This is a genomic window from Faecalitalea cylindroides ATCC 27803, assembly GCF_000469305.1.
Lineage (GTDB): Bacteria > Bacillota_I > Bacilli_A > Erysipelotrichales > Erysipelotrichaceae > Faecalitalea > Faecalitalea cylindroides.
In genome coordinates, this window is the sequence record NZ_KI270996.1 from 1 (window position 1) to 45,531 (window position 45,531).

Consider the following 45,531-nt stretch of genomic DNA (forward strand, 5'->3'; position numbering starts at 1 on the left):
TACACGCATTTCAGCGATCTTGTTTACTGTATCTCCGTATTTTTCGCGAATCCATTTGATTGTATTTGCCTGCCATGCAGAATATCCTTCACTTGAATCAATACATAAAATATCTACACCAGCATCTACTAGAGCAGGAACACGTGTTTCATAATCACGTGTATTGATACCAGCACCAACGATATAGCGTTTATCCGCATCCAATAGTTCATTTGGATTATCCTTATGTGATTCATAATCTTTTCTGAACACAAACGCTTTTAAATGTTGTTCATCATCTACGATTGGAAGCTGGTTCAATTTATGATCCCAAATCAAATCATTTGCTTCAGATAATGAAATATCTTCTTTACCTACGATCAATTTTTCAAATGGTGTCATAAATTCTTTTACTTTTGTTGCCTTATCCATTCGGGTGATGCGATAGTCACGACTTGTTATGATACCTACAAGTTTTCCATCCGCTTCCCCATTATCTGTAACTGCCATCGTAGAATGACCTGTTTTTTCTTTAAGGGCAATTACATCGGCAAGTGTTGCCTCTGGAGAAATATTTGAATCACTGCCTACAAAGCCAGCTTTTGTCGCTTTTACTTTTCTAACCATAGCCGCCTGGCTTTCAACAGACTGGCTGCCAAAGATAAAACTGATTCCACCTTCTCTAGCCAATGCGCATGCCATTTCCTCTCCACTGACAGCCTGCATTACAGCCGATACCATAGGGATATTCATGCTCAAAGAAGGTTCTTCCCCTTTTTTAAATTTAACGATTGGAGTTTTTAAACTCACTCGATCAGGGGTACAATCCTCAGATGTATAACCTGGAATCAATAAATACTCACTAAAAGTTCTTGATGGTTCTTCAAAAAATTTTGCCATAAACGTCTCCTTTTCTTAAGTTTTATCTATTATAAATCTTACACAAAAATTCATCAAGTTTATTTATGCTTAAGCTTAAAATTTAAAAACAATAACACTGTACGGAGCCACCAATATCTTGTTGGTATTGCTAGAATTGCATTGTCCATTGTCAAACAAGATCCTTGCAGCGGCATTAAGATCATAGTTAAAATAACGATTCGTTGGATTAAAAATGACACCACAGCTATCATCATCTTTCTTAGTATAATAAACCAAAGCTGAACCTTCGATATCATTAAATGATACATTTTCCAATTCTTCTTTTGTACTTAAACGGAAACATTCATGTTCTTTACGAATACTTATGAGCTTTTTAGTATCATTCACGATTTTAATATGAATATCTCGTCTTTGATAATCGATACAGTTATAATTATCACTTCGATTATAAGAATTGCCTAGATTTTGTTTGGTACGACCAAATTCCTGCCCAGCGTGAAGTAAAGGAACTCCTTGTGCTAACAACACCATCGCATTGGCAAGAACTTGACGTTTTTCACGTATTTCTCTTCCTTCTTCTCGGCAACAAACCCTGTTTTTATCCCATAACGTATGATTGTCATGACACTCCACATAATTGATTGTCTTTTCCATGTTGTCATAATATCCAATATCTACACAACCACATAAGGCATGAGAAGCCGCTTCAATCATTTCAACAGCGCCATTCGAATACCCTTTTCTTTCTAATTCACCATTCGAGCCTCGAATATGCTCTCTAAAATAATCATTGAAATGACCTACATGTTCCATCTTATGTTGATTTAATTGACTTGCTCGACGATCTTCCGACAAAAAGCTAGGCATGTTCCATCCTTCGCCATAGACCATAAAATCAGGTTTTAGCTTACGACACTCCTGCTCAATTTCATTCACAAGATCAACATCTAAGATTCCCATCAAATCAAAACGGAATCCATCTATATCAAACCATTCCACGATTCTTTTACAGGTATCGACAAAATATTTATGTGACATCCTTTGCTGGGTATCAATGTCATTGCCGCAATAACTGCCATTGGAAAACTCTCCTTGTTGATTCATCAAGAAATAATAATCTGGAACGAGTTTTTCTAAAGGATAATTTTCTTTCTCATAGACATGATTGAATACAAGATCCAAATTAACTCGTATACCGGCCATATGACAATTTTGAACGAGTTGAGCAAACTCTTCTACTCGACATAGTGCATCTTTAGGATTGGTGGAATAATACCCTTCCAGGCAGCGATGCGCCACTGGATCATAGCCCCAGTTATAAAAGATATTTGGATACACTTCATCAACACTGCCAAAATCAAATACCGGTAAAAGTTGAACATGAGTGATACCAAGGCTCTTTAAATACGAAAAACCGGTATTTAAAGCACGCGTTTTTTCATTTTCTTCCGTAAATCCTACAAATTTTTTTGGATGATCAACACCAATATTGGCTTGTGATGTCATATCACGGATACTCGCTTCATAAATGATCGCATCTGTTGCTTTTTTCATTGGTTTTAATTTGATTTTTTGTGGTATAGACAAAGTATTTGGATCAACTACCACGCTGGCCAAACCATTTTGGTTACAGAAAGAAGAATATGGATCAATGGTCTCATTCCATTGACCATTGGTTCGCACCATAAATGTATAATGATAACCTGAAATATTTTTGTTGACACGAACCTCATAGATTCCTCTATCTTTTCTCTCCATTTCATAGATTTCACGTTTGCCATCTGATTCTAGACAAAGCTGAATACGATAAGCCACTGGAGACCAAAGCTTAAATGTCGTTACAGCTGGAGCATATAAGCATCCAAGATCATTTCCATCATAAAAGAATTCATCGTTAAATCGATTGGTTTTGACAATATGTGAATAATGACAAACAGCTCGTTTACAGTGCTCATCATATAACGTATATTCCTCACCAACATTGATCATCCCATTAATCGATAATCGATAATGCGTATATCCGTTATATAGATCGCTCATTGATTGAATAGTCAAAGGAATAATGTGATCTTGTGTATCTTTTAAATGGAAGATGCGACTGCTTCCATTAAAAAAGTTCTTGGACATATACACATTTAAAATATCATAATCATCTAAATAAGCCTCATAAGGTTCTTTCATTCTCATGATTCATATCTCCTTTATTTGCTAGTATCATTCTATCATATTGAAAAGACAAAGCTCAAAAAAAATGGTATATTATACAAAGACAAGGAGGATTTGTATGAACAAATATCGTATCGAAGAAGATTGCCTGGGGCAAGTTCAAGTAGAGGCCGACAAATATTGGAAAAGCCAGACTCAAAGAAGCATTGAAAACTTTAAAATTGGCTATGAAACAATGCCTGAATCAATGATTGTAAGCTTTGCGATCCTAAAAAGTGCCTGTGCCAAGGCAAACCTGCATTTCAACAAGATTACTCAGGAGCAATGCAAGCACATCATGAAAGTCTGTAAAGAAATTGAAGAAAAGAAACATATGGATCAATTCCCATTAAAAGTATGGCAGACAGGTTCAGGAACACAAACAAACATGAACGTCAACGAAGTGATCAGTATGATGGCTAATGAAAGAGCTGAAAAAAATCTTTGCCATCCTAACGATACGGTGAATTGTTCACAAAGCTCAAATGATACATTCCCGGCAGCCCTGCATATCATGATTGCCAAAAAGATCTTGGAAGATTTGATCCTAGAGCTGGATGAAATAATCGAAACCTTCAAAAAGCTGGAAGAAGAAAATAAAGGAATCATCAAAATCGGACGTACCCATCTTCAAGATGCTACCCCACTTTATTTCTCACAAGAATTAAGTGGTTATCGTTCAATGATCGAACATAGTAAAAATCAAATCCTAAACAGCTTAAATTACGTTTATGAACTAGCCTGTGGGGCTACCGCTGTTGGTTCTGGTATCAATTGTCCAAAAGGATTTGATGAAATTATCTGTTCAATCTTGCAGGAACACACAAACATTCCATTTAGACCCGATCCAAATAAATTTCATGCCCTTACTAGTAAAGATGCCTGTGTCTTTGTCAGTGGTGCACTTAAAGCTCTTGCAGCCAACTGCATGAAGATTGCCAACGATATTCGATGGCTTGCCAGTGGACCTAGATGTGGTATTCATGAAATCGATATTCCTGCCAATGAACCAGGTAGTTCCATTATGCCTGGTAAAGTCAATCCAACACAGTGTGAAGCCTTAACAATGGTAGCCGTTCAAGTTATGGGAAATGATACTGCGATTGGCATCGCAGCCAGCCAGGGAAACTTTGAATTAAATGTATTTATGCCTTTGATTGCCTATAATATGGATCAAAGTATCCAGCTTTTAAGTGATGCAATCCATTCCTTTAATGAACATTGCCTCTCTGGATTAAAAGCCAATCAAACTGAAATGGAGAAAAACCTTCATAACTCCTTAATGTTGGTAACATGTTTAAACCCAGTCATTGGTTATGAAAAAGCCGGAAAGGCAAGTCAATACGCCTATAAGAACGATCTAACGTTAAAACAAGCAATTCTAGAGTTAGGTTATTTAAGTGAAGAAGAGTTCGACCTTTACGTCGATCCTAAAAAGATGATCAATGAATAAACGCATCTACACGATGCGTTTTTTTTATAAACTCAAAAGATCGCCATTTAGCGATCTTATAAGATTGGACTAAATACTTTTAATACATTTCGATATGTGCGGACAATGAAATTTGTCTTCATACATTCTTCCAATGTAACTAAATGACTTGCTTTAAAGATTTCTTCAAAGTCATCCTTGATATCCTTAATACAATCTACATCATGTACCCAGACACCACATTCATAATGAAGATAATAACTTCTAAAATCCATATTAACAGTTCCTACTAAGGCACTTCGATCATCTGCCAAGGCAACCTTTCCATGAATAAAGCCTGGTGTATATTCATAGATCTTGACACCTTTTTTGATCAAGATATCAAAATTGGCCTTCGTAACTTCATAAACCATCTTTTTATCTGGAATGCCTGGAACGACGATACGCACATCTACACCATTGCTGATGGCAAGTGTTAAAGCTGATATCATTTCCTGATCTAAGATCAGATATGGGGTCGTGATCCAAAAATAATCTTGCGCACAGTTGATCATATTCAAGTGCATCAATTTTCCTGTATCATTTTCATCAGTAGGAGAATCTGAGAACGGAATCACATATCCGTTATAAGGTACTTTTGTTTTTTTGTGTGGTAACAAAAACTCCTCATATGGCGTATTAGTTTCTGCCTGATAATTCCAAATCTGTAAAAAAGAGATTGTAAACATTTCAACCGCTTCTCCACTGATCATAATACCCATATCTTTCCAATATCCAAACCTTTTTTTAGTATTGATGTATTCATCACTAATGTTACATCCACCTGTAAAAGCTACTTTACCATCAATAACCAAGATCTTACGATGATCTCGATTGTTCATCTGCATAGCTAACTGTGGCTTCATTGGATTAAACAAATGTGTTTTGATTCCTCTGGCATTCAGCCAATCTGGATAATCAGGATCTAGATAGGTAATGCTGCCAGCATCATCATAAATCAAACGTACATCTACACCCTCACTGGCTTTATCTAGAAGGATCTGTAGGATCGTATTCCACATGACACCTTTATTAATGATGAAAAATTCCATAAAGATAAAATCTTTGGCTTTCACCAATTCTTCAATAAACATCTTATACTGCTCTTCTCCACTTGGAAAATAAATCGTTTTGCAGTTTTTATAAACAGGAAAGAAACCATTAGACCATGCCATAGATACCATTTTATCTAAAACATAATCATCTTCATGTGATTCATTCATTAATTCGATATTTCTTGTCGCATAAATCTTATAATCTGAATAGGCTTGTCTATCTTGTATCATCAAAGCTTTTGGAATCTTTCTTTCTCCAAATAGAAGATAAACAAGACCTCCAAAGAATGGCAGTGACATGATCAATAAGATCCATAACATTTTTGAACTTGTATCCGATTCGCGATTGATGACTCGTAAAGACACGATCCAAGATAAAAGCACTAGTATATAGTAAATCCCAACAAATCGCTGTGAAAAATATGTTACCAGTAAAAATAATGCAATCAATTGAATCAACAGAGCAGAGGCGATATAAAATGTTTTTGATTTTAAGAACTTAATAATTTTATTCATTATCACAACACCTCTAATACGTGAATTCTATCACAAATAGAAATATATACAAGGGTCCGTTAATAAAGATTTTCTTAAGAAATCCATTAATAAATACATTGATTTTATATAAAAAAGCCATCAGATAAAAATCTATGGCTTTATGGCTCTTAATTGTTCGATTTCTTCCTTGTATGGAGCTTTTCCATCTATATAAGGTGTTTCTAAGATCTTAGTAATGTTATCTAAACGAGGATGATGAACGATTTGCGCTAAGATATCAAATCCAATATATCCTTTGCCTAAATTTTCATGACGATCCTTATGCGCACCAATCGGATTTTTTGAGTCATTGATATGTAAGACTTTTAAGCTATCCAATCCTAAAATTCGATCAAACTCATCCAATACAGAATCAAAGTTAGTTAAATCATAACCCGCATCGTGAATATGACAAGTATCCATACAAAATCCAATACGATTCGATTTATGAACTCCGGCTTTAATTATCGCAAGTTCTTCAAAATTACGACCACATTCACTACCTTTTCCTGCCATTGTTTCCAAGGCAATACAAACGTTTGAATCATCCTGATCTAATACTTCGTTTAAGCCATCTATGATCCATTGTAATCCAACCTCGGCACCTGCCTTAACATGACTTCCAGGATGTAAGACAAGATATGAAGCACCTAGATACGATACTCGTTTTAATTCCTGTGCTAAAAATTCAGCACCAAACTTCGCTGTATCAGGATTCATAGAATTGGCTAAGTTTATGATATATGGAGCATGAACAATGATATTTTTCATCTTCATTCCACTTTCTTCCATTAATGACTTAGCTTCTTGAACCTTCATCTTGGAAATATCAACTCGACGCGTGTTGCTAGGAGGACCGGTATAGATCATACATGCATTGGCTCCATAGCTTAACGCCTCTTTGATCGAACCTAAGAAATAATCGGGTGCTTTTAAAGAAACATGACTTCCTAAATACAACATATTTTATCCTTCCCTTTTCGCTCTCTGTTTTTCCATTGCGCGTTCTTTTTTCTGTCTTTGAATATCCTTTTTGATCATAGCTCTACGTTGTTTACGATGAAGTCTTTCTATTTCCTGTTTCTGTTTTTTCTTGTAGTTTGGCTTTACCTTTTTATTTTTCTTTTTGACAATTTTTTCAATATCCTCTTTTAGCGGATCTTTTTTCTTAACAGCTTTATGTTCTAAAGGTTTCAAATCGATCCATTCATTGTTTTTTACATCCTTATGTTCAAAAACAATTCCATCTTTTGTCAATGTATCGATAGCGCGTTTATCTTCTGGGCGATATAGGGCAATACATTGTCCATCACGTTTAGCACGACCTGTTCGGCCTGCACGATGAATATAAAATTTAAGATCTTTTGGGAAACCACAACTAATAACATGTGTAATTCCCTCAATATCAATTCCTCTTGATGCAATATCGCTGGCTACAATATATTTTTTCTTCTGAGATTGAATCATTTTAATTGCCTGCATACGCTCTCTTGATTCTAAACCGCTGTGCAGTTCCACAAGATCATATCCATTTTCACGTAATGTATTGGCCATGCTGGAAGCTTGTTCCGTTGTATTGGCAAAAATTAAACATACATATGGTTGAATAACAGGCAATACATCCAATATCTTTTGTTCATAGGTCTTATGCTTACATGGCACTAAGAAGTGTGTAACATCTGATTGAAATTCATCATTTGTATCAATCTGAATTAATTCTGGATCATATAAATACTTTCTTAAGAATGGTTGAAGTCCTTCAGGGATCGTTGCACTAAAGACCATCATCTGCACTTTTTTATCCATTTTAGATAAGATCCTATCAATATCTTCCAAGAAACCAAATTCCAATGTCATATCGGCTTCATCAACCACAACAATTTTAGCTGTATCAAGACGTAATGTTTTATCTTTTAAGAAAAGATCTTTCATACGTCCAGGTGTGCCAATAACGATCTGAGGAACATGTTTTGACCCACTTGTTTTCTGCATTCCTCCTGTTACCAGTTTTGTGCGTACATTAAAGTAAGCCGCTATCTTCTTACAACGTTCATGTAACTGAAACGCTAGTTCACGTGTTGGAGCAGAAATAACCGCCTGTACTTCATTCTTTTCAAAGTCTAACTGTTCAAAAATAGCCATGAAAAAAGCATGTGACTTACCTGATCCCGTACTAGAAATACCAATTAAGTCTCGATGTTTGTTTTTTCTATTAACAACTTTTTCCTGAATTGGAGTTAACTTTTTAAAGTGCTCCAATTTCATTATCTCTTGAATACGTTCCATCATTACGCCTCCTTTTTTATTATCCCACAAACCGAATTCATTTACCAAAGAAACGAATTCATATATAATATTTACATGAAAACATTTGAAATTATTAAAGTAGATCCTCAAGGATATTGTGGCGGTGTTTTACAGGCAATTGCCATCGCAAAAAAAACCAGACTTGAAAATCCAGACTCTAGAATAACAATTTTAGGCAATCTTGTCCACAATCAATATGTAAAAAAAGCTTTGTCTTACGATAAGTTAGATACTATTGAAGATAAAAGTAAAACAAGATTGGAACTCTTAGATCAAATTGAAGAAGGTATCGTAATTTTTACAGCTCATGGCATCAGCCAAGACGTTCGACAAAAAGCATTGAATAAAGGATTAAAGATCATTGACGCTTCCTGTCCTTTCGTCCTTCAAACACAAAAGATCATCCAACAAAAACTATCAGAAGGATTTGTGATCTTCTATATCGGCAAATATCGCCACCCTGAAGCAGAAGCCATCTATTCAACAAGTAATAAGATCTATCTTATTGAAAAAGAAGAAGACATTCCAAATGGTATCCAAGAACCAATCTTTGTGACCAATCAAACAACAATGTCAATTTTTGATATCCAGTTCCTGTTTGATGCGATCAAGCAAGCATATCCTGAGGCTGAATTTCATGATGAAATATGCAACGCAACAAGAATTCGCCAACAAGCCATCCTTGATTTAAAAAACCAGAACATTGATACTTTGATCGTCGTTGGAGATCCTTCCAGCAACAATACAAAACAATTAGCCAACATAGGAAAAAAAGCAGAGATAAAACAAGTAATACGTATCAATGATGTTAATGAACTCAATGTTGATGACCTACATGAAGCCTGGCGAATTGCCATTACAAGTGGAGCAAGCACACCAACATACCTTACAAATCAAGTCATAGAATATCTAGAAAACTATCCTTGTCAAAAACCAGAAATAAAGATACAAGACATACTTTAAAAGGCGCTAACTATAGAGTTAACGCCCCTTTTTTATTCGAATGAAATGGTCCAGATCCAATAATCTTCATCTTCTCCTATTGTACTTCTAACTTTGTCTAAATTATAGAAGTCATCTAGTTCTGGTCTTACGTCCTTATCCTGTGGATAACAACAATATGCAAATACTGGTGTTTCCTTGGTTACATCTAAATCAACAGTTCCTATTTCGTCTACTTGTGAAACATAATTTACCCCATAAGTCTTTTTATTCTTTTCAATATCTATATGGTGATAAGTGCTCGCAAAGTTTTTATTAGTCATACCAAGTATGACTCGGCTTTCACATGTTCCCAAAATTGAAATTTCAATTGGTTTTGTATATTATTGAATTTCAATTTCACTCTTATAATGACTAATCCATTCCCCATTTATATATTGATAAAATTTAAAATACATTGTTTGGATATTTTCTTTTATCTTGATATCATAGACAAAACCATTACGTCCACCACCTAATGCATATAAAAAGAATTCCTCTTTTTCTGTTTGTGCTCATACCATTGGATCGTTGATTTTTCAATAACTTCTTCAGATTGATCAACTTCAGAAACATTATATGTTGCACAACCAACCAAAACCAAACATAAGCTAAGAAGCATCAATCCTTTTTTCATAGGAATCACCTCCTCAATTAAATTAAACCATATTAATTAAATAAATTTGTTAGCATTTTCTAAACGGTTGTTGAAATGGAAAATTGGTCAAAAGAAAAGCGAAGACTAGCTTCGCTTTGATAATATATCAATAATTTCATGAACTTGATCCAGTGTTAGATTTTTGATACCACTGGCGCATTCATGACCACCACCATGATATTCCACAGCGACATCACGAATTGGAATCGTTCTTGAACGTAAAGAAGCACTATAGTGAATGCCATCTTCCATTTGTGTAAATAAGGCCCAAATTTCAATTTCATCAATGCCACTTAGAACATATACTTTCTCTTTAGCTTGAGAAAAAGTAAGTCCTGCTTCTTCATATTCTTTTTGATCAATGATCGCATACATAAACTTATTTGAAACAGTTGCATGCTTACGAACAAGAGTTTCATATTGATAATCTAATAAAGAGCTGTTAAAGTTAACTCTTTCTGCTTCGATCACATCCACACCTTGTGAATAAAGATACTTAGCAGCATCATAGGTTTGTTCTCTGACCGTTGAGATCGTAAAACGAATATTATCCGCAATTAGCCCTTCATAAATCAACTGGGCACTTTGTTTTGGCAAATAAGCTTGAATATGATCAAAATATAAAGCTAACATCTCACACGTTGCACTTGCATGATCATCGATCCATTCTTGATCACAGAATGATTCAACTTGAACGTGATGATCGACTCGGCATGTTTGTTTACAAAGAGTAAATCTTTGATCATCTACACGAGATGCATTGGATGTATCTAAAATAATTCCTAAAGAATCTTTTAAAACATCTTCCGTCACTTCATCCATTTGAAACCCTAGTTTATTCGACAGAGAATTGTTCTGACCTAAACAATATATCTGTTTTTGAGGATAACGATTCTTTAGCCATAAAGAAAATCCTAATTGAGAACCCAGAGCATCCATATCTGGAAACACATGGCGAAATAATACGATGGTTGAATGTTGTTCAATTAAATCGATTAGCCAATTAGGCATTGTTTACCAAGTCCTTATAAGCATCACGTGCAATCATTAATTCTTCATTTGTAGGAATCAACCATACTTGCATCTTGCTGGCATCACTAGATAGTTTTGCTTCTTTTCCACGAATGCCTTCATTTAATTCAACAGGAACATCTACACCAAAAACTTTTAAACCATCGCAAATCTTTTGGCGCATTTTCCAATCATTTTCTCCAATACCACCAGCAAATACGATAGCATCAGCGCCACCCATTAATCCATAATATCCACTTACAGTTTCAACGATTCTTGAAACATACATTTTCTGAGTAAGAATGGCTCTTTCATTTCCTTCATCTGCTGCTTTTTCAACATCACGTCCATCGCTGGAAATACCGCTAATTCCTAACATACCTGATTTTTTATTTAAGATGTTATCTACTTCATCTGGTGTATAACCATATTTTTTCTGAAGATAGATAACGATAGCTGGATCGATGTCTCCACTGCGAGTTCCCATCATGATTCCTGATAAAGGTGTAAATCCCATAGATGTTTTAAATGATTTACCATTCTTAACAGCTGTAATGCTGGCACCATTACCTAGATGGCAAGTGATAATATTCATTTCTTCAACAGGTTTGTTTAAGATCTCAGCCAATCGATATGTTAGATACATATGACTTGTTCCGTGCATACCATAACGACGAATTTTGTCTTTTGTATAATATTCGTATGGAATCGGATAGATGTAGTTTTCTTCAGGCATGCTTTGATGGAAAGCTGTATCAAATACAAAAGTATGAGAACAGTTTGGCAAAGCTTTCTTAAATGAAAAATATCCTGTTAGACCAGCTGGGTTGTGCAGTGGAGCTAATTCGCTGCATTCTTCTATCTTATCTACAACATCCTGACTTGCTGGTACAGATTTAGCATAATACTCACCTGCATGAACCATACGATGTCCGATGGCTTTGATATCATCCAAACTGTTTACGACCTTGTGTTCGATCAAAGCATTGATCAAATGTTCTACGGCTTGTGCATGATCCTCAATATCCTGTACAGTCTCAAACTTTTCTCCATTTACTTTCATTCCAAAGATTGAATCTTTTAAACCGATTCGCTCAACGTTTCCCTGTGCCAAGACTTCTTCTTCTGGCATCTTGAAGACCTGGAACTTCAAAGATGAACTTCCTGCATTAACACTCATTACAATAGACATTTTCTTTTTTCCTCCTATAATATCTCCTGTATTTTTTCCAAAAGGATCGAATCATCCTTAATTAATTCAAAAACTTGATTTCGATGTTCGATGTAATGGATACAGTCTTCATATTTCTGTAACGCATTGCATCCTTTATGTACCGCATCCAATACGGCAGCACGAGAAATAGAAAGTTCTTCGCTGATTTCTGCATAGGAGAAGTCTTCCTGAAAATACAATTGAAGGATCTCCTGTTGACGTTTTGTCAGTAAAGAGCCATATATATCATAAAGTTCATTATAATAAACTTTATTCATCCGAATCCATACCTTTCGTGATTCCCATCAAGAAAGCATTGATATCAAAACTTTTTAGATCTTCCGGTTTTTCACCTAAGCCCAAGAAGCGAACTGGTAAATGTAACAAATCTCGAATAGCCAAGACTACCCCACCCTTTGCGGTACCATCCATTTTGGTCAGGACGATTCCACTTACATCTGTAGCCTCTAAAAAGATCTTTGCCTGTGAAATACCATTCTGTCCAGTTGTCGCATCAAGAACAAGCCATACTTCATGAGGTCCACCTTCAATTTCTTTTGAAACGACACGACGCATCTTAGAAAGTTCATTCATTAAGTTTGTCTTATTTTGTAAACGACCGGCTGTATCACAAATCAAAATATCAACGTTATGTTCCTTGGCATAACGACAACCATCCACGATCACACTGCTTGGATCTTGATTTGGTTTTCCTTTAATACATGGAACGCCTAATCGATTTGCCCATGTATCAATTTGATCAATAGCGCCAGCCCTAAAAGTATCGGCAGCCACCACAGCTACTGATTTTTGTTGTTGAAGATAGTGACGGATCAATTTAGCCGAAGTTGTTGTTTTCCCTGATCCATTAACACCAACCATTAAGATAACTGTAGGACCATCTTCGTTATAATTGATTGGCGCATCCTGTTCTTCATCATAAAAATCATAAAGAATACTGATCAAATAATCCTCCATTGAATCATAGTTCTTCAAATCTTTGGCATTGGATTCAAACGCATCTACGATTTTTTGAGCTGTATGAATACCAACATCGCTTTCCAATAGTATCACCATGATTTCTTCTAATAATTCATCATTGATTCCATGAAAATTATTAGATAGAGCTCTTAATCTATCACCAAAGCTTTTCTTTGAACGATCAAGCCCACTCAAATATTTGTCTTTATCTTCATTTTTAATAAATGCTTCTTTAATCTTCTGAAAGAAAGCCATTATTGTTCTGCCTCCTTGTCTGTATAATGGATTGCATCTTTCAATTGTACACGCAACAGTTTAGATACACCATCTTTTTGCATGGTTACACCATACAAAGTATCACATTGTTCCATAGTTCCTGGCCTATGTGTTACCACAATAAATTGAGACTGACCACGATAATGTGATAAATACTTCGCAAATCGTTCAACATTAGCCTGGTCTAATGCCGCTTCCACCTCATCGAAAATACACAATGGTATCGTTCTTGCCTTTAATATCGCAAACAAGACACTGATTGCGATCAAAGCTTTTTCTCCACCCGAGAACGCCTGAATGTTTTTAACAAGCTTGCCTGGTGGCTGGACATCAATATCAATACCAGTATTCAAGATATCATCTGGATCCACCATGGAAAGTTTTGCCTTACCTCCACCAAACATAGATTTAAAGATTCCATCCAGCTCTGCATTGATCTTATCAAACATATCTTTGAATTGCGTGATCATTGTTTGATCCATTTCATCAATAGCCGCTAAGATCTGTTCACTGGCTTTTTCCAAATCTTCTTTTTGACTTGTCATGAAATCAAAGCGTTCCTTGATTTCTTCATATTCTTTTGGTGCATCAAGGTTAACATTTCCTAATTTATTAATTTCCTGACGTAAGAATAAAACTCTTTCTTTGGCCTGTTCAATATCGATATCTTCTTTTTGCGATTTCGCATTTTCATAGGTCATTTGATAATCAGTATTTAAACGCATCAATGCGTTTTCTAAATACGTTTGTTGTTGAGTAAGCTTTAATTCATCTTGATGAATCTCGCTTTGTAAAGAACTCATTTCACGTCTTGTCAAACGAACTTGATTTTCCATTTCTTCGACTTGATTGCCCTTATTAAAACGTTTTTGACGAAGAGATTGCATATTTGATGTAATTTCATCAATACGTGCATGCATCTTAGACATCAAAACGACAATTTCATCTTCAACAAATTCTTTAGATTCATCTAATTCTACACCTAACTGATTCAGTTCAGCTGCATAGTCATCATACTTTTGTTTTTTTGTAGCCAATATATTTTCTAATTTAGCTTGTTCAATTTGTAAATGGACACATGTATCCGTTTCATCATCAAGGCGAGTATTTAATACACGGACTTCTTCTTTTAAAGTATCAACCTTTAATTTCTGACCATCAATTTGAGACTGAATCGATTCAATTTGAGAACGAATGGTCATTGGAGTTGTCTGATTTTTGGTAATACCACCTGTCATACTACCACCCGTATGAACAATATCGCCATCTAAAGTTACAACTTTAATTTGATAATTTAACATTTTGGCAGCTTCGTTGGCATTTTCCAATGTATCAATTACCAATACATTTCCCAACAGACGATCTCTTAGATCCCCATATTTTTCATCGCAGTCTACTAAATTGCATGCCCAATCGATAAATCCATTACAATTTGAAGCAATGAGTTGTTGATTATTTGAAGCAAAACGAGGTTTACATACAGTCATTGGTAAGAACGTTGCACGCCCACTGCGATTTTTCTTAAGAAAGCGAATGGCTTCTCGTGCAGATCTTTCATCTATTGTGACAATATTATAAACACTACCGCCTAAAGCCGCATTAATTGCATTCGCCATATTATTATGCGCCTTCAGCAATTCACTGATAACCCCTTCGATCCCAGATAAAGAACGTCTGGCACTCATAATGGCTCGTACACCAGCTTGATGCTGGAATGGCTGTTTGGCAAGATTTTCCAAGATCTGTTTTTGATTTAACAACTGTTGATATACATCATTAGCCTGTCGAAATTCATACTCTGCTCTTTGTGTTTTTGATTTTAAATCATTCATGCTCTTAGTATGAAGTTCTAATTCAGCCTTTTGTTTATCAAAACGAGCTTTACGATCAAAATACTCAAAGCGAGCTTCATCTACTAATGTTTTTAACTGTTCTTTTCGTTTAGCATTATCTGCCATAGACATCGCATATTTACGTTTTTCATCCAGTTCGACCTTCCTTTTTTCCAACTGGTAACTTTCTTCCATAGCTTTTGTATATTCGCCTTGAAGCTCATTGATTTGTTTATCTAAAGCATACATCTCTTTTCTTAGATCCATGATATCCAGATCTTGTTTAGATAAAGATGCTTCTTTTGAAGTATAGATCGTTTTGTTTTCAAACAAAGATTTCTGTAATTTTTCTATTTGTGAATTTAAAGATTCAATCTCTTCCGCAAGAACACTAATTTCTATTTTAGAAAGTTCTTCTCTTAATTTAAGAAATTTTTCAGCTTTCTTAGCTTGTCTTGATAATGGCGTTAATTGTCTTTCTAATTCATCTAAGATATCTTGTAAACGATCTAAATTTTCTTTTGTTTGATTTAATTTATTTAAAGAAATTTTCTTACGCTTTTTATACTTAGATACACCCGCTGCCTCTTCAAATAATAAACGTCTATCTTCTGGTTTTGCATCCGCAAAAGAAGAGATATTCCCCTGTGTGATGATACTCAATGAATCTCTTCCCAATCCTGTATCCATTACCAGATCTGTTATATCTTTTAAACGGCACGGTGTTTTATTGATAAAATAACTAGCCTCATTGGTAGAACGCTGTAATTGACGAGTTATTTCAATTTCCTCAAATGGAGAATCAAATACTTTTGTAGAATTATCAAACACAAGAGTAACTTTCGCCATATTTACAGGTTTACGATATTCACTACCAGAGAAAATAATATCTGCCATTGAACTACCTGAACGAAGTGATTTAACACTTTGTTCACCAAGTACCCATCGTATCGCATCGTTAACATTGCTCTTACCACAACCATTTGGTCCAACGATACCAGTAATATCATTTTCAAATTGAATGATCGTCTTATCGGCAAAACTCTTGAATCCTTGAAGTTCGATTCTTTTTAAAAACATGGATTCACCTCATTCTAAACCACTAAACATTATAGCAAGAAACCCTCTTTTTTAGAATATGTAGCCACAAAAATTAACACTCTTCTAAACTTTATCAACAAAGTTCAAAAGAAAAGAAGAAGAATTTCAATCCTTCTTCTAATTTAAACATATATCTTAAAACTCAGTCATTCATCTGTTTGCTCTGTAGAAAGACTTTTATCTGTTTTCCCTTTTCGAAAATATGCCAAACCTATTCCTATTATAACAAAATAAGCTGGTAAAAAATCAATCTCAGAAATGATTATTGAAATTATATTTACGTATGTTGGCCATGGAAGAGTCCATTGAAGTAAAGGAATCATGCACCAAGGCATCATAAAAATTGTATATGAGATCAATAACGCTACAAATACTATGAATATTTTAAAATTTGTTTTTTGAAGTCCTAGAAATCGAATTAAAGACCATCCTAAACACAAAGAACAGAACGGCATTACAAGCGGTCGATTTACCCATAACAAATATCCAAGTTGATATGATGTTTGCATTTGTCGAAGTTGTATATATTCTAAAATATCAAATAATGGCAAGGACAAGGCAAAAACGAGCACAAGAATTAAATATAAAGTACGATGCTGTTGTTTCATGAATATTCCTCCCTTCAAAATTAGCTCTAAATTCTTTATAACAAATAAATAATGAACCCTGTTAGATAGATTTCATTATATAGTAAATAAAATCAACCTTTTATAGACGGTTGCATACTAAAATTTATCTCGGTTAAATTTTATCTCTGCATGTACAAAAAGAAACATTCCTGTAACGAAACCAACAGCTAGAAAAAGAATGCCATATGATACATTTGTAAAGTAATTGATTAACCACATAAAAATGAAACTTAGGCCAACGATTATCAGTGCCACACCTATTTCTGCACAATATATTTTTCTATCTTGATCTCTTACTCTTTTATAATGGTACCTACGAATTAAAGAAATCTTTTGTTTTTTCCAAATTAAGTATCCACATACAATTAAAATTGATCCTAGAGATATATTCATAATTAATGTAAATAACCATTCCATAGAATTCTCCTAAAGCGATAGCTTATATTAATTAAACATTATTCTTTATATTATTTTGCTCTATACAGTATAGAATACTTATCTCACCATCATTCAATATTATTATATAATAACGCTATATAAAAATAAATCATCGCAAGAGATGCAACAAAAAAATAGTTTTAATATGTCATCGTTTGATAATCAAATCTTTTTTTTAATAGTTGAAAAAGTTAACAATTAAGCCTATAGTATACCTATGAAAAAAAGTAAAAGTATGAAATACACATATCCATTACGCTTTTCTGAAGAAGTTGGTAACTCAATCAGTCATGGTGTAATGGGTCTATTATTGTTGTTTACCTTGCCATATTATTCTATATACGCATATCTAAAAGGTGGTCCAAAATTCGCAACTGGAATCGCAATTTACTTTATTTGCCTTATCTTCATGTTCATGGTTTCATGCCTGTATCATGCTATGAAACATGAAAGTATGCATAAATATGTGTTTAGAAAACTCGATCACATTATGATCCTTCTTGCGATTGCCGGAACATATACACCTATTTGCTTAACTTTAATGGATGATTTTACTGGAATTATAATCCTTGTCATTGAATGGATCATGGTTTTATTTGGTATTTTATTAAAATCAATTGCAAAGAACAGTCATCCAATTTTATCAATGGTCATTTATATGGTTATGGGATGGCTTGCGATTTTTGTAATTCCTGTATTGATTCAAAAAAGTTCACCAATCTTCTTAGGACTTATTATTGCAGGAGGTGTTCTTTATACGATTGGTGTGTTCTTTTATTCCAAACCACAAAAATATATGTTTCACTTTACCTGGCACATTTTTATTGTTCTTGCATCGATTTGTCATTTAATCGCAATCTTATATTTCATGATTTAATCTATTAAAAAGATGGATATCAAAATTGACTAGATATCCATCTTTTATATTTTCGAATTTTTTATTTGCGAACAATCATTTTATCTTAAACACATAGACATCAATATTTAATCATTGACCATCTATTCCAAATCCTCCATCAATTGTGAGTAAAATTCATAGGTCTGTTCATCGCCTTTTTTATTTAATAAAATATATGAATCTTTTGTCTTGATTGCAATATATGAACATTGATTCCAAAATATATATACTTTGCAATTGCCAAACAACTCACTATACCCTTCTCCTGCTGCAAATTCTCTAGTATCAACACCTCTTGAAGATGCTACATTTTCCTTCATAATTTGGCTTCTAGGTATTTTTTTATGTGGTTTTATTGGTCCTCTAACTTTAGTGGAATCAGATAATAATACATCATTTTCAATATATTCTATTTCTTTTACTTCATCTAATTTAATTATCTCTTCTAAATTGTACCCTTCTTCTTTAATCACGATTTCATCGTTACCATATTCAATTTGAATCGTTTGCAATGAAGTAAAATAGAAAATGCAAATAAGTGCAATACCTATACCTAGTCCAAAAATAATACATGGTATTAAATAAGCCTTTTTCATATTTCCTCCAACAACATTTATAAAGATTTATCATTTACGTACAGAATAATTAATCAATCTGATTTATAGATGATCTTATTTTATCATAGAATTGTTTTGTTGCTTCTTCTGTTTCCAAATTAAAAATAAATTTTTCATTCTCTTTATCCGTATAAACATAAATATAATTCTTAACGACATAAGTTATATAAGCTCTACATTTCGGCACGGATAAAAGAGTCGTATCGTCATCTGTGATATTAAAAGCTGCATCACCAGAATAATAAATACCATCATCCCATCTATATCCATTTGCAGATAAATCGAGTTCTACATCTTCAAAATATGTAATATTTTTAATATTGTTAAATCGAATAATTTCATCTTTCTTAAAGATTATCCGATTCTCACTCATCATTGCTTGAATAGGAGGATTATCAAAGCGAGCGAATATCATAGTAGAACATATAAAAGTTAAAATCACACACAAAATAACAATAATTCGTCTTTTCTTTTGTTTTATGAATACTTGACAAAAAAATGCAATTATTATGCACAAAACAGAAATTATTATTGTTAATTGAGTATGATTTATTGGCATTACGATTTTCCTCACGAAATTTTAATATAGTAGTATTTAATTTTATTATACCCCCTGATTTTTGTATTACAATAAATTTTCAAACAAAAATTTTGGTATTATCTTTGTTTCAAAAAAAATTTTAAAGTATATACAAATATTAAAAGATATATCTTGTTAAAAACAAAAATACTCTACTATACTTTCAGTAAGGAGATGTTGCTTATGATCAATAAATGTAAACACGGAGTTTCTATTTTCTTAGATGTACTCTCTTCTTGTTTAATGCCATTAATTCCTATGTTAATTGCTGCCTCAATGTTTAAAACACTTGCAGCTATTTTAGGCCCTGATATGTTACACTGGGTATCCGATAAAGACGCTTTATACATTTTATTAACTTTTACCGGAGATGCTGGATTTTATTTTTTTCCGATCATGATTGGATATACGGCAGCGAAACATTTTAATTGTAATGTCATTCTTGGAATGTTTATCGGCGCCATCATGCTGCATCCAACTTTTGTACAAATGGCCGAAAACAAAACGAATTTTAATGTCTATGGAATCCCTTGTCATGTACAAAATTATTCTTCAACAATTATTCCCATCTTATTATCTGTTTTTGTATTCTCGTACATTGAAAAATTCTTTAATAAATATATTCCTCAATCTTTATCGGCTATTTTCTCTCCCACTTTATCAATTGCCTTGATTTTACCAATAGCTCTATGCGTTTTAGGACCCCTAGGTTCCATTATAGGAGAATATATAAACTACAGTTTAATTACGTTAGGAAATTTGGGTGGATTGGCTACAATTCTTTGTACAGCCTTAATTGCTGCTTTTTGGGAATATATTGTCATGGCCGGCATGCATTGGCTTTTCATTACTACAATATTCATGATATTAGCGCAAGAAGGTGTTGAAACAATTATTGCTCCATCGGTTTTGTTAGCTGCATTTACTGTAGGAGGAATGTGTTTTGGAACTTTACTTAGACTGAAAGAAAAAAAAGAAAAATCTTTAGCTGTCTCATATATTATTGCACAAATGATTGGAGGTGTTACAGAACCTGGATTATATGGAATTGGTGTAAAATACAAACGACCTTTTATAGGGATGATGTGCGGTGGATTTGTTGCTGGTTTATTCGCTTCCATCGTTGGATTACAAGTATATAACTTTTTACCGGTTGCTAGTTTTTTGGCGCTTTTAAGTTTCGTCGGAGGTAGCACCTTAAATCTTATTTATGCCATCATCGGTGCAATCATTGCTTTTATAGTTTCCGCATTAGTAACATATATCTTAGATATTAGAGAAAATGAAAATATACAAATTAAAGAATAATACCATTCAAGAATAATTATATTTATCTATAGAACACATTTTGTAATGCCTCTAATTTAATATTCCATTATATATAATAAATTCGTATATAAAAAAGCCCAAATACTTCTATACATATTTGAGCTTTAATAATAATTTACACTAATATTCTTAAATGTTCTTTATTCAATAATGGTGAGGCCGATGAGACTTGAACTCACACGGGATACCCCACTACCCCCTCAATTTGACTTAATATTAGGAATTTTAAGTACTTTTAACTATTATTTGAGATTGGAAATGAATTAACAGGAATATAAAGGATTTTTTCAATTAAAAGTATTTCACTTACATAGCCAATCCACGCGGTTGGCTAACCGGAAAGGGGTGTATAATTTGCAAATTGAACAACATTACCAATGTTTAAAATTTTTTTACAAACATTGAGCTATTTATTTCCTAAAGATTTTAAAATACGATCTATTCTCTGTTCAATATTCCTTATCCATACTTGTATTACCGGATCAAATTGAGAAGAATCGTTTAATTCCTTCATTCTAACTTTAAGTTTATTCAAAGATTTAAGATTTTCCTGGAGAGCAGTATTATTGTTCCACTCATTAATTTGAGATAAATATACTTTATATAATGAATCAAAAATTTTTCGTAACTCTGAACCATACGTTGAGTGCTTAATCACATTCAACATTTTGTCAATAATTTCATCGTTCAAATAATTTATATTATGTATAGTAAAATCATCTAAATAATGTACTTTTTCTTTTTCAGATGTAAAAAAACTATTAAATGGATTGATAATAGATATATCCGTGTTATTAACCGATTTTAGTATCTTAATATAATTTTCATATATATCCATCTCAATATTGTTTTCTAGAACAATATGTCTTAAATCTTGGATTACAGTTTTTGATTGATTTCGACCATGAATTATTATTCTCAATTGATAAAGGAATTCCTGTATCAACTCTTTTTTAACTATATTTTGTTCTTGTAAATACACGAAACTATTCAAAATTCTTTTATACATTAATGGATCAATATCTTTCACATGCATAGTTAAATATATTATTTTTTCTCTTATCTCTTCTGCATTCCAATCAGACCAATTGTAGATATGTCTAATTGCTAAGTCTATCTCATTTTCAGAATTAACTGTATCGTAAAATTTCCAAATGTTCTGAACAAAATTGATATCATCAACATTAACAAGCCCTCTAATATAGTCGACCAGATAATCTTCTAACAGATTTAACTTGTCACTTCTTTCGACACTTGCCTTAAAAAATAAGCACTCTTGAAAAAACTTAACATTTATATCTTTAATCAACATAGATATTTCTTTATTTAAAGACGAATTTGTTAAGCATTCAAACAGTCCTATTATTTTACTTAAATAAAATTGATAGGTTCGTAAGTTTTTATGATTGTAGGTAGTCATAATTTTAGCAATATCATCTATGGATCCATCAAATATACTAACTAACTGCTTATAATAATCCTTATTGCTTTTTGTCGATAGGACACTATCATGTATTTGTTTAATTGTATCGTTTAACGATACATCAAAACTATATGTTATTCCAATCACTTTTTCCTTAATTAAAAAGTATTTACTCTTTTCAGAGAATAATTTTTTCACTCGTTCTTTTAATTTTTTATCATCAATCTTCTCTTTAGGTATATCATTTTGATACCCATTATTATTTCCTCGACATTTTTCCTTCATCAACTGTTCCACCAATTCAGTTAAAGCGTCTTGTTCTTCCTTAATAATTAAATTCGGATCTTTTGCGATTAAATACTTCAATTCTAAATTACTTGTTTCATAATCTATTTCTTCTTCATTACCCAAAATGATTACTTTATATTTTTGATGTTCAACTAATCCATTAATATACCCAAGGACTTCAACGACTGGGATTGTAGATCTCTCTAAATCATCTAATATCAATACGAGATTATTCCCTTCAAGAGAATTCTTTTTAATCAAATTTAATGCCTGATCAACATACTTTTTATCTACTCCTTTTGATTCTAAAAGATCTAATGCAATAGAAGTTCCAATTTTTGTTATTTCATATTTCTTCTTATATTTTTCACCAAAAACATATTGTAGTTTTATCTGTTTATTCAAATCATTAATACTATCCAGTCCATATAACGATATATAAATACATTTCTTATTTTTAGCGATAAAGGACTCACTTATATATTTTTTTATAAAGTAAGTTTTTCCACATCCCCATACACCATCTATCATTATTGCATATGAATATGTATCATCTTTTAAATATCTATCTAGTACTGAATTTAAACTATTTTGAATTATCATGCTATTCCTCCCTCTTATTAAAGTATATAGCACATTCATTATATTTTACATAGCCTACCCAAGCGGTTGGCTTTTTTGTTAGAAAGGAGGCAAATACTATGCAATCGAACGGTAATGTAATTGTCATTGCCAATCAAAAAGGAGGTGTTGGAAAAACGACTACGACCGAGAACGTTGGAATAGGTCTCGCAAAAGAAGGTAAGAAAGTATTACTCATCGATTTTGATCCACAGGCTGATTTATCTGCTAGTCTAGGAATAAGAAATTCTGACAATATGGAACATACGATTTGTGAAGCTTTAAATGGAACTATTAAAGACATTCCAATTAATTTTGATGACCTGATTATCCACCATGATGAAAATGTCGATATCATTCCAAGTAATATTGAACTTGCAGATTTTGAATTAAAGCTTGTTAGCGTCATGAGCAGAGAACGAATATTAGATATGACACTTGAACCATTAAGGAAGAAATATGATGTCATATTGATAGATTGTCCACCTTCTCTAGGAATGTTGACAATTAACGCATTATCTAGTGCAGATAAAGTATTAATTCCAGTACAAGCTCAATATCTACCTGCAAAAGGCATGACAAAACTACTTGGAACAATTAACAAGGTTCAGCACCAAATCAATCCACGTATTAAGGTATTAGGGGTTGCTATCACTCTTGCTAACATGCAAACAAATCTGGCAAAAAGCACTGCAGATACACTACGAGAACACTTTGGGAATCACATCAATGTATTTGATACGATCATTCCCATAGGTGTAAAAGCTGCTGAAGCAACGGTGGTTGGTAAAAGTGTTTTTGAACATGCAAAAGACAGCAATGTTGCCAAAGCATATGAAAAACTAACACAAGAAATTGTTCATTCAGAGAAACTGAAACATAAATGCATCCAAGAAAGATAGATGAAAGGATGTGATCATAATGAGAAAAATTGATCTTGGGTTGCCGACTTATGAAGAATCACTCTTCTCTACTGAAGAACAAAGACAAGAAGCAAAACTAGAAAAAGTCATGAAGATTCCAATTGATGAGATTCATTCATTTAAGAATCATCCCTTCCATGTAAGACAAGATGAAGAGATGCAAAAGCTCATCGACAGCGTTCTTGAAAATGGAATCTTGATACCAGTACTCGTTCGTCCGGACAAAGATGGCAATGGGTATGAAATGATTTCCGGGCACAGAAGAAAGTTTGCACTAGAATTCAACGGTGCAAAAGAAATTGATGCAATCGTCCGTGATCTAGATGATGACCAAGCAACCATCATCATGGTCGATAGTAATATCCAACGAGAAAACATCTTGCCAACAGAACGTGGTTTCGCCTATCGCATGAAGCTGGAAGCAATGAAACATCAAGGAAAACGAACAGATCTAACTTCGTCCCAAGTTGGGACAAAGTTAAAACGTGCCGACGATCTTTTAGCTGATCAAGTTGGAGAAAGTCGTAATCAAATACAGCGCTACATTCGCTTGACCTATCTTGTAAAGCCTTTACGGGATATGGTCGATGGCATTCATGAAGATGGTTTCACGATTGCACTCAATCCAGCTTATGAACTTTCGTTTCTTACGATCAAAGAACAAAATGAGTTGGTACAAATCATTCAGGATACATTAGCGACTCCAAGCCTATCTCAAAGTCAGGAAATGAAAAGAAAAAGTCAAGATGGATCATTGAGTCCGGACACCATGATGGATATGTTGTTGACTGAAAAGCCAAATCAAAAAGAAAAACTCAGTTTCAAGATGGAGGAAATCAACAAATATTTTCCTCGATCTTACACACCTAACCAGAAAAAAGAACTGATCATCAAGCTGTTAGGTGAGTGGCAAAAAAAGAAAGAAAAAGCTCAATCCCGTTAAAGAAATGAGCCTTTTTCAGCGTAATTTGGGGGTTGTACGTTTCTTTGCGCCATGTGTGACTGAGTTTTCCCCCTATAACCCCCTTTACTTTCCGAAAGGAATCACCTGTAAAGGCTTAAACTCATATTATTTATCTTTATTTATATATAAGAAAAGAAATCATGTTATTTAGATAGGTTTTATATTTTGTCTTATCGCCAAGAATAAAAAGTTTCACATTTGAAGATTTTCAACTTCCAAATTATCGTATGGATAGAATCGATAACAAGGAGGTATTTCCATGAAAAAGGTTTTTGTCTTGATTCTCTTGTTTTCATTAACCGGTTGTGCTGCTCAAACTTCAGTTCCTAATACAGAAAATACACAGACTGACCCAAAAATACAAGTTAATGCTGCAGAGATTCAGACTGAAGATAGTGATTTGGTAAATGGTTCAGTTTTTTCATTAAGCGGTAAATCACAAAACGTTAAAGATACTGAAAAACAAACGAACACACAAGAAAGCAAAACTAAACATAAGAAGGAAGATGCAAATGTTTTTTCATCAACAACGAATCCCCTTAAAGATACAGAGGAGCCTCATAAACACAACTGGAAACAACAGTATAAAACTGTTTATCACGAACCTGTTTATGAAACAAGATATGTAATTGATGAGATCGCCTGGGATGAATCAATACCAATATATGAAATGAGAGAACATGTCATATGCAACGTATGTGGAAATGATCTTACCGTTTTAGGAAGTGAAGGCATATCCGACCATATAAAACAACACTCCCTTCGTGGCGAAGGCGGATCTTGGCGATCTGAATGGATCCAAGAAGTTGTAGACTATGAGGTCATTCATCATCCTGAAACAGGACACAACGAACAAATTGTTGTTCAAGAAAGTTTTGAAGAAAAAGTTCCTGATGGAATGATTTGTTCTATCTGCAAAAGCACGAAATAGTTACATTTTTTAGACAGTACAAAACGTACTGTTTTTTTATTTAAATCAAACAAAACAAAGTTATAAGCTCGATATTTATTAACATTGCAAAGAAAGGAGAACAAAACATGCAATATAAATTAAAATATTTCTTTATTTGTATCCTATCCTTATTTATCACATTAAATCAGTGGATACCTATACGAGCCAATGAAATAAGTGAGAATCTTGAACCAACAGTCGAATCTTTCCCTTTTTCTCTATCATTAACTGGTGAAGGTACAGCAACTGTAATCGACTTTGAAGGAAATCACGACATATCAAAAGGTCAAACATTTTCTTCGAGTTATCCATGCGGAACAGAGATTCAGATAAACATTCAAGCGAATGAAGGATATTTGATTTCAAATATTACAAATCAAGGAAAAACAATTCCAGAATTCACCGAAGATGAATGCGAAAAAGAAATTATATATACCACTACTGATATAGAATCTAATTTTCAAGTTATCTTTGATAAAAAAGGTGCACAACTCGATTTAAGTAACTCAATCTCAGACGAAAGTTCTTCTAACACCCCAAGTACAGACGAATCATATGATGCATCTTTTTTCCCAAAAGGATTCAATGGATATGGTAAATCTAAAGCTCGAGCTGGAGGATGGTCCGTTTCCCGACTTGAAGAGTTTACTTGGGCAAACGGTGCTGGTAGCATTCATAACGGAAGATGGACTTTATCGAACGGAAGTTATGCTTTTTGCGGTGAAGCATTAAATGCGTCGCCTGACCCAGGAACTCCAACATCCGAACCAACAGTTTATGACAATTCTAATGTCCGCAAAGCCTTGTATTATGGCTTCGGAGGCCCTGGAGATATATTAACTTCTCAATATGGAGAAGCCGGTGCTGTCGTCTTGACCAATGAGGCTTTATCCAATGCATATTGTGGAACTTGTATTTCCAAGGCCACATATAATGGATATCATTGGAACCTTAATGTAGGATCGATCGTAAATTCAATCTATGGAATGCCGGATCCAATCCAATATGGATATGTTGCTTATAGAGTGGAAATCGCTGGAACCGGAACAAACTGGCAAGGTCAGCCATCCCCTTTTCAAGATCTATTTTTTATCAATCCTATGCCAACAGGAGAATTACAAATTTCAAAAAAATCGTACAATCCAGAAATCACAGATGGCAATTCCTGCTATTCTCTTGAAGGAGCAGAATATGGCATTTTCACGGATAGCAATGCAACCAATCGTGTTGATACACTAACGATTGGTAAGGATAATACATCAAATATTGTTAAGAATCTAAAAGTTGGTACGTATTATATAAAGGAAACAAAAGCTCCTAAGGGATATGCGTTAGATCAAAATATTTATCCTGTACAAATTGAGTCTGGGAAACTAACAACAAGAGAATTTACCGATTATCCACAGTCGGATCCTATTAGCATTCTTCTAGGAAAAGTCGATAAAGATACCAATTTAAACAAACCGCAAGGAAGTGCTTCTCTTGCCGGTGCAGAGTTTACTGTCAAATTCTATAAAGGAATCTATGGAAACGATCCTGCATTGGAGAATATCAAACCGGACAAAACTTTTGTATTCGCGACAGATGAAGATGGATTCATCTCTATCGATGAAGAACACAAGGTATCCGGTGATGATTTCTATTATAATTCTTTAGGATTGGCCACTTTCCCACTGGGTACACTGACCATTCAAGAAACGAAGGCTCCAACAGGTTATTATCTGAATTCAGAAACATTCGTTCGTACCATCACATCCGAAGGTAACGATGAATCTGTCTACACGTACAATCAACCTATTGTAAAAGAAGAAGTATTAACAGGAGAATTTGAATTGGTAAAGACCATTACAGATGGTGATGCTTCTGAAATCGTGACAAATGAAAAAGGGGCTGAGTTTGTTGCTGTTTTAGAGACGGATTATGTAGCAAATAACAAAGATATTCAAAAAGCTTTGGAATATGCAAAAAAGAATCGTTCAACTCAAGAATATGCCGTGCTTACGACCAATAAAGAAGGACACGCTGCTTCTGGTAAACTAGCTTTTGGTAAATATGTTATCCAACAAACAAAACGTGGCACCAACGCAGAAGAAACAGATATTTTAGAAGGTGTTTTTACTTTTGAAGTGTATGAAGAAAACGGAAAAGCTGTTGTTCGAGGAACGAATACACAAGGCAATGCATTAGAAATGGGCGAAGATGGTAAAATGCACTATCATATCAACAACCGCCCAAGTGATTATTATTTAAAACTGATCAAAGTGGATGAAGAAACGGGTAAACAAATTACCCTCTCAAATGCTGTTTTTAAAGTCAAGAATTTAGACACGGATAAATATGTGTCACAAAAAGTTAGCGGTGTCTGGGTTGATGAATTTAGTACCAACAACGGATATGTCATCCTACCTCTAAAGCTAGAACCTGGTAATTATCAATTGGAAGAAATTAAAGCTCCAGAAGGTTATCTATTAAACTCAAAAAGCAAACCTTTTGTAATCAAACGAGATCAAGTTGGAAATATTGATTCCGATGGAGATTCTTATATCACGGTCAGCATGGAAAATGTGGCTGTCAAAGGAACTATTTCTATCGAAAAAAATGGAGAAATCTTAACTTCCATCAAGAAAGATGATAAAGGAAATATTCAATTCTTCTATGAAGATGCATTCCTAGCTGGTGCAACTTATAACATTTATGCAAATGAGGATATCTTAGATCCTGCTGATGGCAGCGTATTGTTTAAGAAAGATACATTGATGGATACAGTGACAACGACAACAGAAGGAAAAGCCGTCAGTAAAAAACTTCCTCTAGGAAAATACTATGTTATCGAAAAGAAAGCTCCTAACGGTTTCATCATCAATGAAGAAAAACATGAAGTAGAGCTTATCTACAAAGATCAGAATACAGAAGTTGTATTTGATGAGACATCATTCCACAATGAAAGACAAAAGATTGCTTTAAATATCTTAAAAGAAGATAGCGAAACACATACTGCTTTGGCTGGTGCTGTGTTTGGTCTTTATGCAAAGAATGATATCAAAGACAACAAAGGCAACATATTAGTGAAGGCAAATCAACTTATTGAAAAAACAAAAAGCAATAAAGAAGGAATATTGGACTTTGAAGCGGATCTCCCATTAGATCAATACTATATCAAGGAAATCAAAGCCCCTATCGGTTATGCATCAACAGATGAAGTCTTTGAATTTGATGGATCCTATCAAGGACAAGATGTTCATACGATCATCTACAACAAAACATTCGAAAATAAGATCATCAAAGTCGAAGTTTCTAAGAAAGACATAACCAATGATGAAGAAATTGCCGGTGCTTTCCTAACTATATATCCTAAAGATGATGAAGGAGCTATCTTTGATTCATGGATCAGTGGACAAGATGGTGTCAATGAAGATGGTACGATCAAGCCTCACATGATCAAAGGTCTTGAAGTTGGAAAGACATATATCCTTAAAGAAATTAGCTCCCCTCATGGATTTGCTCTTGCACAAGATATCGAATTTACTATCAGTGACACTGGAGAAATTCAAAAAATAGAGATGAAAGACGAACTTGTTGTTGGTCAATTAAAGTGGAGAAAATCCGGTGAAATCTTTGATCAAGTGGTTACAGGTCAAACGGAATTTGGAAAAACAGAAAGCCCTGTATGGAACAAATCCAACCTTCTAGGTGCAAAGATCACAATTTATGCTGCAGAAGATATCAAAATTGGTAACCATACGTATTACAAAGCCGATGAAGAAATTCAAACCCTAGAATCTGACTGGGATTACGTATTCAGTAAAGAACTTCCTGTAGGTCGTTATTACTACAAAGAAACTACAACTCCACATGGATATGTCATCGATACCAACAAACATTTCTTTAAAATTGAAGACAACCAGATCAATGAAATCCAGATCATTGAATCAACGCTTAAAAACGAACGCCCTACTTTTGATATCGATATGACAAAAGTATTGGAAGAACAAGAAATCTTTAAAGATGAAGATGCCTATAAAGATATCGTTTTTGGAATCTTTGCTAGAGAAGATATATATGATTATATGGGCAATGTTGCCATCGAACATGGAACGATGATCTCAACAACTGAAATCACAAAAGAAGGACATTTAGAAACGGTTCCAGATCTTCCTAATGGTGTTTACTTCATCAAAGAACTTGCAACCAACGATCAATATGTATTGAATGATACAGAATACGACTTTGAAATTGGATATAAAGGTCAGGATGTTTCTCATTATGTCGTAACGATCGGTTTAGATGGAAAGGTTCCTAATGAGTTAGCTCGCGGCGATATCTATGTTCAAAAGAAAGATAGCAGCGATCTAGATAAAGTCATGAAAGATGTTGAATTTAACATCTCCATTCATGAAGATATGAGCGAAGTCATCCAATCATCAAAAACTGATGAAAAAGGAATCGCAAGCTTTAAAGATCTTGAACTTGGAACATATTTTATTCAAGAAGCAAAACCAGTCGATAGATATGTTATCAATGATCATATCTATAAAGTTGAAGTCAAACAAGACGGAGATGTATTGACGATCGTCTGCGAAAACAAACCAACTGAAATGGAATTCAGTAAAGTCGATATCACAACTGGAAAAGAATTGCCTGGTGCTAAGATGCAGGTTACAGATAAAGAAACAGGAAAGATTATCGATGAGTGGGTATCTACTGATGAACCTCATAAGATCAAATATCTTGTGGAAGGAAAAGAATATATCTTAACCGAAAAAATTGCTCCAAAAGGATATGAACTTGCCGAAAGCATTACCTTCACTGCAAAAGATGGAACGAAGATCACTATGAAAGATAAACTTATTCCTGAGATTCCACAAACTGGAGACCAGACAAATCTTGGTCTATGGTTAGGATTAAGTGGAATCAGTATTCTTGCGGTGATGGCATTACTTGCTAGAAAGCGAAAGAAGGATGATGTTGATGAAAAATAACCTATCACTCATTATCCTGCTCATATTTATTATCTTATCTTGCTTGATCATTAGCCTACGCATTTGGTTTCGCATCAAGGAAGTCAACAAACAAAAAAATCATTAAACAAAGGGAGAACACATCTCCCTTTTGTTCATGATAAAGATTTATTAGAAACGATTGCTTCAAATGAAGGTGTCTTTATTTCCGATCTGCCTAGAGATAAATTGCTACAGAAAAAAGCAGTTCTATTTATCCTAAATCATACCGATGAGTATGACAAAGATGAACAAATAGAGGCACTTGACTATTTATACATGAAAAAGAAAGAAGGAAAAAATGATGAATAAATTAATTAAAAAAAATATGTATCTATTAGCTAATAAAACTGTATATGAATCACGATTGTTTATCGATCCACAAATTAAATATATCTTCATGAAGAATGAAAGAAAGCCACAATTTGTTATCGGCATTCATGATCCTGTTGATGAAATTGAATGTATATTTAACTCTGTTACCGCTGATGAATCAATATCACTAGAAGACTTAACATACTCTCATCCAATTTTCTCTGAAGAAACAGGAGTCTGTGAAGAAGGCTATCTTCTTTCTTTGATGGACGAGAAATATGAACCGGTATTCATTGATATTCCAACTCATGCAAAATTATGGGATTTTATAGACTACTATATGGATATCTTAGATCCTAAAGAAGATATGATTATCAGATATCTTGAATTTAGTCGTTCTTCTGGAATTAATTCTATCCTATTATCTGAGTATTCTGATAGCATCATCAATAATTTATATGCCATTTATTTGAAAGATGAGAAAATGATACTTTCTTACAATAAATGCGATAATTATGTTTATTTAGATCATGATGAAAATGGATATATCATCGAATCATTAGAAAATCCCAAAGGAACAACATATAGAGATTTTAAATCTGCTTTTTATGATTTTTTATCAATTGTTTTGAACGATATAACCAGCACTCATACAATTCAAGAAGAGTTGAACGAAACGTTGATAAAGTTAGGTGAAAAGAAACATGAATAATCAAGTAAAAAAAGTCATTGATATAGCAAGACAATCGTTTCACGAACATGATGAGAAAGATATGAAAATAAACTACATCTTATCAAAAAAAGGAGATACCCTATCTCCTTTTTATCTTTGTATCGCTAGTTCAAAATTGGATCCAGATGAAATACGATGTATTACATTGAGCGAAGATAAGAATGTAGCCTATCAAAATGTCCCGGATTGGGATTTTAATATTGATGATTATCTTTTATCTGATCTAGAAGATGGCTATCAGATCGAATATATACCCCTTGAAGAACATTACAATATATGGTGTGCAGTCAAGGAATGGAAAGATGACATCCAACATCAAGACGGGCTGTATTCCTACTTAGATCATTGTAAGAAAAGTGGTATCACACCAGAAGTCATCTCCTTATTAGGGCTTGAAAATGTTGATATCATGAATCTATATCAAGAAAGAAACGGAAATTACAAGATAATTGGAGAAACTAAAGTTGGTGATAAATCTGTCGTGATTGCACATAATCCAAAAGCTCCTTCCCCATTTGTTACATGGAGGACAACACCTTCTCGCATAAAAGGATTTGATATCGGACATTACCATTCAAGATTTAAAGATGCCTATGAGGACTATAAAAAAAGATGTAATGAAATGATGGAGGATCATTTGAATATACAATACAGAAAAATCAAGCCGAAGAACAAGGAGCATGTTCGATGATAGATACCATCGAGACATTACACAAAGAGAAATTCGAACAATGGCTTCTCTTTGGTCAACACGTTCTATTTACCGATATAAGAATCAGCAATAGTATCATTCCTAAAAATATATACAAATATGAACTTCAAGAAGATGATTGCCATCCGTTCGAAACGATAATTATTGGTAAGCATATTACTGTAAATTTTGAAGGAACGATATTAAGCTATCAGCCAATTCCACTAGATAAGTATCATTACCGTTTGATCGATGAAGTAAAGGACATTGAATACTTGTCCTCTAAAGCAATCACCTTAAATCAATATACACATAAAATGGCAAAAAATATCTTTCCGACCAAAGCCAGATAGTCCGTTCCTAACCTATCAGATGTAAACAACAAAATTGATTTTGTGTTAAACATTGAAAATCATCCTCATAAAATGTGCATAAAACTTTATAAATAAGCTATTTTTTTGTGTTTTATGTTGTTCATCTCTTTAATTCTGTTTATACTAATAAGTAAAGGAGCGGATATACGATGATATATTTAAAACGAAAAGTAGATAGTTATTTGTTAAATTGGAAAACAAGCCCAAATAAGAAACCTTTGATCATTAAAGGCTCAAGACAAGTAGGTAAGACAGAATCTATCACTCGATTTGGTCATCAAAATTATAAGAGTGTTGTTTACATCAACTTTGTAGAAGAACCAAATTATAAGATGATAACTTCAGATGGATATAAAGCACAAGATATCATCAAAAACATATCCAGAATCGATCCATCTAAGCAATTTCTCGAGAACGAAACACTTATTATTTTTGATGAATTGCAAGATTTTCCGGAAATTGCTACATCTCTCAAATTTTTTCAAATAGACGGGCGTTTTGATGTAATATGCAGCGGTTCTCTTTTAGGCATTAACTATCAAAGAATAGAAAGCAATAGTGTTGGATATAAAACAGATTACGAAATGTTTTCTTTAGATTTTGAAGAATTTCTATGGGCCAAAGGATACGACGAATCAACCATTCAGGAAATGTTAGATCATATGATTCAATTAAAACCATTTAATGAAATTGAAATGTCCATCTATTCTTCACTCTTTTTAGATTTCTGTATCTTAGGAGGAATGCCAGCGGTTGTTCGAGAATATATCGAAAAAGGAACTTTTGAAGGCTCTATTGACATTCAAAAACAACTTGTTGCCGATTATAAAGAAGATATAAGAAAATATGCCGATGGCATGGATCAAACGCGAATCACAAATGTTTTTGACCATATTCCTGTGCAATTGGCAAAAGACAATAAAAAATTCCAAATCACGAAAGTTGCATCCAATGCTCGATTTAGAGATTATCGAGGGTGTATCGAATGGTTAAAGGATGCAGGTATCATTAACATTTGTTACTGCATGCAATTTCCTGAGCTTCCACTCAAAGGGAACTATGACGAGACCAAGTTTAAGATATATTTTGCAGATTCCGGTTTATTAGTTTCCATGCTAGACGATGAAGCGCAAGAAGATCTGAGAGTAAACAAAAACTTAGGTGTTTATAAAGGGGCGCTTTATGAAAATATAGTGGGCGAAGCCTTGGTTAAAGCAGGATATGACCTGTACTACTATAAAAAAGACAATTCAACTTTGGAACAAGATTTTTTTGTTCGAAACAAAAAGAATCTAATTCCAGTGGAAGTAAAAGCATCAAATGGAACTGCAAGATCTTTGCGTACATTGATCACGAGTGATCACTATCCTGATATTCAATTTGGTATCAAATTTATATCAGGCAATATTGGATTAGCCAATAACATATATACTTTCCCTTATTTCTGTGCTTTTCTTTTAAAGAAATATCTAACTAAAATAAGCTAAATGTAAAAATGAACCCAAAATATCACACGCAAGAGATTTCAAATATTTTGAAGTCTCTTTTTTGTCGAAAGGAGGAACACAGTGAACAACAAATATGAATACACCCATGAGTTATGGTCAAATCAAATAGAATCTATATCCAGCTCCCCTCAACATTGGATGTCGTTTCTAAAGACTTCTGCTTGGATGTATAAATTCTCTTTTGATGACCAACTGCTTATCTATGCACAACGACCTGATGCAAGAGCCTGTGCAAGTTATGAAACATGGAACGATAAGCTTCATCGTTGGATCAAACGAGGCTCAAAAGGAATTGCACTTCTTAATGAAAATGGAACACTTAGATATGTTTTCGATATTTCGGATACACGTAGCCCAGAAAATAAACCACTTCATTTATGGTCAGTTGACATGACAAACGAGGAAGAGTTCATAGAAATGATTGTTGATAAATATGGTCCATTTGAATCAACACTCGACTATGGCCAAGCTGTCATCTTGATGTCAAAGACCATCGTTGAAGATAATTATCAAGATTATTTCTCAAGTTTAAAGAAATTTAATCAAGAAAGCATTTTATCTGAACTTGAAGATCATGAAATCGAAGGCAAATTTAAAAACCTGCTAACGAATTCCATGGCTTATCAAATCCTTCACCGTAGTGGAGTGGATCCGGATAATTATTTTACCGAAGATGATTTCTACGCTATAAGAGATTTTGATACTTTGGATACGATATCTCAATTAGGTATCGCTTCTAGAGATCTCTGCGAAATAGGAATGACAGATATTTCTTTAAAATCAAGAGAAATCATGATTCGTACATTTGAAGAAAACAAAAAAACAAGGCAAAATAAGAGCGAAGAAAAAGAAAGGAGCGTTTCAGATGAAAACAATTCAATACAATCAAGTTGGGGATTTCCTATTTCCAGATCTGAAGCCGGAACAACCAGTGTTCAACAGTCATTACGCAAGGTTGAGATACAATTACCTCAAGACAAACCATCCAGGTTATCTGTTAGCCTTGAAGGCAAAGAACGAACTCAACAATCACTTAAAAGAAATCGATATACAAGCCAAGCAGAGAATGGATATCCTGATGAATCAATTATTACAGAATCAACCCGCTCCCAACAAAGAAACACATCAAATGGAATGGGTACAACACATGAACAATCTCAAACAACAGGCCGAGGAAATGATCCTCAACGAACTGATCTACAACTAGATTTAGGATTTGGTGGTGAAGAAAATACTTTACCACCTTTTGATTTATCCGATCTTCCTACATTGCTTAGAGAAGATGTTTCTTTACAGCACACAAAAGAAGAGATTCAACAATTCTTTAACGAACATGGTGATGATGAAGAACGCGCTATCTTTCTTGAATCCTGCTATGACGATACATTGGTACAAACGTTCAGAAAACCAGAGCGATATGACTTTTCCTATATAGGGTATAAGAAAAAGGATCATGGATTAGAAGTATGGTCAGGAAATTATCTTGATCAAAAATCGTTGTCTTATCTCACGTTCTTTGAACTACAAAACGAAGTATCAAAACTGATTGAAAGTGGTGAATATCTTATTCCTACTTACAATAAGATGTCTCCAATTCAAAAAGCTTTCTACAACAAGACGATGAACAGAAATGTCGATTATTATCTGTTTGCCTATCATCCACAGTTCTTAAAGAGTTCATCAGAGATTATTTCTTACCTTAAATCAGAAACGGATAAGGATAAAAGAACCGAATTTATCAAGGAATTCTATCCGAAAGAGGTCATAGAGATTGTTGTCGATGGTATCACTTTAGGATTTAAGAAAGAAGATGACCATCTTCACATCTACATGGGACATTATGATGACCAAGCAGCTTCTACAAATTATTCATGGAGCGTTGTAGATGGAGAAATTGAAGGCATGATCCTATCACGTTATTTTGATCCAAGTGTTCAGATTCCATCCTCATTGGAACAACAAAATGCTATCTATGAAAATGAAGAACAACTCAACAACGGAATTTTCTTTTCGCAAGAAGAAATTGATCACATCCTAACAAGAGGCAGTGGATTTGACCAAGGAAAGATGCGAATCTACCAACAAATGCTTCGTCATGAATCAAATGATAAAAATGCAGAGTTTCTCAAACATGAATATGGAATTGGTGGATCTCATCCAGCTTTTGGACTTATCGATATGAATTATGATGCTAAAGGCATCGAATTATCTCGTTCAAGACAGATCGGAGAAATGGAAATCTCAGTCACGCTTAACTGGAAGAAAGTCGCAAAACGAATCAATGAACTTGTTCAGTTAGACCGTTATCTTTCACCAAAAGAAAAAGAATACTACCCTACTTTTTTGCAGGAACAGATAAATCATGAACTGGAATACGAACGACAACAGCTTGCTGATTCAATAAATATGGACACCGTGCAAGAAACAGATATAGAGGATAAAATAGAAACCATCAAGGAATACAGATGGAAAATCGGTGATACTGTCTATAAAGGTGTTGATGAATATACCATTCTTGAAGATGGACAAGATATAGCCATTCAAAATAAGAATTTTCCTTTATTCATTGATTACATGAGCCGACAGGAATTCATATCCCTTTTAAAAGAAAATCCATTAAACGACAATCTTCTGGTCGAAATAGAAGCACCTGCGGATACCGTTCAAGAAACTATTATAAGTGAAGATAAACAAGAACGATTATATGAACGTTTCAAGGACATTGCTCCTAGTCTTATCAATGGAACAAGTCCTTATCTATCTTATGAAATAGGAAACGATAGAGATCATACTTTTGTTATCGCTTTTGATCAGGAAACAAATATCATCGATATGTACCATGTTTATGAGATCGAAGGTCGTGAGGTCATGGATCCACACATGCAATTTGAATTTGATATTGAAAACAATGAAATCGTTCCTTTCTATTTCAACAATCCGATCGTTGGTCTAGAATATGATCTGCATAATGGTACGGACCCAGAATTTGAAACGGAACTATATGATTATGCGATCCAATGGCTAGGAAATATCAAACAAAAAGGATATTATATTGAGTCTGAACAGATATACAAAGATGAAACAAAGATTGGTGTTTATTTCTACGATTATGACGAGGATCACAACATCATCTATACTAACAATCCTTCTATTTCACAAGAACAACAAGATGAAACTCCCCTACCTCTAGAGAAGATCAATTATCAAATCTTAGATGAGCATCTTGGTGCAGGGACTCCGAAAGAAAGATATCGAAACAATATAGCAGCCATCAGGTTGCTTTTTTCTTTGGAAGAAGAAGGAAGACTGGCAACGAAGGAAGAACAGGATATCCTTGCGAAATACGTTGGCTGGGGTGGTCTATCCGATGCCTTTGACGAATCAAAATCCAACTGGTCTAATGAATATCATGAACTAAAGAGCTTATTAAGCGAAGAAGAATACAATGCTGCTAGAGAATCGACTCTAACAGCCTTCTATACACCACCTGTCGTCATAGAAAGCATCTATTCCATCATCGAACGATTCGGATTTCATCATGGAAATATCCTAGAACCAGCTTGTGGTACTGGAAACTTCTTAGGAAAGCTTCCTGCTTCTATGGAATCCTCTAAACTATATGGAATTGAACTGGATTCCATTACGGGACGAATCGCAAAACAGCTTTACCAAAAAGCAAATATTGCTGTCGAAGGCTATGAAAAGACTTCTTTGCCTGATAGTTTCTTTGACATTGCGATCGGTAACGTTCCATTTGGACAATTTAAAGTATCGGACAAACGATATGATCGTTTGAACTTCAATATTCATGATTATTTCTTTGCAAAGACCATCGACAAGATTCGTCCTGGTGGTTTGATCCTTTTTGTCACTTCGAAATATACGATGGATAAAGCCAATTCATCGGTCCGTAAATATATCAATGAACGTTGTGAATTACTAGGAGCAATCCGTCTTCCCAATGATACCTTCAGTGAAAGTGCCAATACCAAAGCTGTCAGTGATATCCTGATTCTAAAAAAGCGAGAAAGACAAATGGTCAATGACGCTCCTTGGCTTTATACACAGACCGACGAAAATGGACGAATATACAACACCTACTTTCACGAACATCCTGAGATGGTGCTTGGTCATTTTGAAATGGCAAAATCCATGTATGGTCGTGATGATCTAACTGTCATCCCATTTGAAGATATTCCACTCAAACAATCATTGGAAGAAGCAATCACGCACATCCATGGGCAAATTGATGAAATGGTCTTAGATGAATCCGTGATTGATGAACCAGAGGATACCATCGTTACGATACCTGCTGATCCAATGGTCAGAAACTTCAGTTACACGATGGTTGATGGAGATATCTACTTTAGAGAAAACAGTATCATGAGCAAGATCGAACTATCACAGACCGCTAAAAATCGAGTCATTGGGATGATAGAAATACGAGACTGTGTACGTGAACTGATTGAATACCAAAAAGATGACTATGATGAAAAGATCATCCTAGAACAGCAACAAAAGCTAAACGATCTTTATGATACCTTTACAGAAAAGTACGGATTGATCAACTCACGTGGAAATAGTTTAGCTTTTAGAGAAGACAGTGCCTACTATCTGCTTTGTTCCTTAGAGAACATCAATGAAGATGGAACATTAAGATCGAAAGCAGACATGTTTACAAAAAGAACGATCCGTAAACATGTCGTCGTTGAAAAAGCAGAAACTTCTAACGAAGCCTTGATGTTATCTCTTTCGGAGAAAGGACAAATCGATTTTGATTATATGTATCAGTTAACGGGTTTTGATAAAGAGAAGATGATCCATGATCTTAAAGGTGTCATCTATAAACTCCCTCACATCGATGATGAAGAGGATGTTTATGTGACTGCGGATGAATACCTAAGTGGCAATGTCCGTGAGAAATTAAAGATAGCTTCACTTTCTGCTGAGATCGATCCAAGCTATAAGGAAAATGTAGAAGCTTTAAAACAAGCCATGCCACAAGATCTAACTGCTTCAGAAATTGAAGTTCGCATCGGTGCCACATGGATAGAACCGGAAATCTATCATGATTTTCTTGTTGAAATCCTTTCCCCTTCCCCATTTATCCAGGAAAGGATTCAGGTGTCTTATTCTTCCGTAACGGCCGAATGGAACATATCCAACAAGAACTGGGATCGAGGAAATGCTAAAGCCGAAAAAACCTATGGAACACATAGAGCCAATGCGTATCGATTGATCGAAGACTGTTTGAATCTAAAAGCAACCAAGATTTTTGATTATGAATATGATGAAGATGGTAAAAAAGTGGCTGTTCTAAACAAAAAAGAAACGACGATTGCCCAACAAAAGCAAGATTCAATCAAAGAAGCTTTTGCGAACTGGATATGGAAAGATTTTGATCGTAGAGAACATCTTGTTAAGAGATACAATGAGCTATTCAATTCTATACGTCCTCGCGAATATAATGGAGATCATCTTGATTTTCCGAATATGAACAGCGAGATTTCATTACGAAAGCATCAAAAAGATGCGATTGCCCACATCTTATATGGTGGAAACACCTTGCTTGCACACGTGGTGGGTGCAGGCAAGACTTTCGAAATGACAGCGGCTTGTATGGAATTGAAACGTCTAGGAATGGCACAAAAATCCATGTTTGTCGTACCAAATCATTTAATCGAACAATGGGGTTCTGAATTTTTGCAACTATATCCAAGTGCCAATATCCTGGTCGCAAGAAAGCAGGACTTTGAGAAAAGCAAACGAAAGACCTTCTGTTCTCGCATTGCTACTGGCGAATGGGATGCCGTCATCATTGGACACAGTCAATTTGAAAAGATCCCTGTTTCTGTTGAAAGACAACGTAAACTTATCGAAGACCAGATTGAAAGCATTACACTCGGTATTCAGGAATTACGTAGAAACAATGGCGAAGGATATTCGATCAAACAAATGGAAAAGACCAAAAAAGGACTGAAAAAACGTTTAGAAAAGCTCAATAGTGATGAGAGAAAAGACGATGTCATTTCCTTTGAAGAACTTGGAGTTGATCGTTTATTTGTCGATGAGAGTCATAACTACAAAAACTTATTCCTGTATACAAAGATGAGAAATGTAGCTGGACTATCACAGACCGAAGCACAAAAATCATCGGATATGTTCATGAAATGCCAATATCTTGATGAAATAACTGGTGGTAAAGGCGTCGTGTTTGCAACAGGAACACCAATCAGCAATTCCATGACCGAGATGTATACGATACAACGATACCTTCAATATGGAACATTGAAGCAACATGGATTGGAGCATTTTGATAGCTGGGCTTCTACATTTGGTGAAACGGTCAGTGCAATCGAACTAGCTCCTGAAGGAACTGGATATCGTATGAAGACAAGATTTGCTCGTTTCTTCAATCTTCCAGAACTAATATCCATGTTCAAAGAAGTTGCCGATATCAAGACCGCTGACATGTTGAATCTTCCTACACCAAATGCTCATTATCACAATGTCGCTGTCAAACCAAGCGAAGAACAAAAAGAAATCGTAGCCGAACTTGCCCAACGTGCACAAAAGGTACGTGATGGTAATGTCGACCCAACCGAAGATAACATGTTAAAAATCACCAATGATGGAAGAAAACTAGCATTAGATCAGCGTCTTGTCGATCCTTCCCTCGATGATTATCCACATGGAAAAGTCAATGCTTGTATCGATAATGTCTTGCGCATCTATGAAGAAACAAAAGATAAAAAATCAACGCAGCTTATCTTTTGTGATATGTCCACCCCATCCAAAACATCCAAAGCCTTTCTTGAACAAATCGAACAAAATGAATCGGTTCCGTTCATGAATGTTTACGATGATATCTTTCAAAAACTAATCAATAAAGGAGTTCCTTCGAGCGAGATTGCTTACATTCACGATGCGGCAACCGATGCAAAAAAGAAGGAACTTTTTTCTAAGGTTCGTGAAGGAAAGGTACGAATTCTTTTAGGTTCGACACAGAAGATGGGAGCAGGAACCAATGTACAAGACCTACTGATTGCTTCTCATGACCTAGATTGTCCATGGCGTCCTAGTGATGTAGGACGGATTTTGCGGACATTCAAAATAAAAAAGAATGTGGAGGTAACAGACAATGGCAAAATCATTATTTGAGGAACTGGGCGGCAAATACGAAAGGCAAGGGGATTATTTGATACCGTGCTTAACTGTACCCGCCGAAGAAGAACAGGCAATAGGCATCTGGGGGCAACGGCATTTAGATTATCTAAAACAGTACCGTAAAGTTACATACACCAATCTTCTTACAAGCGGCAGGCTAAACGCCTACCTTGCCGACATCAACAGACAGGCACAGGAACGCTTTGAAAGGCTCATAGAGGGTATGAAACAGGCACAGGGCATAACGGAACAGCTAAAGGCAGAAAACGCCTTAGAATGGACAGGATGCCTCAATAACATAAGGGCTTGTGCGAGGGAGATTGTGGAAAAGGAAATTATTTTTGCATAAACAGATGATTAGTGGCAGGGGGAAATCCTGCCGCTTTTTCTGCTTTAGTTTGTCAGCTTGACAAATAAAGGGTTAAGGAATATAATTAGATTCAGTATTATACAAGGAGTTAATAAATATGCGGCAAGGTATTCTTAAATAAACTGTCAATTTGATAGTGGGAACAAAAAGTAGCAGTCCCGTTTCACTTTTAATATGGGGCTTAGTTTTTTGTACCCAGTTTAAGAATACTTTTATCATGTAATTTTATATGCCCGAAAACATATAAGTGTTTTGGGGCTATTGGAGTTATTTACCCAGTGATAGGAGTATTTATCACTGGGTATTTTTATGCCCTTTTTTGGGTGTTGATAGGAGGAAAATCACATGAAAATAATTAACATAGGCATTCTGGCTCACGTTGACGCAGGAAAGACAACATTAACGGAAAGTTTATTGTATACCAGTGGTGCAATTGCAGAACTAGGGAGCGTAGATGAAGGCACAACAAGGACAGATACAATGAATTTGGAGCGTCAAAGGGGAATCACTATCCAGACAGCAGTGACATCTTTTCAGTGGGAGGATGTAAAAGTCAACATTATAGATACGCCAGGCCATATGGATTTTTTGGCGGAAGTATACCGTTCTTTATCCGTATTAGACGGAGCAGTATTATTAGTTTCTGCAAAGGATGGCATACAGGCACAGACCCGTATACTGTTTCATGCACTACAGATAATGAAGATTCCGACAATTTTTTTCATCAATAAAATTGACCAAGAGGGGATTGATTTGCCAATGGTATATCGGGAAATGAAAGCAAAGCTTTCTTCGGAAATTATAGTGAAGCAAAAGGTTGGGCAGCATCCCCATATAAATGTAACGGACAATGACGATATGGAACAGTGGGATGCGGTAATTATGGGAAACGATGAACTATTAGAGAAATATATGTCAGGGAAACCGTTTAAAATGTCAGAACTGGAACAGGAAGAAAACAGGAGATTCCAAAACGGAACGTTATTTCCCGTTTATCACGGAAGCGCTAAAAACAATCTGGGGATTCGGCAGCTTATAGAAGTAATTGCCAGTAAATTTTATTCATCAACGCCTGAAGGTCAATCTGAACTATGCGGGCAGGTTTTTAAGATTGAATATTCAGAGAAAAGGCGGCGTTTTGTTTATGTGCGTATATATAGCGGAACATTGCATTTGAGGGATGTTATTAGAATATCTGAAAAAGAGAAAATAAAAATCACAGAGATGTGGGTTCCGACAAACGGTGAATTATATTCATCCGATACAGCCTGCTCTGGTGATATTGTAATTTTACCAAATGATGTTTTGCAGCTAAACAGTATTTTGGGGAACGAAATACTGTTGCCGCAGAGAAAATTTATTGAAAATCCTCTCCCTATGCTCCAAACAACGATTGCAGTAAAGAAATCTGAACAGCGGGAAATATTGCTTGGGGCACTTACAGAAATTTCAGATTGCGACCCTCTTTTAAAATATTATGTGGATACTACAACGCATGAGATTATACTTTCTTTTTTGGGGAATGTGCAGATGGAAGTCATTTGTGCCATCCTTGAGGAAAAATATCATGTGGAGGCAGAAATAAAAGAGCCTACTGTTATATATATGGAAAGACCGCTTAGAAAAGCAGAATATACCATCCACATAGAAGTCCCGCCAAATCCTTTCTGGGCTTCTGTCGGGTTGTCCATAGAGCCGCTCCCTATTGGAAGCGGAGTGCAGTATGAAAGCAGAGTTTCACTTGGATATTTAAATCAATCGTTCCAAAATGCGGTTATGGAGGGGGTTCTTTATGGCTGCGAGCAGGGGCTGTATGGATGGAAAGTGACAGACTGTAAAATCTGTTTTGAATATGGATTGTATTATAGTCCTGTAAGTACCCCCGCAGACTTTCGGCTGCTTTCCCCTATCGTATTGGAGCAGGCTTTAAAAAAAGCAGGGACAGAACTATTAGAGCCATATCTCCACTTTGAAATTTATGCACCGCAGGAATATCTCTCACGGGCGTATCATGATGCTCCAAGGTATTGTGCAGATATTGTAAGTACTCAGATAAAGAATGACGAGGTCATTCTGAAAGGAGAAATCCCTGCTAGATGTATTCAAGAATACAGGAACGATTTAACTTATTTCACAAATGGGCAGGGAGTCTGCTTGACAGAGTTAAAAGGATACCAGCCAGCTATTGGTAAATTTATTTGCCAACCCCGCCGCCCGAATAGCCGTATAGATAAGGTTCGGCATATGTTCCACAAGTTAGCTTAACAGCTTGCAAAAGTCATATAAAATGAGATTTGAAAGGATTAGAGACTAATTATGATGAAATGCGAATGGATATTGTGTCCTGTTTGTGGGAGCAAAACCCGTAATAAAATTAGGAAGGACACTGTTTTGGAGAATTATCCCCTTTATTGTCCAAAATGCAGACAAGAAAGATTGATTAAAGTTGACAACTTGAAGATAACTGTCATCAAAGAGCCAGACGCTTAAGACGCAGAGCCGATGAAATTGTGGAACAATTCACGAATCATCGGCTCTTTTTGTTTCGTATTTGAAAGAACAAACTCACCAAATAAAAAAAACGATATTCGGGTGGGTTATTTTGTTATACCCTAAATTACCCTCTGAATTTGTTTTTAAATTTGGAGGGATTTTTTTATGTCCTTTTTTCGGGCAGTTATCTATCTGCTCATACGAAGCAAAATTTATCAATACATAGCATATCAGAGAACGGCAGGAAACCAGTTAAAAAAATTTCTGCCAGTGCAACGGTACTTCTCACCTTGAAAGTAGAAGTACAATCTCCATACAATAGAATTACTATTTCCTATAACCGTAAAGGTCACAGAGCCTTTGCGGTTTTTCTTTTGTCGATTTTTGTTGGAAAGTGCCGTAGGGCTGTTTCTGATATGCGGTGTCGTTCTCCGCCTCTCCATCTGGATTTTTTACATTTCAAAAATTCAGATGGGAGGTATTTATGGTGAAATATGCACCAAGAAAGGTATATATCAGAGAAAGTGGCGGCTATGTGGAATTATCCTACACGGAGTTCTGCCGTTGCAGGGAATCCGACCAGACCTATATGGACAAGCTGTTTATCCCCATTCAAGGCTGTCTGCTTGAAGTCGTGAGGGAGCAATACACAGACTTCTACCGTGACAAGGAACGGTGGCGTTATCTGCAAAAATTAGATACAAAGAATAGACTGCTATCTCTCGACGGATT

Annotated in this window: 35 protein-coding genes; 18 read left to right on the top strand and 17 right to left on the bottom strand. The window is 34.8% G+C overall.

Translation table 11 applies throughout. From position 1 onward, the window contains the following. Positions 1–879, bottom strand: an 879-nt coding sequence (locus HMPREF0367_RS04965; protein WP_035401774.1) for an IMP dehydrogenase, incomplete at its 3' end; no start/stop codon positions are given. Positions 880–954: 75 nt separating this feature from the next. Then, entirely contained in the window at positions 955–3,048 is a 2,094-nt protein-coding gene (gene pulA / locus HMPREF0367_RS04970) for a type I pullulanase (RefSeq protein WP_035401777.1), read from the bottom strand. Positions 3,049–3,145: 97 nt separating this feature from the next. On the opposite strand from pulA, the gene HMPREF0367_RS04975 reads away from it, so the two are divergent. Further along, positions 3,146–4,519 carry a class II fumarate hydratase gene (locus HMPREF0367_RS04975; protein ID WP_035401780.1) on the top strand — a complete coding sequence of 458 codons (1,374 nt, stop codon included), beginning with the start codon at positions 3,146–3,148 and terminating at the stop codon, positions 4,517–4,519. Between the two features lie 56 nt (positions 4,520–4,575). Here the strand turns inward: HMPREF0367_RS04975 and cls are convergent, their stop codons facing one another. The 3 genes from cls to HMPREF0367_RS04990 all read right to left on the bottom strand — a co-directional run bounded on the left by cls (position 4,576) and on the right by HMPREF0367_RS04990 (position 8,415). Beyond that, the gene (gene cls / locus HMPREF0367_RS04980) at positions 4,576–6,108 is read right to left on the bottom strand and encodes a cardiolipin synthase (protein WP_081683637.1); all 1,533 of its coding nucleotides are present in this window, start codon (positions 6,106–6,108) and stop codon (positions 4,576–4,578) included. 132 nt (positions 6,109–6,240) lie between these two features. Continuing rightward, the gene (locus tag HMPREF0367_RS04985; protein WP_035401783.1) at positions 6,241–7,092 is read right to left on the bottom strand and encodes a deoxyribonuclease IV; all 852 of its coding nucleotides are present in this window, start codon (positions 7,090–7,092) and stop codon (positions 6,241–6,243) included. A 3-nt stretch (positions 7,093–7,095) separates the two neighbouring features. Further along, positions 7,096–8,415, bottom strand: coding sequence for a DEAD/DEAH box helicase (locus HMPREF0367_RS04990; protein ID WP_248660664.1), 1,320 nt, complete (start codon positions 8,413–8,415; stop codon positions 7,096–7,098). Positions 8,416–8,490: 75 nt separating this feature from the next. Between HMPREF0367_RS04990 and ispH the strand changes: the two genes are divergently transcribed. After that, positions 8,491–9,399 carry a 4-hydroxy-3-methylbut-2-enyl diphosphate reductase gene (gene ispH / locus HMPREF0367_RS04995; RefSeq protein WP_035401790.1) on the top strand — a complete coding sequence of 303 codons (909 nt, stop codon included), beginning with the start codon at positions 8,491–8,493 and terminating at the stop codon, positions 9,397–9,399. Positions 9,400–9,431: 32 nt separating this feature from the next. On the opposite strand, the gene HMPREF0367_RS05000 is transcribed toward ispH, so the two are convergent. From HMPREF0367_RS05000 to HMPREF0367_RS05035, 9 genes are all read right to left on the bottom strand, one after another. Then, positions 9,432–9,701, bottom strand: coding sequence for a hypothetical protein (locus HMPREF0367_RS05000; protein ID WP_035401793.1), 270 nt, complete (start codon positions 9,699–9,701; stop codon positions 9,432–9,434). 191 nt (positions 9,702–9,892) lie between these two features. Then, entirely contained in the window at positions 9,893–10,054 is a 162-nt protein-coding gene (locus HMPREF0367_RS10415; protein WP_154654089.1) for a hypothetical protein, read from the bottom strand. Between the two features lie 105 nt (positions 10,055–10,159). Next, the gene (locus HMPREF0367_RS05005) at positions 10,160–11,086 is read right to left on the bottom strand and encodes a DHH family phosphoesterase (RefSeq protein ID WP_035401796.1); all 927 of its coding nucleotides are present in this window, start codon (positions 11,084–11,086) and stop codon (positions 10,160–10,162) included. After that, positions 11,079–12,278 (bottom strand): acetate/propionate family kinase, encoded by a 1,200-nt coding sequence (locus tag HMPREF0367_RS05010; RefSeq protein ID WP_035401798.1) that lies wholly within the window; start codon positions 12,276–12,278, stop codon positions 11,079–11,081. The genes HMPREF0367_RS05005 and HMPREF0367_RS05010 overlap by 8 nt, the downstream gene beginning before the upstream one ends. Before the next feature lie 14 nt (positions 12,279–12,292). Beyond that, positions 12,293–12,577 (bottom strand): sigma factor-like helix-turn-helix DNA-binding protein, encoded by a 285-nt coding sequence (locus HMPREF0367_RS05015; RefSeq protein WP_015536038.1) that lies wholly within the window; start codon positions 12,575–12,577, stop codon positions 12,293–12,295. Beyond that, complete coding sequence (gene ftsY, locus HMPREF0367_RS05020; protein WP_022356479.1) at positions 12,570–13,535, bottom strand: signal recognition particle-docking protein FtsY; 966 nt, start codon at positions 13,533–13,535, stop codon at positions 12,570–12,572. The genes HMPREF0367_RS05015 and ftsY overlap by 8 nt, the downstream gene beginning before the upstream one ends. Further along, positions 13,535–16,468 (bottom strand): AAA family ATPase, encoded by a 2,934-nt coding sequence (locus tag HMPREF0367_RS05025; RefSeq protein ID WP_035401804.1) that lies wholly within the window; start codon positions 16,466–16,468, stop codon positions 13,535–13,537. Before HMPREF0367_RS05025 ends, ftsY begins: the two co-directional genes overlap by 1 nt. A 167-nt stretch (positions 16,469–16,635) precedes the next feature. Then, a complete protein-coding gene (locus tag HMPREF0367_RS05030) occupies positions 16,636–17,097 on the bottom strand; it encodes a hypothetical protein (protein ID WP_035401807.1) in 462 nt (153 codons plus the stop codon). 117 nt (positions 17,098–17,214) lie between these two features. Beyond that, on the bottom strand, positions 17,215–17,535 hold the full coding sequence (locus HMPREF0367_RS05035; RefSeq protein WP_035401811.1) for a DUF3784 domain-containing protein: 321 nt from the start codon (positions 17,533–17,535) through the stop codon (positions 17,215–17,217). A 256-nt stretch (positions 17,536–17,791) separates the two neighbouring features. On the opposite strand from HMPREF0367_RS05035, the gene trhA reads away from it, so the two are divergent. Continuing rightward, positions 17,792–18,433: a PAQR family membrane homeostasis protein TrhA gene (trhA, locus tag HMPREF0367_RS05040; RefSeq protein WP_015536041.1), complete on the top strand. Its 642-nt coding sequence runs from the start codon at positions 17,792–17,794 to the stop codon at positions 18,431–18,433. Between the two features lie 122 nt (positions 18,434–18,555). Here trhA and HMPREF0367_RS05045 read toward each other — a convergent pair whose 3' ends face one another. Both HMPREF0367_RS05045 and HMPREF0367_RS05050 read right to left on the bottom strand, forming a co-directional pair. Beyond that, positions 18,556–19,050, bottom strand: coding sequence for a hypothetical protein (locus HMPREF0367_RS05045; RefSeq protein WP_035401814.1), 495 nt, complete (start codon positions 19,048–19,050; stop codon positions 18,556–18,558). A gap of 49 nt (positions 19,051–19,099) precedes the next feature. Next, a complete protein-coding gene (locus HMPREF0367_RS05050; RefSeq protein WP_035401817.1) occupies positions 19,100–19,630 on the bottom strand; it encodes a hypothetical protein in 531 nt (176 codons plus the stop codon). A 204-nt stretch (positions 19,631–19,834) separates the two neighbouring features. Between HMPREF0367_RS05050 and HMPREF0367_RS05055 the strand changes: the two genes are divergently transcribed. Next, positions 19,835–20,959: a PTS sugar transporter subunit IIC gene (locus HMPREF0367_RS05055; protein ID WP_051335181.1), complete on the top strand. Its 1,125-nt coding sequence runs from the start codon at positions 19,835–19,837 to the stop codon at positions 20,957–20,959. 427 nt (positions 20,960–21,386) lie between these two features. On the opposite strand, the gene HMPREF0367_RS05060 is transcribed toward HMPREF0367_RS05055, so the two are convergent. Beyond that, a complete protein-coding gene (locus HMPREF0367_RS05060) occupies positions 21,387–23,294 on the bottom strand; it encodes a P-loop NTPase fold protein (protein ID WP_035401819.1) in 1,908 nt (635 codons plus the stop codon). 98 nt (positions 23,295–23,392) lie between these two features. On the opposite strand from HMPREF0367_RS05060, the gene HMPREF0367_RS05065 reads away from it, so the two are divergent. From HMPREF0367_RS05065 to HMPREF0367_RS10255, 14 genes are all read left to right on the top strand, one after another. Further along, complete coding sequence (locus HMPREF0367_RS05065) at positions 23,393–24,214, top strand: ParA family protein (protein ID WP_035401822.1); 822 nt, start codon at positions 23,393–23,395, stop codon at positions 24,212–24,214. Positions 24,215–24,233: 19 nt separating this feature from the next. Beyond that, positions 24,234–25,178, top strand: a complete 945-nt coding sequence (locus HMPREF0367_RS05070; RefSeq protein WP_035401825.1) for a ParB/RepB/Spo0J family partition protein — start codon at positions 24,234–24,236, stop codon at positions 25,176–25,178. Between the two features lie 280 nt (positions 25,179–25,458). Then, positions 25,459–26,130 carry a hypothetical protein gene (locus HMPREF0367_RS05075; protein ID WP_035401828.1) on the top strand — a complete coding sequence of 224 codons (672 nt, stop codon included), beginning with the start codon at positions 25,459–25,461 and terminating at the stop codon, positions 26,128–26,130. 107 nt (positions 26,131–26,237) lie between these two features. After that, on the top strand, positions 26,238–31,130 hold the full coding sequence (locus tag HMPREF0367_RS05080) for an LPXTG cell wall anchor domain-containing protein (RefSeq protein ID WP_051335182.1): 4,893 nt from the start codon (positions 26,238–26,240) through the stop codon (positions 31,128–31,130). A gap of 63 nt (positions 31,131–31,193) precedes the next feature. Then, positions 31,194–31,460: a hypothetical protein gene (locus HMPREF0367_RS05085; protein ID WP_035401831.1), complete on the top strand. Its 267-nt coding sequence runs from the start codon at positions 31,194–31,196 to the stop codon at positions 31,458–31,460. Then, entirely contained in the window at positions 31,453–32,175 is a 723-nt protein-coding gene (locus HMPREF0367_RS05090) for a hypothetical protein (protein ID WP_035401834.1), read from the top strand. Before HMPREF0367_RS05085 ends, HMPREF0367_RS05090 begins: the two co-directional genes overlap by 8 nt. Continuing rightward, positions 32,168–32,887 (top strand): hypothetical protein, encoded by a 720-nt coding sequence (locus HMPREF0367_RS10030; RefSeq protein WP_051335183.1) that lies wholly within the window; start codon positions 32,168–32,170, stop codon positions 32,885–32,887. Before HMPREF0367_RS05090 ends, HMPREF0367_RS10030 begins: the two co-directional genes overlap by 8 nt. Next, complete coding sequence (locus HMPREF0367_RS05100) at positions 32,884–33,240, top strand: LPD28 domain-containing protein (RefSeq protein WP_035401836.1); 357 nt, start codon at positions 32,884–32,886, stop codon at positions 33,238–33,240. The genes HMPREF0367_RS10030 and HMPREF0367_RS05100 overlap by 4 nt, the downstream gene beginning before the upstream one ends. A 170-nt stretch (positions 33,241–33,410) precedes the next feature. Then, entirely contained in the window at positions 33,411–34,748 is a 1,338-nt protein-coding gene (locus tag HMPREF0367_RS05105; RefSeq protein WP_211237379.1) for an ATP-binding protein, read from the top strand. Between the two features lie 81 nt (positions 34,749–34,829). Next, complete coding sequence (locus HMPREF0367_RS10035; RefSeq protein WP_051335184.1) at positions 34,830–41,930, top strand: DEAD/DEAH box helicase family protein; 7,101 nt, start codon at positions 34,830–34,832, stop codon at positions 41,928–41,930. Next, positions 41,911–42,285, top strand: coding sequence for a TnpV protein (locus HMPREF0367_RS05115; protein ID WP_001129922.1), 375 nt, complete (start codon positions 41,911–41,913; stop codon positions 42,283–42,285). The genes HMPREF0367_RS10035 and HMPREF0367_RS05115 overlap by 20 nt, the downstream gene beginning before the upstream one ends. Before the next feature lie 366 nt (positions 42,286–42,651). Beyond that, on the top strand, positions 42,652–44,571 hold the full coding sequence (gene tet(O), locus HMPREF0367_RS05120) for a tetracycline resistance ribosomal protection protein Tet(O) (protein ID WP_035401840.1): 1,920 nt from the start codon (positions 42,652–42,654) through the stop codon (positions 44,569–44,571). Positions 44,572–44,625: 54 nt separating this feature from the next. After that, positions 44,626–44,796 (top strand): cysteine-rich KTR domain-containing protein, encoded by a 171-nt coding sequence (locus HMPREF0367_RS10240; RefSeq protein WP_004614788.1) that lies wholly within the window; start codon positions 44,626–44,628, stop codon positions 44,794–44,796. Positions 44,797–45,283: 487 nt separating this feature from the next. Continuing rightward, a partial coding sequence (locus HMPREF0367_RS10255; RefSeq protein ID WP_428829650.1) for a hypothetical protein occupies positions 45,284–45,531 on the top strand: 248 nt, incomplete at its 3' end.

Excerpts from the sequence above, each read along its gene's own strand:
- pulA (WP_035401777.1), bottom strand. The coding sequence starts at position 3,048 with ATGAGAATGAAAGAACCTTATGAGGCTTATTTAGATGATTATGATATT.
- HMPREF0367_RS04975 (WP_035401780.1), top strand. The coding sequence starts at position 3,146 with ATGAACAAATATCGTATCGAAGAAGATTGCCTGGGGCAAGTTCAAGTA.
- cls (WP_081683637.1), bottom strand. The coding sequence starts at position 6,108 with ATGAATAAAATTATTAAGTTCTTAAAATCAAAAACATTTTATATCGCC.
- HMPREF0367_RS04985 (WP_035401783.1), bottom strand. The coding sequence starts at position 7,092 with ATGTTGTATTTAGGAAGTCATGTTTCTTTAAAAGCACCCGATTATTTC.
- HMPREF0367_RS04990 (WP_248660664.1), bottom strand. The coding sequence starts at position 8,415 with ATGGAACGTATTCAAGAGATAATGAAATTGGAGCACTTTAAAAAGTTA.
- ispH (WP_035401790.1), top strand. The coding sequence starts at position 8,491 with ATGAAAACATTTGAAATTATTAAAGTAGATCCTCAAGGATATTGTGGC.
- HMPREF0367_RS05000 (WP_035401793.1), bottom strand. The coding sequence starts at position 9,701 with ATGACTAATAAAAACTTTGCGAGCACTTATCACCATATAGATATTGAA.
- HMPREF0367_RS10415 (WP_154654089.1), bottom strand. The coding sequence starts at position 10,054 with ATGAAAAAAGGATTGATGCTTCTTAGCTTATGTTTGGTTTTGGTTGGT.
- HMPREF0367_RS05005 (WP_035401796.1), bottom strand. The coding sequence starts at position 11,086 with ATGCCTAATTGGCTAATCGATTTAATTGAACAACATTCAACCATCGTA.
- HMPREF0367_RS05010 (WP_035401798.1), bottom strand. The coding sequence starts at position 12,278 with ATGTCTATTGTAATGAGTGTTAATGCAGGAAGTTCATCTTTGAAGTTC.
- HMPREF0367_RS05015 (WP_015536038.1), bottom strand. The coding sequence starts at position 12,577 with ATGAATAAAGTTTATTATAATGAACTTTATGATATATATGGCTCTTTA.
- ftsY (WP_022356479.1), bottom strand. The coding sequence starts at position 13,535 with ATGGCTTTCTTTCAGAAGATTAAAGAAGCATTTATTAAAAATGAAGAT.
- HMPREF0367_RS05025 (WP_035401804.1), bottom strand. The coding sequence starts at position 16,468 with ATGTTTTTAAAAAGAATCGAACTTCAAGGATTCAAGAGTTTTGCCGAT.
- HMPREF0367_RS05030 (WP_035401807.1), bottom strand. The coding sequence starts at position 17,097 with ATGAAACAACAGCATCGTACTTTATATTTAATTCTTGTGCTCGTTTTT.
- HMPREF0367_RS05035 (WP_035401811.1), bottom strand. The coding sequence starts at position 17,535 with ATGGAATGGTTATTTACATTAATTATGAATATATCTCTAGGATCAATT.
- trhA (WP_015536041.1), top strand. The coding sequence starts at position 17,792 with ATGAAATACACATATCCATTACGCTTTTCTGAAGAAGTTGGTAACTCA.
- HMPREF0367_RS05045 (WP_035401814.1), bottom strand. The coding sequence starts at position 19,050 with ATGAAAAAGGCTTATTTAATACCATGTATTATTTTTGGACTAGGTATA.
- HMPREF0367_RS05050 (WP_035401817.1), bottom strand. The coding sequence starts at position 19,630 with ATGCCAATAAATCATACTCAATTAACAATAATAATTTCTGTTTTGTGC.
- HMPREF0367_RS05055 (WP_051335181.1), top strand. The coding sequence starts at position 19,835 with ATGATCAATAAATGTAAACACGGAGTTTCTATTTTCTTAGATGTACTC.
- HMPREF0367_RS05060 (WP_035401819.1), bottom strand. The coding sequence starts at position 23,294 with ATGATAATTCAAAATAGTTTAAATTCAGTACTAGATAGATATTTAAAA.
- HMPREF0367_RS05065 (WP_035401822.1), top strand. The coding sequence starts at position 23,393 with ATGCAATCGAACGGTAATGTAATTGTCATTGCCAATCAAAAAGGAGGT.
- HMPREF0367_RS05070 (WP_035401825.1), top strand. The coding sequence starts at position 24,234 with ATGAGAAAAATTGATCTTGGGTTGCCGACTTATGAAGAATCACTCTTC.
- HMPREF0367_RS05075 (WP_035401828.1), top strand. The coding sequence starts at position 25,459 with ATGAAAAAGGTTTTTGTCTTGATTCTCTTGTTTTCATTAACCGGTTGT.
- HMPREF0367_RS05080 (WP_051335182.1), top strand. The coding sequence starts at position 26,238 with ATGCAATATAAATTAAAATATTTCTTTATTTGTATCCTATCCTTATTT.
- HMPREF0367_RS05090 (WP_035401834.1), top strand. The coding sequence starts at position 31,453 with ATGAATAAATTAATTAAAAAAAATATGTATCTATTAGCTAATAAAACT.
- HMPREF0367_RS10030 (WP_051335183.1), top strand. The coding sequence starts at position 32,168 with ATGAATAATCAAGTAAAAAAAGTCATTGATATAGCAAGACAATCGTTT.
- HMPREF0367_RS05100 (WP_035401836.1), top strand. The coding sequence starts at position 32,884 with ATGATAGATACCATCGAGACATTACACAAAGAGAAATTCGAACAATGG.
- HMPREF0367_RS05105 (WP_211237379.1), top strand. The coding sequence starts at position 33,411 with ATGATATATTTAAAACGAAAAGTAGATAGTTATTTGTTAAATTGGAAA.
- HMPREF0367_RS05115 (WP_001129922.1), top strand. The coding sequence starts at position 41,911 with ATGGCAAAATCATTATTTGAGGAACTGGGCGGCAAATACGAAAGGCAA.
- HMPREF0367_RS10240 (WP_004614788.1), top strand. The coding sequence starts at position 44,626 with ATGAAATGCGAATGGATATTGTGTCCTGTTTGTGGGAGCAAAACCCGT.